A 56,243-nucleotide genomic window follows, 5' to 3' on the forward strand; every position below is an offset into this window, starting at 1 on the left:
CTATCCGCCGATCACCTTCCTGCCGCGCGTGGCGAATGAGGCGACGCGGATCGGCGACTATCGCGTGAAACGCGGCGCGCTGATCATGGTGGCGCCCTGGCTGCTGCACCGCCACCTGCGCTACTGGACCAACCCCAATACCTTCGACCCCGACCGCTTCCTGCCGGAACGGGAGGCGGAGATGACGGCCGGCGCCTATATTCCCTTTGGCATCGGCCCGCGCATCTGCGCCGGCGCCGCCTTCGCCACGGTGGAGGCGGTGCTGCTGATCGCCCGCCTGTTCCGCCGCTTCGATTTTTCGCTGGCCGAAGCGCAGCAGGTTCGCCCCGCGGCGCGGCTGACCACGCGGCCGGCGCGGCAGATCCAGATGCGGGTGACGGCGGCCTGATGCCGACCGTGCTGCTGACACTGGGCCGCCTGCCCAAGGCCCTCGACCTCGCCCGCGGATTTGCTCGAATTGGCTGGCGTGTGGTGGTGGCGGAGCCCTTTGCGCGGCATCTCTGCGGATCCTCGCGCGCGGTCGCCAAATCCATCCGCGTGCCGGCGCCCGTCGACGGCAGGCAGGCCTATCTCGCCGCGCTGGCGCAGGTGGTGCGCGACGAGAGCGTGGCGCTGGTGCTGCCGGTCTCGGAGGAGACGATGCATGTCGCCCACCTGCCACCGCTGCTGCCCGACGGCGTGCGCGTGCTGACCATGCCGCCGGAGGCGCTGCTGCCGCTGCACCACAAGGGCGGCTTTGTGGCCTTCGCCCGAGCAAACGGCCTGGATGTGCCGGACTCCGCGCCGCTCGGCGATCCCGCCGCGCAGGCCATCGCCGCCACCGGCCGCGTGGTGGTGAAGCCGGTGCACAGCTGCTCCGGCCGCGGGGTGGTGATGCTGCCCGAGGGCGCGGCGCTACCGGCGGCCGAGGTGCCCTGCATCGTCCAGCGCTTCGTCGCCGGCGCCGAATTCAGCACCTGCACGCTCGCGCACCAGGGCCGCGTCCTCGCCACCACCATCTATCGCGGCACGCAGATGTCCGGCTCCGTCGCCGTCGCCTTCGAGCGCGTCGCGCATCCTGCCATCGAGGACTGGGTGCGCCGCTTCGTCGCCGCCGCCAACTGGTCCGGCTTCATCGCCTTCGACCTGATCGTGGATGCGGACGGCCGCCCCTGGGGGCTGGAGTGCAACCCGCGCACCACCAGCGGCCTGCATTTTTTCGAAGCCGCCGATCTCGCCCGCGCCATCATCGACCCGGCCGCGCCCGCGCCCCGCCATCGGCCGGAGCCACGCCTGCAGCAGTTCTGGTCCTGCCTGACGGAGACACAGCTTTCGCTGTTCCGCGGCGGCCCCTTCGCAAAAAACCTGCGCGCCCTGCTGACCACGCGCGACGTCTGCTGGCAGGCGCGGGACCCCATGCCGCTGCTCGCCATGCCATGGACCACCTGGCCCATCATCCGCATGGCGGCGCAGAGGCGCGTGCCCTTCGGCGAGGTCGCGACGCTCGACGTCGGCTGGTACGACTAGAAGACCAGCGGCGGCGCGACAGTGTCGAAGGCCGGCAGGCGGATCACCTCCGCGCCGCGCCAGTCCAGCGTCGCGTCGCTGCCGTTCAGGAAGCGCAGGAAGGGCACGATGCGGCCGGGGCGGTCCAGCTGCACCACCCAGTCACGATAGCATTCCGCCATGAAGGCGGTGAAGGTGTGGTAGCGGAACACGGTCTCGCCATCCGCCTCGACGCCGGCATAGACCTCGTTGTCGCGACCCTGGGCGGAGAAATCGGCCCGCACCAGGTAGCGCCCGGCGGGAAGTTCCATCGGCTGCGCCAGCCGCGCGCCGCCGGCGGCATCGCGGGTGAAGGCGCCGGCCTCCAGCTTCGCCACCAGCTCCTGCCGCGGATCGAGATAGGGCGAGGCGGCGGCCTTCTCCTCCGGCACGAAGAGCACGTTGTTCACGCCGGTGGGATTGGCGAAATCCTCGCCGCGCGTGATGCGCTTGTAGCTGCCCAGGTCGACGGCAAGATATCCGGCGGCCACCAGCAGTTCATGGCAGCGCATGTCGTCGGGCGCCTGTTCCAGCGCCATGATGGGCCGGCCTTCCGCGATCAGCCGCGCGCTGCCGCGCAGCGCCTCCAGCTCCGCCCCCTCGATATCCATCTTGATGAAGCTGGGCGTGAGGCCCGTGGCGGCGATGAAATCGTCCAGCGCCAGGGTCGGCACGGGAATGCCTCCGGCACCTGTTTCCACACGATCGTTCAGGTGGCTGCCCTCGGCGATATGAACAAAATCGCCGCTGCGGTTCCAGATGGCGCGGTGGTACAGGGTCACGTTGTGGCAGGCCGCCTGCAGGAGGTTGTGCTGGGTGCGGCCGATGATGCGCGGGCTGGCCTCGAAGGCGCAGATGGTGCCGCGCGGCCCGGCCTGGCGCGACATCTGCAGCGCGAAGGCGCCGGCATTGGCGCCCACGTCGAAGGCGATATCGCCCGGCCGCACATGGTCGCGCACCGCCAGCTGCACCACCGGCTCCCACAGCGAGCGTTCCCACCAGGCCTGCAGCGGGAAATCCGCGTGGCGCGCCAGGCGTTCCAGCGCCGCATGCCGGCTGCCGGCGGTGCTGCCGCGCGGCGCCTGCAGCAGCCGCGCCACCTCCTCCTCCAGCAACGCCACCTGCTGGCGCAGCTGGGCGGTTCCGGTGGCACGGCGCAGGATGGCGAGGATGGTCTGGCGCATGGGCGATGATCCCTCGGGTCAGGGGCGACGGGCGACGAAGTGGAAGCCGATCTCGGGATTGCTGCGGTAGTTCTCGTCGATCGGGCCGTTGTTGGTGCCGCGGCAGAAATCCTCGAAGGCGAAGTCGTGGCTTTCCAGCATGGGCAGGCCGAGCGCGGCGAAGCGCGCCCGCCACCACGCCTGCGGCTGCACCGTGCGGTGGTAGCGCGCGCCGGTCACCGGATTGTCGTCCGGCCCCAGCGCGATGGAGCCGATGAATAGGCCATCCGGCGCCAGGTGGCGGTGCAGGTTGTCGAACAGGCCCGGCAGGTCGGCCTCGGCGATATGCTCCATCACCTCCCAGGCGGAGATCACGTCGCAGGCCACGGGCGGCGCGCCGGCGGCGGGGCGCAGCGTGAAGGGGCAGGTGATGTCGCCGGTGAACAGGTTGTGCCGCAGCAGCCGCCACTCGGCGCGCTGGGCCCGCTGCGGCGCGTCGCTGCCCTCCACGCCGAAGGCCTGGTGGCCACGCAGGATGAAATCCAGCACCAGTCCGCCACCAGAGCAGCCGAGGTCGAGGAAGGTCAGGCTGCGGCCCGGGAAATGCCGCTCGCAGGCCGCGACGAAGCGGGGGGAACGGGTATTGTCCTGGGCGGCGCCCCAGGGGAACAGGTGGTCGTCGGTATCGACCGCCACGGGCTTCGTCGCCTCGAAGACCATGGGCGTGGCGGGCAGGATCCGCGCCAGCCGGTCGATCGCCAGCAGCAGGTCGCGATTCGCCAATTCGCGCACCCGCATGGCTTCCTTCAGGTGCAGATACAAATTGTGATTGGTGTAGTTGACCTGATGCAGGATGGCGTCGCGATCCGCGGCTGTCAGCCCGGGCGGGGGGGCGGGCGGCGGGGCCTGGGCCGCAAGCTGGCCCCCCAACTGGGCGAGGGTTCCGGCCAGCGCTTCCAGCCGTGCCTCCACCGCATCGAAGCGGCGGGCCAGGGCCGCGGTGCCCGTGGCCCGACGAATCAGGTCGAGGATCCTGGTGCGCATTGCAACCTCGTATCGAATCCGCGCTGGTCTAGCCTTCGCGCCAGCCTGCGTCCAGGCTCGACCGTTTCGCGCCGCTGGTGTAAGCGGCGCAGCCAACTCGCCTTGTCGAAAGGGGCGCTCCTGAGGATGTTCACGCTCGATTCCTGGCTGGCGGAGGCCGAGGCCCTGCTGGCCACCACCCGCGCCCAGGGGCTGGATTCCGTGATGCAGGCGGCGGTCGATGCAACCGTCGCGGCGCTGTCCGCCAACAGGCCGCTGCTGGTCTGCGGCAATGGCGGCTCCGCCGCCGATGCGCAGCATATCGTGGGGGAGATGGTGGGCCGCTTCCTGCGCGAACGCCGCGCGCTGAAGGCGATCTGCCTCTCCTCCAACCCCGCGGTGCTGACGGCCTGGTCGAACGACTACAGCTACGCGACGGTCTTCTCGCGCCAGGTCGAGGCCTATGGCGAGGCGGGCGGCGTGATTCTCGGCCTCTCCACCTCCGGCAATTCGGAGAACGTCGTCCTGGCCTTCGAGACGGCGCGCCAGCTCGGCATGACCACCATCGGCCTGACCGGGCAGGGCGGCGGCAGGATGGCGGCGCTGTCGGACCATCTGCTGGCGGTGCCCTCGCGTTCCACCCCCGCCATCCAGCAGGTGCACCTGGCCTTCTACCACTGCTACTGCGCCGCCGTGGAAGCCCGCCTCGCCGATGCCTGAGGGGGGTGTCCCGCCTCAGGCGGCCATCCTGGTCGGCGGCCGCGGCACGCGGCTCGGCACGCTGACGGATGCCATCCCGAAGCCGATGGTGGAGGTCTCCGGCCGCCCCTTCCTGGACTGGCTGATCGAGGAAGTTGCCCGCTTCGGGATTCCGCGCATCACCCTGCTGGCCGGCTATCTCGGCCAGACCATCGCCGACCGCTACGAGGGCCGGCAGGTGCGCGGCAGCCGGATCGAGGTGGTGATCGAGCCGGAGCCGCTCGGCACCGGCGGCGGGCTGCGCCTGTTCGCGGACCGGCTGGAGCCGGAATTCCTGCTGCTGAACGGCGATACGCGCTTCGACGTGAACCTGCTGGACCTTCCCCTGCAGGCCGGCGATGCCCTGGCCACGCTGGCGCTGCGCCGCACCGCGCCCGGTGCCCGCTACGGCACGGTGGAGGTGGCGGCGGATGGCCGCATCACGGGCTTCGCCGCGCGCGATCCGGCGCGCAAGGGCCCGATCAATGGCGGCATCTATTGGCTGCGCCGTGCCATCCTGGAGCATATCGGCCCTGGCGCCGTCTCCCTGGAATCGGAGGTCTTTCCGAGGCTGGCGGAGGCCGGGCTGCTGCGCGGCGGGCTCTATGACGGCGACTTCATCGATATCGGCATCCCGGAAGACCTGGCCGCGGCGCAGACCGTGATCCCCGCCATGGCCCGCCGCCGCGCCGTCTTCCTCGACCGCGACGGCGTGCTGATCGAGGATACCGGCTGGCCGCATGAGCCCGCGGAAGTGCGCTGGATGCCCGGCGCCGCGGCGGCGGTGAAGCGGCTGAACGATGCCGGGCGCTTCGTCTTCGTCGTCACCAACCAGGCGGGCGTCGCGAAGGGCAAGTATCCCGAATCCCAGGTCGGCGTGATGCATGGCTGGATGGCCGGCGAGCTGGCCGGCGCGGGCGCGCATGTCGATGCCTTCGAATACTGCCCGAACCATCCGGAAGCGCCGCTGGCCGCCTATCGGCTGGATTGCCGCCGCCGCAAGCCCAATCCGGGCATGATCGAGGATCTGCTGGCCGCCTGGCCGATCCAGGCCGAAGGCTCCTTCCTGATCGGCGACAAGGACAGCGACATCGCCGCCGCCGCCGCCTGCGGCCTGCCGGGACATCTCTTCCCGGGCGGCGACCTGGACGCCTTCGTGGCGCGGCTGCTGGCGGCCTGATGCAGCCGGGGCGGCACTTCGTCATCGCCGATCCCGGGCTGAACGGGCCCGCCGGCCACCACCTTTCCTATACCGCGGCAGTGGCCGGCGCCGCACTGGATGCGGGGCTGGCGCCGATGGTGCTGGCGGGCCGCGGCTTCACCGGGGGGCTGGAGGGCGGGCGGGTGCCGGCCCGCGCGGTACTGGGCGCCACCTATCAAAGCGCGGGCGGCGGCGGGCTGGCGCGGCAGCTGGCCTTCGGCCTGGCGGCCCGCCTGCCGGCGCCGCTCGCCGGGCTGGTGGCGCCGCCGCTGCGCGCCCTGCGGCGGCGGCTGCGCCGGGCCGGGGCCTCGGACAGCCTGGGCCGGGAGCTGGCGGCGGAGCTGGCGGCGCTGGGGGCGGGGGAGGGCGATGCGCTGCTGCTGCACAGCGTCTCCGGCGCCAACCTGCATTCGGTGGCGACCACCCCCGGCTTCCCGCCGGTGACGCTGCTGGTGGTGCTGCGCCGCATGCCCGCGGAGATGGAGGCGGATGATCCGGCGCCGGAACGCCTGCCCGCCCTGCTGGCCCGGCTGCAGGCCCGCTTCGGCGGGGCGCTGCGTCTTTTCGCGGATACCGAGCAGCTGGCGGCGGAATTCGCGGCGCTTTCCGGGCTGGTGGTGCGGCCCGTGCCGCTGCCGGTGGTGGTCCCGCCGCTGGTGCCGCGCACGGCCGGCCAGCCGCCGCATGTCGTCTTCGCCGGCGGTGCCCGCGCCGAGAAGGGCTTTTCGCAATTGCCGGAGGCGATCGCGGCGGTGGCAGGGCGGGCGCGATTCACCGTGCAATCCGGGCGCGTGGGCGCGGATTCCGACCCCCTGGTGCAGCGGGCGCATCGCCTGCTGCGCGCGCGGGCGGATGTGACGCTGATCGAGCATGCGCTGAACCCGGCGGATTACGCGGCCCTGCTGGCGGGCGCGGACCTGCTGCTGCTGCCCTATGACGGCGCGGTCTATGGCGCTCGCAGCAGCGGCATCCTGGCGGAGGCGCTGGCGCTGGGCACGCCCGCCGTGGTGCCCGCCGGCTGCTGGATGGCCGATGCGGCGGGGCCCGATCGCGCCGTCCTCATCCCCCGCGGCGCGCCGCCCGGCGCTGCCCTCGCCGCGGCTCTCGCCCGGCTGCCGCAGCTGGCGGCGGCGGCGCGGGAGGCAGCGCAGCAATGGCGCGATCGGCACAATCCGGACTCGCTGCTGCGGGCCCTGGTGGCGCCACCTTTGTCTTCAACCCCAGATTGATCTGCCTGAATCCGCATCCTATACGTCACAACAACCCGATCGGGTCGAGGAAGAAACAAATGCATGTGCTCGTCACCGGCGGGGCCGGCTATATCGGTTCCATGCTGGTTCCTGCGCTGCTGGCGCGCGGCTGGCGGGTGACTGTCCTGGATACATTCGCAGCGGGGGAACCTTTCCTGGCCCATTCCTGCGCCGATCCGAATTTCAATCCGGTGCGCGGCGATTGCCGCGACATGCGCGTGGTGGAGCCGCTGCTGCGGGAGGCCGATATCGTGCTGCCGCTGGCGGCGCTGGTCGGCGCGCCGCTCTGCGCACGTGATGAGATCGGCGCCACCTCGCTGAACCGCGACGCGGTGGTGGATCTGGTGAAGCGCGCCGGCCGGCAGCAGCTGATCGCCTATCCCACCACCAATTCCGGCTACGGGGTCGGCGAGGGCAATGCCTTCTGCACCGAGGAATCGCCGCTGCGCCCCGTCTCGCTCTATGGCCGCACCAAGGTGGATGCGGAGGAGGCGGTGCTGTCGCATCCGAACTCGCTGTCCTTCCGCCTCGCCACCGTCTTCGGCATGGCGCCGCGCATGCGGCTCGACCTGCTGGTGAACGATTTCTGCTGGCGCGCCGTGAACGATCGCGCCGTGGTGCTGTTCGAGGCGCATTTCCGTCGCAACTACATCCATATCCGCGACGTGGTGAAGGCCTTCCTGCACGGCATCGACCATGTCGATGCGATGCGCCAGCAGGCCTATAATGTGGGCCTGTCGGAGGCCAATCTCTCCAAGGCGCAGCTCTGCGACCGCATCGCGAAGCACGTGCCCGGCTTCGTCTGGCTGGAGGCGCCGGTCGGCGAGGATCCGGACAAGCGCGACTACATCGTCTCCAACGACAAGCTGGAAGCCACCGGCTGGAGGCCCGACCATGGGCTGGATGCCGGCATCCAGGAACTCATCAAGGGCTATCGCATGCTGCGCAACGGGCGCTTCGCCAATGTCTGAGGTGAAATCCCGCATGGTGGTGCCGCCGGCCGGCGTGATGCTGGACATGTCCTGCCGCTGCTGCGGCGGCCACCGGGTGGAGCTGGTGATCGACCTGGGCGACCAGCCGCATTGCAACCGCCTGGTGCGGCCGGAGCTGGAGCCGGGCGTGGAGCCGCACTATCCGCTGCGCCTCGGCTTCTGCCGTGACTGCAGCATGGTGCAGATCGACCATACGATTCCGAAGGAATCGATGTTTTCCGACTATCCCTACGTCTCAGGCACCACAAAGACGCTGCCCGCGCATTTCCTGGCGACCAGCCAGCGGATCGCCGCGCGCTACGACGTGAAGCCGGGCGATCTCGTCGTCGATATCGGCAGCAATGACGGCACCTGGCTGAAGCAATGGGCCTTCAGCGGCGCCCGCGTGCTGGGGGTGGAGGCGGCGGGCAATGTGGCGAAGCTGGCGCAGGATGCCGGCGTGCCGACCTGGAACCGCTTCTTCAATGCCGCCTGCTGCGCCGATATCCGCAAGGAATTCGGCCCCGCGAGGATCATCACCGCCGCCGGCGTCTTCTTCCACCTGGAGGAGCTGCACAGCGTGGTGGATGGCATCGCGCAGCTGCTGGCCGAGGACGGCGTCTTCGTGGTGCAGGCGATCTATCTCGGCGGCATGGTGGAGAATACCGCCTTCGACCAGATCTATCACGAGCATCTCTGCTACTACACGCTGAAGTCGCTCTCCGCGCTGTTGGAGCGGCATGGGCTGGAGGTCTTCTCCGCCGAGCTGGTCGATATCCATGGCGGCAGCATCGAGGCGCATGTGGCCCGCAAGGGCGCCCGCCCGGTGCAGGACAGCGTGCGCGCGATGCAGGCGCAGGAGATCGCCAAGGGCTTTGGCGAGATCGAGACCTACCGCACCTTCGCCGACAATGTGCTGGACCTCCGCAAGCGTCTCGTCGCGCTTCTCGAAGGCTACAAGAATTCGAAAAAATCGGTCTGGGCCTATGGCGCGCCGGCCAAGGGCGCGACGCTGCTGAACAGTTTCGGCATCGGGCCGGATCTCGTGCAGAAGGCCGTCGAGAAGAACCCGATGAAGGTCGGCCTCGCCATCCCCGGCGTGCGCATTCCGATCGAGGCGGAAGAAGGCGCACGCCCCGATGCCTACCTCGTGCTGGCCTGGAATTTCATCAACGAGTTCCTGGTGAAGGAACGCGACTACCTCGCGGGTGGCGGTGAGCTCGTGGTGCCGATTCCGAAGGTGCATGCCTACGGGAAGGAATCCGCGTGAGCCTTCCGGAGGCCGTCCTCGTCTGGGGCGCCAGCGGCTTCATCGGGCGCAATGTGGTCGATGCGCTGGCGGGGAAGGTGCCGATGCTCATCGGCGTCACCGCCTCCGGCACGCCGGTGCCGGGCTGCACGCAGACCGTTGCCGCCACGGCGGTGGCAAATCTGCCGGCGCTGCCGGCGGGAACGGCGATCATCCATGTCGCCGCCTTCCGCTACTACGCCTCGCAATTCGGCAAGCAGCAGCAGCAGATTCTCGCCGCCAACCTGGCGATGACGGAGCAGGTCTACAGCTTCGCCATGGCCCGCGGCATTTCGGAAATCCGCGCGGCCTCCTCCTCCGCCGTCTATCCGGCGAGCTGGGCAGTGCAGGATGATGCCATCCCGCTCGACCTCAACGACTGGCCGCATGATGGCGAAGCCGCCTATGCCTGGTCGAAGCGCTGGGGCGAGATCACCGCCGAACTGTGGCGGCGTCGCGCGGGCATCCACACGATAAGCTTCCGCCTGACCAACCCCTATGGCCCGCATGACACGCTGGACGAGGCGGAGGCGCATGTCGCGACAGCCTTCGTCATCCGTGCCGCCGGCGAGGCGCCGGAATTCGAAGTGCGCGGCGACCCGGATGCCGAGCGCGATTTCGTCTATGCCGGCGATGTCGCCGCGGCCTTCGTGGAATCCCTGAAGCTGCGCGGCGTGACGGACGTCGCAAACCTCGCCTTCGGCGAAACCCGCACGGTGCGCGACCTGGCGAATTGCGCCATGCGCGCCGCCGGCCGCATCCGCCCCATCAAGCTGACCTCGCCGCCGGCCGCGGGAAATCGCGGCGTGAAGGTCCGCCGCGCCACGGCCACGAAGCTGCGCCAGCTTCTGCCGGACCTCGCCCCCTTCCGCACGCTGGATGACGGCATGGCCGCAACCCTCGCCTGGTATCGCGATGCCCTACGCCGATAGCCCGACCATCATCCTCGGCGCCGATGGCTTCCTGGGGCGCAACCTGGTGGAGCGCTGGCAGGCGGAAGGCTGGCCGGTGCATGCCATCGGCCGCGCCGCCGGCGACTTCTGCGACTATGCCACCGTCGATCGTGCCTTCCGCGAGGCGCCGAGGGCGGGGCGCATCTTTCACGCCATCACCAAGCAGAGAACCGGCCAGATCCAATACGCCATGCAGGGGGAGCTGCTGCGCGACAATGCCCGCATCCACCTGAACGTGCTGGATGCCTGGCGGGCGCATCAGCCCCAGGCCAAGCTGGTCTCGCTCGGCTCCTCCTGCACCTATGCCGAATCGGACCATCCGACGGCGGAGGCGGAATTCGGCATCGGCCGGCCGCATCCCTCCGTGCAGGGCTATGCGCTCGCCAAGGAACTGCTCGCCATCGGATGCGAAACCTTCGGCCGGCAATATGACATGCGCTGGCTGCACTGCGTGCTGGCCACCGTCTATGGCCCGCATGCGCATAGCGAGGACAGCCGCGCGCATTTCATGGCGGCGATGATCGAGCGTGCGATCCGCACCCAGGCCTCCGGTGCCATGGAATTCGAGGTCTGGGGAAACCCGCGCACGGTGCGCGATCTTCTGCATGTGCATGACCAGATCGATGCCATCCTCGCGGCCGATGCCGCCTTCACCGATTGCGTGCTGAACGTGACGCCGAACGCCCCCGTGGAGATCGGCGACTGCGCGCGGGCCATCCTGGCCGCGCTGCGCTGGGACGCCCGCATCGTCAGCCCGCCCGGCTCCTTCCAGGGCGCGGGCTACAAGAGCCTCGATTCGACCCTCTTCCTGTCGAAGACCGGTTGGCGCCCGAAGCTGAGCGTGGAACAGGGCGTCGCCCAGATCCTGGCGGCGCGGAAGTTGGAGAAGCCCCACGCATGATGACGGTCTCCCGCACGCCGCTGCGCGTCTCCTTTTTCGGTGGCGGCACCGACTATCCCGAATATTTCGCCCGCGCCCGTGGCGCGGTGCTGGGCATGGCGATCGACCAGTATGTCTATGTCGCGGCCCTGCGGCTGACCAATATCCTCGACTACCGCTACCGCATCTCCTACTCGAAGATGGAGCAGGTGACGGAGCTGGATGCGATCGAGCATCCCGTGGTGCGGGAGGCGATCCGCCACTACGGCTATGCCAGCCCGCTGGACATTTCCATCATGGCGGACCTGCCGGCGCGCAGCGGCCTCGGCTCCTCCTCCAGCTTCACTGTGGGCTTCGTGAACCTGCTCTTCGAGCTGCTGGGCCGCGGCGCCACCAAGATGGACCTGGCGCGGGAGGCTGTGCATGTGGAACGCGGCCTGCTGGGCGAGAATTGCGGCGTGCAGGACCAGCACCATGCCGCCTTCGGCGGGCTGAACCGCTTCGATTTCGAAGGCAACCGCACCCGCATCAGCCCGATCCAGATGACGGCGGATTGCCAGGCGGCGCTCACCGGCTCGCTCTTCCTGGTCTATACCGGCGTCACCCGCTTCGCCTCCGCCACGCTCGACGAGCAGATGACCAAGACCAGGTCCGGCGCCTCGGACAAGGACCTGACCCATCTGCTGGCGCTGGTCGACCAGGCGCAGACGGTGCTGGAAGGCAATGATCCCGCCGCCATGCTCGCCGAATTCGGCGCCATGCTGCATGAGGGGTGGGAGACCAAGAAGCGCCTCTCCTCGAAGGTCTCCAGCCCGCAGATCGATGCGCTCTACGACAAGGCGCGCGCGGCCGGCGCGCTGGGCGGCAAGCTCTGCGGCGCCGGGGCCGGCGGCTTCCTGCTGATGCTGGTGCCGCCCGACCGGCAGCCGGGCTTCCGGGCCGGCATGGCGGACCATGCCCTGATTCCCGTCGGGCTGGATACGCTCGGCGCAACCATCCTGAGGGGGTGACGATGGCGGCCGCAGCGCATCCCGGAAGGCCCGTGCCAGGACCCGGCGGCCGCCGCATCCTGATCCTCGATACGGACCTCTATGGGCAGGTGGGCGGCGGCCAATCCGTGTTCCGCCGCATCATCGCGCAGCGGCCGCAGGATGCCTTCTTCTATTTCCGCCGCCTGGAGGGCGCCGAGGCGCCGCGGCCCGCCAATGCCTTCGGCATTCCCCTGACGCAGCACTGGCGGCCGCTGCCGCAGGCCGTGCCCGCCAATCTGCGGCATTTCCTCTGGGTCTGGTTCATCGCCCGCAACATGGCGGATGCGGTGACAGAGAGCCTGGGCCGGGTCGATTTCGACGTGGTGGATGCGCCGGACTATGCGCAGCTCGGCCTCTTCATCCGCGCCGCGCTGGCGCTGGAGCAGTGCGGCGTCGGCGTGGTCGCGGTCTCGCTGCATGGCACGCTCTCCGACGCCTTCCGCGGCGGCTGGCCGAGCGGGGCCAGCCAGGCCACCCTGCTGGCGGAGCTGCGGCTGCGCGAAAGCCTGCAGTTCCGTGTGGCCGATGCGCGCTATGCGATCAGCACACGCTACGCTTCGGCCTGGCAGCGCCGCGCGCCGCTGGCGGTGAACCACCTGGACCCGCTGGTCATCACCGGCGCCCCCGCGCCGCGGCCCGCCAGCCGGCAGCAGGGCGCGCCCGACCTCGTCTTCGCCGGGCGGCGGGAGAAGTGGAAGGGGCCGGATCTCTTCATCGACACCGCCTGGTGCCTGCCGGCGGACAGCTACCGCCAGCTGCTGCTGATCGGGCCGGAAGGGCCGAACCACCTGGGCCAGGGGTCGGAGGCGACGCTGCGCGCCGCGGCGCGTCTGCGCCGGCTGGAGGATCGGCTGCAGCTGGCCGGCACCCTGCCGCCGGCGGCGCTGCAGGCGCAGTTGCAGGACCGCAGCCTGCTGCTGCTGCCCTCCCGCCACGACACCTTCAACCTGACGGCGCTGGAAGCGATCTGCGCCGGCTGCCCGATCCTGGTCTCGGACCGCGCCGGCGTGGCGACCTGGCTGCGGGACAATCTACCGGAGCTGGACTGGACGGTGGCCGGCATCGATTGCGCGCGCAGCTTCGCGCATCAGGCCGAGATCCTGCTGCGCGACTACGACCGCCACCGCGACGCCCTGGGCGATGCGCTGCGCCGCGCGGCGCTGCAGCCGGATCCCGAAAGCCTGGCGCGGATGCATGAGCCCGCCGGCGCCTGGGATGTGCGGGCGCGGGAGACGGCGATCGAGCTGGCCACCCGGCTGGCGCCCGGCCTCATCGACGGCCGCCGCAGCCCGCGGCTGCGGGCCCAGGTGGCGGTGCAGCAGGGCCTGCGCCGCCTGGGCGGGCGGATCCCGCAGCCCACCCGGCTGCGGCTGCGCGGCGTGCTGCTGGCGCCGGGCCTGTCCGGAAAGGGCGCGGCCCTGGGGCGCGAGCTGCGGGAGATGGTGGAGGCGCGCTTCCTGCGCGGCAGCCCGGCCTTCGACCGGATCCGCGGCACCATGGCGCTGTCCCGCCAGCTGCACGGCTTCGGGACCCTGCCGCAGGCCCTGGACCGCCTGCACCAGATGCCCGACCGCTCGGCGAAGGAGGCGGAGGCGAAGCTGCGCTACCTGACCTCCCTGGTGCCGGTCCATCGCGTCGGCCGCCTGCCGCTGTTCCGGGAGATGGCGCGGCTGGAACGCCGGCTGGGCAATCCGCTGACCGCCGCCACCTATCTGCTGCGCACCCTGCGCTGGAGCGGGCGGGACCTGCGCGGCGACCTGCCCTTCATCACGGAGACCCTGCGGGAGAACAACTTCGCGCGGGAGGCCGAGGTCGCCGCCGCCATGTTCGGCCCGGCGGCGGAGCAGCGCGCGCGCTGCCTGGCGCTGATGCAGGACGCCTATGCCCGCAACCGCGACAAGCCGGAGCAGCCGCTGGCGCGGCTCGAGGATCGGCGCGGCACGGCGCCGCGTGCGGTCGCGGTCATCGTCTCGCTCTACAATGCGGCGGACAAGCTGCCGACGCTGCTGACCATGCTGGCGCAGCAGACCCTCGCCCGGCAGGGCGGGGTGGAGGTGGTGCTGGTCGACAGCGGCTCCCCCGCCGATGAGCATGGCGCCTTCGCCGCCTTCGCCGCGGCCCATCCGGACCTGCCCATCCTCTATGCCCGCTCGGCGCAGCGGGAGACCATCCAGGCGGCCTGGAATCGCGGCATTCGCCTCTCGCGCGCCCCCTACCTCGCCTTCCTCGGCGCCGATGAGGGGCTGCACCCCGATGCGCTGCGCCAGCTCGCCGCGCGGCTGGATGCCAGCCCCGAGGTGGACTGGGCGATGGCGGACAGCATCGTCACCAATGTGGACCGCCACGGCGTCTATGATTCGGACGTCATGCCCTATGACCGCACCGGCTTCCGGCAGGACCTGGTCTATCTGGAGACCTGCTACCTGTCCTGGGTGGGCGGGCTATACCGCCGCTCCATCCACGACCGCTTCGGCTGGTATGACGAAAGCTACCGCGCCGCCGGCGACACCGAATTCAAGAACCGTGTCATGCCGCATATCCGCAGCGCGCATGTGCCCCTGCCGCTCGGCGTCTTCAACAACTACCCGGAGGAGCGCACCACCCAGCATCCGCGGGCGGAGATCGAGGATCTGCGCGCCTGGTATCTGTGGCGGACGCCGGCGGGCATGGACTATGCCTTCGCGCACCGCCCGGCGGCGGAGGCCTCGGCCCTGTTCCAGGACTGCTTCGGCTACCGCAAATCCTATTGCGGCCATCTCTCGACCGACTACGACCTGGCCGAATCCCTGGCCGACCACCTGATGCGGCGGGAGGATGCGCCGGGCTTCGCCTCCGCCGGCTGGCAGGAAAGCCGCCGCGCCCTGGCCCTGCTGCGCGATTTCGAATCGCCGCCCGGCGTCGGCGAGGGCACCGGCACGCGCCTGGCCAATACCATCTGGGGCGTCGGGCGGCTGCGCGATGCCAAGGCGCTGGCCCGCCAGCAGGAGGCCCGGATCGGGCTGCCGCAGACGCCGCGCTTCGATGTCTTCAACGACAATCGCTACGAGCAGCATTGGTGGTCCTGGAGCCTGGGCTGAGGCCCAGGCACCGCCACTCAGCCCGCCGCTTCGAGTCCGGCCAGCACCTGCTCGACCGGCCCATCGGCCAGGATCACCCCGCCCTCCAGCCGGATCGCCCGGTTGCACCAGCGGCGCACCACGGCGAAGTCATGCGTCGCCACCACCATGATATCGGCGCCGCCGACCAGCCGGGCCAGGCGTTCCTCCGCCTTGGCCATGAAGGCGGCGTCGCCGGCCAGGAACCACTCATCCATCAGCAGCACCTGCGGCTGCATGGCGGTGGCCATGGCGAAGGACAGGCGGACGCCCATGCCGGCGGAATAGGTGCGGATCGGCACGTCGAAGAAATCGCCGAGGCCGGCGAATTCCGCCACCTCCTCCGCCAGCCGGTCGCATTCCGCATCCGACAGGCCGCGATAGAGGCCACGCAGGCGCACATTCTCCCGCCCCGTCGATTCCATGTCCATGCCGGCGGCCACATCGATCAGCGCGCCGATCTGGCCGGTGACGGTCAGGCTTCCGGCCACCGGCTCATAGACGCCGGCCAGCGTCCGCAGCAGCGTGGTCTTGCCCGCGCCATTGGGGCCGACCAGCGCCACGCGGTCCCCGGTGCCGATGCGGAAGTTCAGGTTGCGCAGCGCGGTGACGACGATGCGGTTGGAGGGGTCCGTATGCAGCCGGGTCTTGCCCATCAGCCGCTTCTTCAGCGACCGCGCGCCGATATGGTAGTAGGGGAAGTCGAGGCAGAGCCCCCTGGCTTCGATCACCGCCATGGAATGCGCCCCCTCAGACCCAGAAGGCCACGCGGCCGCGGAAGCGCACGAAGAAGACCGCGGCGATGGTGACCGTCGCCAGGGTGTAGAGCACCGCCGCCAGCCAGGCGAGCGGCGGTCCGCCGCCCTCCACCAGCGGGCCGCGCACCGTCTCCAGGATCGCATAGAAGGGGTTCAGCGGCATCCAGGCCTCCCAGCCGCCGAGCAGCCTGGGCTTCCACAGGATGGGGGTCAGGAAGAAGGCCAGCTGCATGGTGCTGCCGACGATCGGCCCGATGTCGCGGAAGCGGGCGCAGACCATGCCGAGGAACAGCGCGACCGCCACCGAATTGATGGCGATCAGCAGGAAGCCCGGGATGGCCAGCAGCGCCTCCGGCCCCGGCAGGTGGCCGCAGACCAGGAAGATCACCAGGATCAGCGGGAAGTTGTGCGCCGCGATGATGCCGTTGCGCATCACGCAGCGCAGTGCATGCACCGTATAGGGCAGCGGCAATTGCCGGATGATGCCCTCGCTGGCCGTCAGGCTGGTGGTGGCGTCGTTCACCATCTGGCTGATGGCGTTCCAGATCACCAGGCTGACCGCCAGATGCGGCAGATACTCCCGCAGCGACATCTGGAACAGCGCGGAATAGAGCAGCCCGAGGCCGAGCAGCATGGCGCCGGTGGACAGCGTCAGCCAGAAGGGGCCGAGCACGGAGCCGCGGTAGCGGTTGCGAATATCCAGCCAGGCGAGGCTGGAGGCGAGCCGCCAGCGGCTGACGCCCAGGCGCAGGTCCTCAATCGCCTTGCGCAGGCGCTGCGGGTCCGCCGCATCGACATGGTAGGCCGGAATCGGCGCGGCGGTTCGCTCGAGCATGCGGCGGCTCATAGCCCGGCGGCTGGCGCCGGGCCAGTGGTGGCGCGCGGGGCTCAGGCCCCGGTTACTTGGGGTTCACCCCATGGCCCTGCGGGGTCGCATAGCCCTGGGGGGCATAGCCCTGGGGCGGCGGCCCGCCGGCGGCGCGGGACAGGCGCACGCGGTCGGAGCGGGAGATCACCACCCGGTCGCCGGCCTGCAGCCCCTCCTCATTGGTCTGCACCACGGCGATATCGCCGCCATTGTCCTCGCGCACGATGAACTCGATCGCGGTGCCACGGGTCATGCCGCCTTCCACCGCGTTGCCGGCCAGGCCGCCCAGCAGCGCGCCGCCCAGGCCGGCCAGCAGGTTGGACCGGGTATCGCCGCCGATGAAGCTGCCGGCGATGCCGCCCGCCACGGCGCCGCCCACCGTGCCGATGCCGCTGCCGCCGCCGGCCACCTGGACCGGTCGGCTGCCCACGATGGTGCCGTAGGAGACATGGGCGGCGGAGCCGAGCGAGCGGGCGGAGACGGTGCTGCCGGTCTGCGTCGGCGCGCAGCCGGGCAGGGCGGCGACCAGCGCCAGGGCGGCGACGGCGGGGATCAGCCTTTGGGACAGGCGCATCTGGAAATCCTCGAGCGGTATCGGCGGCCAAAGCCGAATCGGGCCGCGGCTTCGCGCCGCGACCCCAGAGATAGGCATGGCCGCCATCCTGTTCCACCACGATGGCGCGATGAGGGCAGAGAGCCCCCTGCACTGCCATGATCTCGTCCTTGCGCCGGCCGGTCGCAATGGGTTAGGCAACTGGCTCCGAGACTTGCGAGCAGACTTGAACGACGGGACGGAAGTCGGGGTTGGCCTGGGCCGGGGCATCGCTAGGGGGCGGTGCCGCGGCCGGGGGGGCAGGCCTCGGGGATCGGCACCCGCATACCGACGGAGAGCCTGGCATGAACCGGTTCAGCGCTGCAGGACGGCCCCTGGCTGCCTGCCTGCTTCTGGGGATGCTTGCCGCCTGCGGCCAGACCACCCAGCGGCCGGTCACCCAGGCCGCCGTGTCCAATTCGCAATGGGCGCGGCCTTCCAGCTACGACCCGCCGGGCCCCTCGCATGACCCCTGGGGGCCCTATATCAGCCAGGCCTCGCAGCGATTCGACATTCCGGAACGCTGGATCCGCGAGGTGATGCGCCAGGAATCCGGCGGCCGCGTCTCCGCCACCTCGCCGGTCGGCGCCATGGGGCTGATGCAGGTGATGCCCGGCACCTATCGCGAATTGCAGGCGAAATACGGCCTCGGCTCGGATCCCTACCACCCCTGGGACAGCCTGATGGCCGGCACGGCCTATCTGCGGGAAATGTACGAGCTCTACGGCGCGCCGGGCTTCCTGGCAGCCTATAATGCCGGCCCGCGGCGGCTGGAGGACTATCTCTGGGGCGGCCGCGGCCTGCCGGCGGAGACGCGCAACTACGTGGCCCGCATCGGCCCGCGCATCCAGGGCGCGCATCCGAACCGCCGCGCGGCGCCGGAAGTCTATGCCGCCGCCGAGATCCCGCTGAACATCCCCGCCGGTCCGCGCCGGGGCGATACCGCCACCATGCTGGCGCTGCGCGACCAGCGCCGCGCGGTGGATCCGGGCATCCAGGTGGCGCGCCTGCCCGCCGGGCCGGTGGTGCGGATGGACCCGATCCCGGATGGCTCGACCCAGGCCTATTCCCCGGCGCCGACGCAGCTGGCCTCGGCCGGTGGCGTGATCGTCAGCCAGGCCTCGGCGGCCGCGCCGCAGGGCGCGGTGGTGGCCATGGCGCCGGTCGCCAGCCTCGGCGATTTCCAGAACCGGATGGAGCCGATTTCGAGCCCCGGCGACAGCCAGCCGCCCGCCGCGCCCGCCACATCGAGCCTGGGCGGCAGCTTCGCCAGCTACCAGCAGACCGGTGCCCCGGCTGGCGTGCAGCCCGCGGTGCAGATGGCGCGGATGGAGCCGGTGGTGAGCCCGGGCGACCCGGGCAGCATCCAGGCCGAGCCGCTGCCGATGGCGGCCCCGCCGCCGCCCGCGCCCAGCAGCCGCCTGGCCCAGGCGGGGATCGTCACGCGGGACCCGGCGCCGCGCCAGCTGGCGCCCGCCCTGGCCGCGCTGCAGCCCGCCGCCCCGGGCAGCCTGCCCTTCGTGCGGGTGGACCCGCCGGGCCTGGCCGCGGCGCCCGCGCGCAGCGGCTTCGCCCTGATCCCCCAGGCCCAGGCCAGTACCCTTCCGGCCCGGCCGGCGCCCAGCGCCGCGGCGGCGCCCGCCGGTGGCGGCGGCTGGGCGATCCAGGTCGGGGCCTTCGCCTCGGAGAACCTGGCCCGCGCCGCGGCTGGCCAGGCGCGGGACCGAGTCGGCGCCTCCGGCACCCGCACCCTGGTGCAGGCCGCACCGCAGGGCCGCACCACCCTCTACCGGGCGCGGGTGCTCGGCCTGGCCGATCGCTCCGCCGCCGAGCAGGCCTGCGAGCGCATTCGCAGCGCCTGCATCGTGGTGGCGCCCGGCGTCTGACGATGCGTCCCTTGCCGGCGCCGGTGCTGGTCATCGGCGCGGGCGGGCATGCGCTGGTGGTGATCGAGGCGCTGCGCGCCATGGGTCGGCCGGTGGCCGGCCTGCTGGATGATGGCGCGCCGCGCCCCCCGCTGCTGGGCTGCGCCATCCTCGGCACCACTGCCCTGCTGCCCGATCTGCGCCGCCAGGGGCTGGCGGAGGCCGCGGTGGCGGTGGGCGACAATGCCACCCGCCTGCGGCTCGGCGCGCTTTGCGAGACGGCGGGCTTCGGCCTGCCGCTGGTGCAGCATCCCGCCGCCCTGGTCTCCCCCAGCGCCCTGCTCGGCGCCGGCTGCCAGGTGATGGCGCGGGCGGTGGTGGGGCCGCAGGCGCGGCTGGGCCGGCTGGTGCTGGTGAATACCGGCGCCATCGTCGAGCATGAATGCCGGCTGGAGGAGGCCGTGCACCTGGGCCCCGGTGCCGTGCTCTGCGGCGGCGTCGCCGTGGGGCCGCGCAGCCTGGTCGCGGCGGCCGCGGTGGTGCGGCCGGGGGTGGCGCTGGGGGCGGATGTGCAGGTGGCGCCCGGCGCCGCGGTGGGCGGGCCGCTGGGCGACGGCGCCCGGGTGGGCGGCGTGCCGGCCCGGCCGCTGCCGGGCTGAGCAGGGCCGGTTGCATCAGGCGCCGCGGCTTTGCCCGGAATGGGCGAGGCCCGGCCCCAGCCGCGCAAGATCGTCCAGTCTCGCGGCGGATGACGCGGCAAAGTTGTCCGGACCTGTCACCCTCCCGTGTCCGCGTGTCGAAAAAAACGACCTCTGCGACCCAAGGATGCTGGCGCGGTCCTTTCGGATTGGGAATACTTCGCCGCATGGTGACCCAGGCCGAAAACCCGAACGATCCGCGTGGCCTGCTGGGCCTGCGTCCGCCGGCCGAACTGGCCGAGGGCGTGATGCAGCCGCGTGTGGAGCCGGCCCCGGCCGCGGAAGACGGGACGCCGCAGCGACCGCACTATCCGGTGGTCTCCTCGGGCTGGGATGAGGAGGATAGCCGCCCCGCCGGCAAGACCAGCGACCTGATGACGGCGGTGCTGGCCGGCGGTGTCCTGCTGGCCGCGATGGTCGTGCTCGGCCTGCTGATCGGCTGACCCGGCGCGGGACTTGCCGCGCCCCCCAGCCTCCCGCAATTTGCCCCCGGCTGCATGGGGGAGGCGTCGCTGGCATTCCGGGAACTCGATCGGCTGTTGCGGCCGCGCTCCGTCGCCGTCATCGGCGCCTCCGACGACGCCACGCGAATCGGCGGGCGGCCGCTGGCCTATATGCTCTCCCAGGGTTTTGCCCAGGGTCGGGAGGGCGCGCTGATGCCGGTGAACCCGAACCGGGCGACGGTGCAGGGCGTGCCGGCCTTCGCCAGCGTCGCGGCCCTGCCGCAGGCGCCGGATGCGGCGATCGTGGCCATCCCCGGGGAGGCGGCGATCCAGGCGGTGGCCGATCTCGGCGCCAAGGGCTGCGGCGCGGCCATCGTCTTCACCGCGGGCTTTGCGGAGACCGGGGAGGCGGGGGCGGCGATGCAGGCGCGACTGCTGGAGGCGGCGCGACCTTCCGGCATGCGGCTGCTGGGGCCGAACTGCCTCGGCATGTTCAACGCGACGCTGGGCTACTACCCGATCTTCTCGGCCAGCTTCGAGAATGGCTGGCCGCGATCCGCCAGGCCGGGCACCGGCGGGGTGGGCATCGCCAGCCAGTCCGGCGCCTATGGCAGCCATCTGTTCGCCGCCGCCCGCGACCGCGGCATCGCCACGCCGGTGCTGGTGACCACGGGCAATGAGGCCGACCTCGGCCTGTCCGACATCATCGGCTGGATGGCGGAAAGCGAGGAGGTGCAGGTCATCGCCGCCTATGCCGAGGGCATCCAGAACGGCCCGCGCTTCATCGCCGCGCTGCAGGCCGCGCGCGCGGCGAAGAAGCCGGTGGTGATGATGAAGGTCGGGCGCAGCGCGCTCGGCCAGGCGGCGGCACAGTCCCACACCGCCTCCATCGCCGGCGACGACCGGGTGATGGATGCCGTGCTGGCCGAATTCGGCGTGCACCGGGCGCGCACCACGGAGGAACTGCTGGACGTCTGCTACGTCGCCCAGCGCGGCATTTTTCCGAAGCGCAACTCGCTCGGCGTGGTCACCATCTCCGGCGGCGCGGGCGTGCTGATGTCGGACGCAGCCGAGGCCGTGGGCCTGCCGATGCCGCCGATGCCGGAAGCGGCGCAGGCGAGACTGAAGGAACTGGTGCCCTTCTCCTCGCCGCTCAATCCGGTGGACTGCACGGCGCAGGCCTTCAACGACATGAGCGTGATCGGCGCCTTCGCCGAGTCGATGGTGACCGATGGCGGCTATGCCAGCGTCATCGCCTTCTTCACCCAATGGGGCGCCAGCCCCTCCACCGCGCCGCGGCTGCGGGCCGAGTTGAAGAAGGTGCTGGACGCCCATCCCGACCGCATTTTTCTCCTCTCCATCCTCGCCCCCATCGAGCGGGTGCGGGACTGGGAGGCCGACGGCTTCCTGTGCATGGAAGACCCCTCGCGGGCCGTGGTGGCGCTGGCCGCCATGGGCCGCTTCGGCGCGGCCTTCGCCGAGCCGCCGGCCGTCGCCGAGGACCTGCCCGAAATCCCGCTGCCCGAGGTCTCGCCCAACGAGGCCGAGGCCAAGCGCATCCTGGAAGCCGCCGGCATCCCCCTGGTGCCGGAGGCCGCCTGCCAGAGCGCCGAGGATGCGGTGAATGCCGCGGAGGCCATCGGCTATCCGGTGGTCGCGAAAATCCTGTCGCCGGATATCCTGCACAAGTCGGAGATCGGCGGCGTGCTGCTGAATCTCGGCCATGCGGCCGCGGTGCGCGAGGGTTTTGCGCTGCTGAAGCAGCGCGCCCGCGCCCATGCCCCGAATGCCCGCATCGATGGCGTGCTGATTGCCAAGCAGGTGGTGGGCGGGACGGAAATCGCCCTCGGCGTGGTGCGCGACCCGGTCTTCGGGCCGATGGCGATGGTGGGCCTCGGCGGCGTCTTCATCGAGATTTTTGCGGACGTCGCCTTCCGCCGCTGCCCGGTGGACGCGGCGCAGGCGGAGGCGATGATCCGGTCGCTGCGTGGCTTTCCGCTGCTGGATGGCGCGCGCGGCAAGCCGAAGGCGGATGTGGCGGCCCTCGCCCAGGCCCTAGTGGCGCTGTCCCGCTTCGGCGCGGCGGCGGGGCCGCGCCTGGCCTCGGCCGAAATCAACCCGCTGCTGGTGCTGCCCGAAGGGCAGGGCGCCTTCGCCGCCGACGCCGTCCTCGAACTCACGGACTGACCATGCCGATCGACTACCAGACGCTGCTCAACTTCCCGATCCCGGAAATCCGCCAAAACCTTCGCTGGCAGGATTCGTCGCTCTATGCCCTGTCGCTCGGCCTCGGCCAGGATCCGATGGACGAGGCGGCGCTGCGCTATGTCACCGAGGGGCCCGCCATGCGCGCCCTGCCGACCATGGCGGTGGTGCTGGGCTATCCCGGCTTCTGGCTGGCGGATCCGGCGACCGGCGTGGATGCCGTGAAGCTGGTGGCCGGCGAACAGGCCGTGGAGCTCTTCGCGCCCCTGCCGACCAGCGGCACGGTGGTGGGCAAGTCCCGCGTCACCGGCCTTGTGGACCGCGGTGCCGGCAAGGGCGCGCTGCTCTACACCGCGCGCGACATCATCGACGGGTCCACGGGCGCCAGGCTGGCCACGGTGGAGAACACCACCTTCCTGCGCGGCGATGGCGGCTTCGGCGGTCCCGATGGCCCCGTGAAGCGCCTGGCGGCCGAGCCCGATACCGCGCCCGAGATCACGCTGGACCTGCCGACGCGGCCCGAAATGGCGCTGCTCTACCGCCTGAACGGCGACCACAACCCGCTGCACAGCGACCCGGCCCTGGCGGCCAAGGCCGGCTTCCCGCGCCCGATCCTGCACGGCCTCGGCACCTTCGGCGTGGTCGGCCGCGCGCTGCTCGCCACCATCTGCGAGAACAACCCGGACCGCTTCGGCCGCATGGAATGCCGCTTCTCCGCCCCCGTCTTCCCCGGCGAGACCATCCGCACCGAAATCTGGCGCACCCCGACCGGCGCCGCCTTCCGCGCCAAGGTCGTGGAGCGCGAGATCACCGTCATCAGCCACGGCGCTTTCCGCACCCGCTGAATCTGGACGCCCCACCCCCAAGGGGCTACCAAAACCGCGCAAATTGAGGGCGGATATGATCAACAAGATCGTCCAGTCGATCGCCGACTCGCTGGAAGGCGTGAAGGACGGCGCCACCATCCTGATGGGCGGCTTCGGCGCCGTCGGCCAGCCCGACGAACTCATCGAAGGCCTGCTGGAACAGGGCGCGCGCGACCTGACCGTGGTCGCCAACAACGCCGGCGCCGGGAAGGTGGGCCTGGCGCGGCTGATGATGGAAGGCCGCGTCCGAAAGATCATCTGCTCCTTCCCCCGCTCCGCCGGCTCCACGGTCTTCGAGGAACTCTATCGCGCCGGCAAGCTGGAGCTGGAAATCGTCCCGCAAGGCACGCTCGCCGAACGTATGCGCGCCGCCGGCGCCGGCATCCCCGCCTTCTTCACCCCCACCGGGGCCGGCACCAAACTCGCCCAAGGCAAGGAAAGCCGCGTCTTCAACGGCCGCGAACACATCCTCGAAACCGCCCTGCCCGGCGACGTCGCCCTGATCGAAGCCTGGCAAGCCGACCGCTGGGGCAACCTGACCTACCGAGAATCCGGCCGGAACTTCAACCCGGTCATGGCCATGGCCGCCACCCTGACGGTGGCCCAAACCCACCACATCCTGGACCTCGGCGAGATCCCCCCCGACAACGTCCACACCCCCGGCATCTTCGTCCAACGGGTCGTCCAGGTGGAACGCGGGGCGCCTTGGGTGTAGCGGTTGGGTGGTTCGCAGGAGGGGCTCTGCCCCTCCCGCACCCTCCCCGCCAGGAGGCAGTGGCCTCCTGGACCACGGGACCTTGAGGGGAGATGGAGAGGGGCCGGAGCGCCCGCCGATCCAGCGGCCCCGCTGGCCCCTCTCCATCTCCCCTCATGAATCGAAGGGTTCCAAGGGGCCACTGCCCCTTGGCAGGGGGTGCAGGGGGACAGCGTCCCCCTGCGAACCACGCAGCGCAACCCAAGGGCACCCGCGTGTCCTCGGGACGATCCGATGGAGGCGAGCTGATGGCGGGTGTGACGCGGCAGGGGATGGCGGCGCGGGTGGCGCGGGACATTCCGGAGGGGTGGTTTGTGAATCTCGGGATCGGGATTCCGACGATGGTGGCGGATCATGTGCCGGTGGAGCGGGAGGTGATCCTGCATTCCGAGAATGGCATTCTGGGGATGGGTCCGGCACCCGAAGCCGGCAAGGGCAATGCCTGGCTGGTGAATGCCGGCAAGCAGCAGGTGACGCTGCGACCCGGCGGGAGCTTTTTCCATCACGCGGACAGCTTTGGGATGATTCGCGGCGGGCACATTGATTTGTGCGTGCTGGGGGCGTTTGAGGTCGCGTCGAATGGCGACATCGCGAATTGGGCGACGAGCGAGAATGACTCGGCGCCGGCGGTGGGTGGCGCGATGGATCTCGCCGCGGGGGCCAAGCGGCTTTGGGTGGTGATGGACCACACGACGAAGGACGGGCGGCCGAAGCTGGTGGAAAGCTGTGGCTATCCGCTGACGGCGCCGGGGGCGGTGCAGCGGGTCTATACCAACCTGGCCGTGGTGGATGTGGTGCAGGGGCGCGGCTTCGTGCTGCGGGAGATTCTGGCGGAGGGCATGTCCTTGGCGGAGTTGCAGGCGCAGACGGGCGCCGTGCTGCATACCGACGCATGAGCGAGCCTCCGGTGATGCGCGTGGTGCAGGCGCGCGAGGGTGGCGTGCTGACGCTGACGCTCGACAATCCGGCGCGGCGCAATGCCTTGTCCGTGCCGCTGCGGGAGCAGCTGTTCGAGGCGCTGGAGGCGGCGCAGGGCGATGTGGCGGTGCGCGCGGTGGTGGTCACGGGGTCGGGCGGCACCTTCTGCTCGGGCGGCGACATCTCGGGCATGGATGTGCGGGATGCCGAGCAGGGGCGGGAGAGGATGCGGCGCACGCATCGCATCATCCGGCTGATGGTCGGCGGGCGGCTGCCGATCGTCGCGGCGGTCGAGGGCTGGTGCGTCGGCGCCGGGCTGTCGGTGGCCTGTGCGAGCGACACGATCGTGGCCTCGGCCGAGGCGCGCTTCATGGCGGGCTTCAACAAGGTGGGGCTGATGGCCGATCTCGGCCTGCCCTTCACCCTGCCGGCGCGCATCGGCGTGGCGCGCGCGCGCCAGGTGCTGTTCTACGCGGAGCCGATGGACGCGGCGGCGGCGGAGCGCATCGGGCTGGTGGATCGCGTGGTGCCGAAGGGCACGGCGCTGGGCGAGGCGCAGCGCATCGCCGCGGGCCTCGCGGCCCAGGCCGCCCTGCCGATCGCGCTGACAAAACGCATGCTGGCCGAGGGGCTGGATGCGGCGCTGGAGCGGGAGCGCGACTGGCAGACCATGTGCTTCCTCTCGGCCGATCACGCGGAAGGCCGCGACGCCTTCATGGGCAAGCGCGAGCCGGTCTTCGGCGGCGGTTGACCAACCTCCCCTCGCGACGCAGCCTGATGGCGACGCAAGGGGATGCTTCGCGATGACCGAATACTGGCGCCTGCCGGCCACCGAAATCGCGGCGCTGGTGCGCTCACGCCAGGTGAGTGCGACGGAGGTGGCGCGGGATGCGCTGGCCCGCCTCGAGGCCGCGAACCCCGCGATCAACGCCGTGGTGGATCATCGGCCGGAGGATGTGCTGGGCCAGGCCGCGGTGATCGATGCGGCGCTTTCGCGCGGCGAGGATCCCGGCCCGATGGTGGGCGTGCCCGTGACGATCAAGGTCAATGTCGACCAGACCGGCTATGCCACGACGAACGGCCTGCGCCTCCAGAAGGACCTGGTGGCGACGCAGGACAATCCGGTGGTGGCGAACTTTCGCCGCGCGGGCGCGGTGCTGCTCGGGCGCACCAATACGCCCGCCTTCTCGCTGCGCTGGTTCTGCCGCAACAGCCTGCATGGGCATACCAGGAACCCGCGCGATCCGGGCATCACGCCGGGCGGGTCCTCCGGTGGCGCGGCGGCGGGCGTCGCGGCGGGCATCGGCGCGGTGGGGCATGGCACGGATATCGGCGGCTCCATCCGCTACCCCGCCTATGCCTGCGGCGTGCATGGGCTGCGGCCGACGCTCGGCCGGATTCCCGCCTGGAACGCCTCGGGGGCGGAGCGGCATATCGGCGGGCAGTTGATGGCCGTCTCCGGCCCCATCGCCCGCACCATCGCCGACCTGCGCCTGGCCTTCGCCGCGATGAGCCAGCGGGACGTGCGCGACCCCTGGTGGGTGGACGCCGCCCATGCCGGCCCGCCCGTCGAAAAGCGCGCCGCGCTCTGCATCCGCCCCGAGGGCATGGCCACGGTGCCGGAGGTGGAGGCGGCGCTGCGCGACGCCGCCCGGCGGCTGGAAGCCGATGGCTGGGTGGTGGAGGAGGTGGACTGCCCGCCGCTGCGCGAGCCCGCCGCGATCCAGGCCATGCTCTGGCTGGCCGAAAGCCGCCGCGGCCTGAATGCGGCGCTGCGGGACGAGGCCGACCCCGACGCCAGCTTCGTCTTCGCGCAGATGGAGGCGCTGTGCCCGGAGCCGGACCTGAATGCCTTCATGGACGGCCAGCAGAAGCGCGCCGGCTTCGTGCGCGCCTGGATGACCTTCTTCGAGCGCTATCCGCTGGCCATTACCCCCGTTTCCGCCGAGCTGCCCTTCCCGGACCAGGACGATGTCTCCAGCCCGGAGCGGTTCCGCTCCGTGATGGAGGCCCAGCTCACCCAGGTCGGCCTGCCGCTGATGGGCCTGCCCGGCCTGGTGGTCACCACCGGCCTGGTCGGCCGCGTGCCGGTGGGCGCGCAGTTGCTGGCCGGCCGCTACCGCGAGGACCTGTTGCTCGCCGCCGCCGAGGTGATCGAGGCGGCGGGCGTCCCCGCCAGCCCCGTGGACCCCTTCGGAGGATAGCACGCTCCCTCCCCCCTTCTCAGGGGGAGGGTCGGGGTGGGGGGCCAGGCGCTACCCCACCCGCTCGTACCAAAGCCCCCGCGCCAGCCAACACCCCACCGTCACCCCGGCAACGCGGCCATCCGCCCCGCGCCGGAAGGCCAGCGTCCAATCCCCCGGCGGCGTATGGTCCAGCGCGCGCCAGCAGGGCAGGGCCCAGAGGTTTGGCCCGATCGGCTCCAGCAGCTCCATCCGCCCCTGGCCGAGGAAGCCGGAAAAGCCGCCATAGGCGACGCCGCCTGCCTCCGTCACCCAGAGCTCCGCATCCAGCTCCGCGCAGCGATAGCGGCCGGCGAGGCCCGGGGCCGCTTCGCCTTTGCAGGGGATCAGCAGGCTGGATTGCCCCTCCTGCGGCCGGTCCATCCACAGCCCTTCCGGCGTCGGGCGCAGCCGGGTGCGGCCCGTGCCGGCGCTGCCATCGGGGCAGAGTTCCAGACGTTCCGCCCCATGGCCGAAGCGCAGCCGCACCACGCCAGGCGCCGCGCTGTCCAGCCGCACGGAAAGTCCCGTCTCCGGCTCCAGATAGGCGCCCAGCCAGTCCGGCGGCGGCAGGCTGGCATCGGGCTGCGGCGCCTCCGCCCCCAGCACCGCGGCCAGCGCCTCCAGCGCCGCGGCATTGGCGTCCGAGAGGTGGTTGAACATCACCACGACTGAGACGCGATGCGCCGGCGCATAGAGCCGATGGCTGCGCCAGCCGCGCAGCGCGCCGCCATGGCCCAGGATGGGCGTGCCCCAAACCTCGGCGCGGCCGAGGCCGAAGCCATAGGGCGCCGGGCTGCCATCGGCGAAGGGAACGGGCGCGGCGAGGCGGGCATGCAGGCTGTCCGCATCCTCGCGCGTCGCGTCGATGTGGCGTTCCCAGGCGATCATGTCGTCCAGGCTGGCGCCCAGGCCGGCATCGCCGGTCCAGATCACCTTGTTCACCGCGGGTCGGAAACCACCGGCCTGGCTGCCCTCATAGCCTTCGGTGCCGTCCGGCATGGCGCGGGTCTCGGCGGCCAGGATGGCGCTGTCCATGCCGACGGGCCCGAAGATGTGGCGGCGCAGAAGCTCGGCAAAGCTGCGGCCGGTGACGTCCTGCAAGGCGTCGGAGATCAGCCGGAAATTCTGGTTCACATAGGAATAGCGGGTGCCGGGCGCGAAATGCAGGCTGGTGGTGCCGGCGATGACCTGCGCGGCCTCCACATCGCCGAAGGCGGATTCGGCCGGCGCACCGTGCAGCATGGCGACGGCCCAGTAGTCGCGCAGGCCGGACTGGTTATGCGCCATCAACCGCGCGGGCGGTGCGGCCTCGCCCAGCCGCGGCAGGCGCGCGCGTATCGCGGCATCCAGCGCCTCCGGCTGGCCCAGCGCGGCGAGCATGGTGCCGCAGGTGAATTGCTTGGTGATGGAGCACATGCGGAACAGCGTGCGCGGCGTGAAGGGAATGCGGCGCTCCGCATTCGCGAAACCCCAGGCATGGCGGGCCAGGACCTGACCCTGCCGCAGCACGGCGATGGCGCCGCCCGGGCCGGGGTAGCGGCGCGGCAGGTCGCGCAGGACGCGGTCGAGACGATCGGACATCAACGGCTTCCCCAAAGCACCAGCACAACCCCCGCCACCACCACCAGCGATCCCACCACATCCGCGCGCGTCGCCTTCTCCCGCAGGTAGAAGCGGCTGAAGGCGAGGGTGAAGAGAATCTCCACCTGGCCCAGCGCGCGCACCAGCGCGACCGGGGCGAGCGCGAAGGCGGAGAACCAGCAGGCCGAGCCGAGCGCCGACAGCGCGCCCACCTGGCCGCTATCCCGCCAGGTGGCGAAGACCGCGCGGAACTGGGAAGGCTCCTTCACCGCGAGATAGGCGCCCTGCATCAGCGTCTGCATGGTATTGATGATGACCAGCAGCAGCAGCGCCTTGAACACCACGTCGCTGCCCGGCATGGCCTGGTTCGCCGCCTTGATCAGCACGCCGGTGAGGCCGAAGCAGAAACCCGCGCCGATGCCGCAGAGCGCCGCCGGCTGCATCAGCCCGCGCAGCAGCTCGCCCGGGCTGGTGCCACGCCCGGCGAGCGAGAGATAGAGCACGCCGCCGACGCCGATGGCGATGCCGAGCCAGGAGAGCAGCGACAGATGCTCGCCCAGCAGCAGCGTGGCGACGAAGGCCGCCTGCATCGCCTCGGTCTTCGCATAGGCGGTGCCGACGGCGAAGTTGCGATGGCCGAAGGCCATGATGAGCAGGTTGGTACCCAAAATCTGCCCGAAGCCGCCGGCGGCACAGAGCGCCAGCACGGTGAGGGACAGCGCCGGCAGCGTGCCGCCGAAGACGGCGGCATAGAGGCCGAAGATCGCGAGCCCCACGGGCACGCCATAGAGGTAGCGCACCACCCCCGCGGCATTCACCGAAAGCTGCCCGCGCAGCCGCTGCTGCATGGCGGTCCGCCAGCACTGGAACAGCGCGGCGGAGAGGGTGAAGCCGATCCATCCGGATATCATCCGGTGGTTATCAGCCCAGCCGCGGGTCCAGCCAAGGCCGGTCCATGCGTTTCCATGCGGGAAATGCGCCGGGGTTCAGCGTGATGCCGAGGCCGGGTGCCTTTGGCAGCAGCGCGGCACCGTCGACGAAGCGCAGGCTCTCGCCCTGCACGATGTCGAAGAAGGCCTCCGTCTCGCCGTACTGCACTTCCAGCACCAGGAAGTTGGGGATGGTGGCGCAGAGATGCACGGAATGGGCGTGGCAGACCGGGCCGGTGGGGTTGTGCGGCGCGATCTCCACCCCCGCGGTCTGCGCCAGGGCGGCGATGCGCTGGATCTCGCCGAGCCCGCCGGCATGCTTCGCATCGGGCATCAGCACGTCGTAGCAGCCGGCCTCCACCAGCGGGCGATAGGCGGCGAGGCCGGAGAGGCTCTCGGCGCCGGCCAGCCGCATGCCGCGCGCATTCGCCAGGCCGCGCAGCCGGACGATCTCGGCGTGGTTCGCCTCCGCCACCGGACATTCCAGCCAGAACAGATTGTCGGCGGAGAGATCGCGGATGAGCTGCGCGGCGCCGCCGGGGGAGAAGCGCCAATGCGCGTCCACCATCAGGTCCACATCCGGCCCGATCGCCGCGCGTACGGCGGCGATGCGGGAAAGGCCTTCGGCATAGGCGGCGCGATTGGCGGCGGTGCGGCCATCCTCCCAGACCATCGGCTCGAAGGGTGCCAGTTTCACACCCGCGAAGCCTTCCGCCACGGCGCGCGTCGCGGCCGCCGCGAATCCTTCCGGCGTGCGCGGATTGGCGCCGCGGTTGATATTCGCATAGAGCCGCACGCTGTCCGAAAAGGCGCCGCCGAGCAGGCGGTGCAGCGGCTCCCCGTTCCGCTGCGCCGCCAGGTCGCACAGCGCCTGGTCCAGCGCCGAGATCGCGGTGGCCGTCACCAGCCCGCCCGGCGCATGCGGCAGGTAGCGGGCGATGCGGTTGCGGTCGCGCGCATCCTCGCCCTGCAGGTTCGCCGCAATCCGGGAAACCTCGGCCGCCATCAGCGGCTCGTGATTCGCCAGCGTGCATTCGCCGAGGCCCGTGCGGCCATCCTCGGTGGTGACCTCCAGAAAACTCCAATTGGTCTTGGGCGTGACGTTGAAGCCGCGGAAGGCGATGCCGGTGATCTTCATGTGATGCTGATATTCGCGCGGGTGGCCAGGTCCTTCCACTTGGCGATGTCGCTGGCGACGCGGGCCATCAGCACATCCGGTGTGCTCGCCACCACCTGGCCGCCGATCAGCTTCACCCGCTCCATCACCTCCGGCAGGCGGCCGATGCGCTGCAATTCGGGCACCAGGCGGTCGACCACCATCTGCGGCAGGCCGGGCGGGCCGAAGAGCGCGTTCCAGGCGATGGTCTCGAAGCCGGCGAGGCCTGATTCATGCAGCGTCGGCACCTCCGGCAGGTCCGGCCAGCGTTCCAGGCTGGTCACCGCCAGCAGCTTCACCTCGCCGCGGCCGACGAAGGGCATGATGTTCACGAGGTTCGCGATCAGGAAGGGCGCGTCGCCGGTGATCACCGCCTGGCCCATCTGCGGCGCGCCGCGATAGGGGATGTGTTCCATCCGCACGCCGGCCATCATGCAGAAGAGCTCGGCCGAGAGATGGGCGGAGGAGCCGACGCCGCCGCTGCCGTAGTTGTAGTGGTTTCCCGGCTTCGCCTTGATCGCCGCGATCAGCCCGGCGACGTCCGCCACCGGGAAGACGCGCGGATTGACCACCAGCGCATTGGGCCCGGTGACCAGCAGCGAGATCGGCGTGAAGTCGCGGGCGAGGTCATAGGGCAGGTCGGGGTAGATCGCCGCATTGATGCCGTTGGACCCGGCATTGCCCATCAGCAGCGTGGTGCCGTCCGGGGCCGCGCGGAACACGTTCTCGACGCCGAGGCGCCCGCCGGCGCCCGGGCGGTTGTCCACCACGAAGGACTGGCCGAGCGCGCGTTCCAGATGCGGGGCAAAGAGGCGGATGGTGGTGTCGTTGCCGCCGCCCGGCGCGCCGGGTTCCACGATGCGGACGGGCCGGCTCGGCCAGGATTGCGCGCGGGCGAGGCGGGGTGCGGCGAGGCCCGCGAGGGCCGTGGCCAGCAGGGTGCGACGTTGCGGCATCTTGGGCCGTGCTCCGGGACGTTTCTCCGGAGGGCATCATGGCGCGGGGGGAGGGGCGGGGCCAGCCTTTGGGGAGCTTTGCCCCCACCCCGACCCTCCCCCGCAAGTGCGGGGGAGGGAGCAGGTTATATCCCTCCCCCGTTCACGGGGGAGGGTCGGGGTGGGGGTCTTGCCCGCCCCCCTTCAGCGCCGCACCGTCCCCCAGCCCGGATTCTCCACCACCATGTGGCGCAGCTTCGCGCGGTCCAGCATCGCATCCGTCTCCCGCCACGCCGCCGTCGCGATCTCGGTCGCATCCAGATGCGGGCAGAGGCGATCGCGCATCAGCACCTGGCCATCCACCACCACATCCAGCACGTCCTGCCCATTGGCGAAATAGACCACGCGCGCCACCGGCATATTGGCCGGCACCATATGCGGCGCCGAAAGATCGACGGTGATGACATCCGCCTTCTTGCCGACCTCCAGGCTGCCGATCTCATGCCCCATGCCGAGGCCATGCGCGGCGTCGATCGTCACCATCTCCAGCGCCTTGCCGGGCGGCATCATCGTCTCGTCGCGGAAATGGCGCTGGTGGTAGCGGATGCACTGGAACATGTGGCGGAACATGTCGCCCGAACGGTCCGGTGCGGTGGCGTCGGACCCGATCATCACGGTCACGCCCGCCTCGATCATCTTCGGCGCCGGGCAATAGCCGCGCACGGCCGCGATGGCGGAGGGGTTGTGCACCACGCTCGTGCCCGTCCGCACCAGCGTGTCGATATCCGCATCCGTCAGCTCGGTGCAGTGGCTGAGCCAGGCATCGGGGCCGAGCAGGCCGAACATGCGGTCCGCCAGCTCGATGCTGCCCTGCCGGTGGCCGTCCTGGTGGAAGGGCGCGCCACGGGAACGGCCGGCTTCGCGCACCAGATGCCCCTGGCGCTCGATCTCCTTCACTTTTGCGGCGTCGTGCTTGGCTTCACGATACACCGGCATCAGCGTCGCCACCTTCACGCGGCCCTTGTTGTGCCACTTCTCGACGCCGGCGGTGATGACATCGAGCTGCTGCTCGAAGCTCACCGGCCGTTCCACGCCGTCCACGCCGACATAGGGTCGCGGGAAGGGCGGGCGGGTCGGGCCGAGCACCAGCAGGCTGCGGATGCCGACCTCCTCCGTCGCCTCGGCATGCGCATCGGTGAAGGCCGTGTCGTCCACGCGCCCGATGCTGTCGCCGCCGCCGAGCAGCGAGACGCCGGTGGTGACGCCGAAGCGCAGCCGCTCATAGGCCGCGAGCTTCGCCTCCGCGCGCCAGAAGCTGGGCGGCGAGGCGAGGGTGTAGATGACGCGGCAGGCTTCCATCCAGCCGGCGCTGTCATTGTTGCCCATGGTCTTCACCAGCCCATGGCCGGCATGGGCGTGGCCGTCGATGAGGCCGGGCAGGATGGCGCGGCCGCGCGCCTCGATCACCTGCTTCGCCTGGCCGTGCGCGGCCTCCACCTCATCGGTCGGGCCGACGGCGAGAATGCGGCCATCCTTGATGGCCACGGCGCCATCCGGCAGCACGCGGCGCTCCGCGTCCATGGTGATGACGACGCCGCCGCGGATGAGAAGATCGGTCATGCTAGTCCTCGATGAGGTCAAGAAAAGTCAGCGCTGCCCCGTTGGAAAAGGGGGCAGCGCGGATCGGCAGAACGCAGGCGGTCTGTCTCAATCCACCTTCACCAGCCACAGCCGCAGCCGGTTGTCCGGCGCCTGGCGCAGGTCGATCCCCCGCCGGGACGCCCAGGCGATGGGCTGCTGGAACAGCGGGATATGCGCGATCTCGCGGCGCTCGATCTGCAGCGCCTCGCGGATCAGCGCGCGGCGGCTGGTCTCGTCGGGGGCTTCCGCGGCGCGGGAGACCAGCGCATCGAATTCCGCATTCGACCAGCGGCCGTAGTTCAGCCCGCCCGTGGTCGGGCTGTTGGTGCGGAGCACCTCGTTCAGCGTGGAATAGGCATCCGCCAGCGGCAGCCCCGCATGGCCCAGCATGTACATGGAGAAGTCGCGCGTCGCGGTGCGGCGGGACCAGATATTGGTGGGCTCGCTCTGCAGCTGCAGCCGGATGCCGACGCGGGACAGCATCGCCGCCACCGCCTGGCAGGTGCGCTCGTCATTCACATAGCGGTCGTTCGGGCAGACGATGCCCACCGAGAAGCCGTTCGGAAAACCGGCCTCGGCCAGCAGGCGCCTGGACGCCTCCGGGTCATAGGGCAGGCGGTCGTTCAGGTCGGCGGGCGCGCCAGTCAGGAAGGGGCTCACCATCATGCCCGCGATCCAGGCCTTCTCCCGCATCACCGTCCGCCGCAGCGCATTCACGTCGATGGCGCGGTAGATCGCCTCCCGCACCCGGCGATCGCGGAAGGGGTTCTGGCCGCGCACGTCGGAGTACAGCAGCTCGTCCCGCTCATAGTCGAAGCCGAGATAGATGGTGCGCAGCTCCGGCCCCTCGACCATCTGAACGCGGGAATCCTGCAGCAGGCGCGGAATGTCCTGCAGCGGCACCTCCACATTCGCGTCGATCGCGCCGGAGAGCAGGCTCGCCGTGCGCGTCGCCGCGCTGCGGATCGGCTGGAAGTTTACGCGAGTCAGGTTGTGCACGGGCGTGTCCCACCAGCCGGCATGGGGCTCGAGCACCGTGCGCTCATCCGGCCGGCGCTCGACGATGCGGAAGGGGCCGGTGCCGTTGGCCACGCGCGTCGCGCCCGATTCGGTCTGGGCCGAGAGATTGGCCGCCTGCGCCGCATTGTTCGCGCGCGACCAGCCCTCATCCATCATGAAGAACTGCGTGATGGAGGCGAGCAGGATGGGGAAGGGGCGGTGCGTCTCGATCTCGATCGTGTGGCTGTCGATCTTGCGGACGTCCTTGATCGCACCCAGCAGCCCGCGCGCCAGCGACCCCGGCCCGTTCACCCGCGCCCAGGTGAAGACCACATCATCCGCATCAAAACTCTCGCCATTGTGGAAGACCACGTTGCGACGGAGGTTGAAGCGCCACACCGTCGGGCTGGTGCGTTCCCAGCTCTCGGCCAAGGCGGGCTCGATCTCGATGCGGTCATTGTGCCGCACCAGCGCCTCATAGACATTGCCCATGAAGGTATTGGTGAAGGTGTTGTTGGAGGAGTGCGGATCCAGCGTCAGCACATCCGCATTATAGGCCCAGGTGAAATTTTTCGCGGCCAGCGGCGTTGTCATGGCGAAGGCGCCTGCGAGCAGGGTGGCGAGGGCAAGGCGCATGGCGGGATCTCCGGCTGGGATACCGCCAGGGTCTGTCCGCATGGCGAAGCCGTCAATCGCCTTCCGAACGCCTGCAGCCCTTCCGGCACAGGAATCTGCCGCGCCGCCACCAGACTGGGGAAGAATCCGTATGCTGCATCCGATCCGCGCCCTCGCAATCTCCACCCTGCTGCTCACGCCCCCCGCTTTGGCGCAGCCCGCGGGCCTGACCGAGACGCTGCTCCATCTCGGCGAGACGGCGGAGGTCACCCGCGCGCCGGATGAGGTGGTGGCCAGCCTCCGCGCTGAATCCCGCGCCGGCACCGCCGCCGCGGCGCAGCAGGCGGTGAACCGCAGCATCGCCGCCGCCGTCGCCCGCGCCCAGGCCACCCCCGGCATCCAGGTCTCGACCAGCGGCTACTGGACCGGGCGGGTGGAGGAACAGCGAAACTGGCAGGCCAGCCAGGCCGTGACGCTCCGCAGCGGCGATGGCCCCGCCCTGCTGGAACTCGCCGGCACGCTGCAGGGCCAGGGCCTGGCCCTGCAATCGCTCGACTGGACCCTGCGGCGGGAGACGGAGCGCGCGGCGCGGGAGGAAGCCGCCCGCCTGGCCCTGGACTCCCTGCAGCGCCGCGCCACCGCCGTCGCCGAGCAACTCGGCCTGCAACTGGCAGGGCTGCGGGAGGTGCGGATCGACGCGCCGGAACGCAGCCCTCGGCCCATGGCCATGGCCGCCCGATCCTCCGTCTCCTCCGCCGCGCCGGTGGCGGTTGCGGAGGATGCGGTGGTGCGCGCGACGGTGGAGGCTGTGGCGGTGCTGCGGCCCAGGTCTTGAGCAATCCTTCACCTGTCAGGCCGGTGGCAGGTTCAGAACTGACCGAAAAGCCCATTCCGCCGCAACTAGTATACCTTTCGGCAAGTTCTGCCGTCCAAAAAACGCAGGGCGGCCCTGCCGATTGAATGGCTGCGCAGGGGCGGCTTATGCGCTAGACCCACTGAATGGTGGCAACTCCATGACGGAAACTATTCGAATGGGTGTCGTAATCGGGGAGGTAGCGCGCAAGCTGGGCTATCGCCCGGGCATGGCCTGCGCTGTTCTGGGCAACCCCCCGGGGATGACCTTCGGCCTGCCGAACGGGGCTACCGCGGCGGCCGACCTGATCCTCGCCTTCGCCGCGGACAAGGTGGCGCTCCGCGCCATCGCGCCGCGCGCGCTGAACCTCTACGGCATCGGCGCCCGCCTCTGGTTCGCCTATCCGAAGAAGACCGGCCCCGTCCGCTCCGACCTCGACCGCGACCACGGCTGGGACCCGCTGACCACCGAAGGCCTGCTGCCGGTGACACAGGTGGCCCTCGACGATACCTGGTCCGCCCTTCGCTTCCGCTTCCGCGAGGAAATCCCGAAGGTCATGCGCGCCGGGGCCTGATCCGGCCACACGGATCGGACAATTCCATCGCCCCGCATCCTCCTGTAGCTTCCGGCGGTGAACCCAACCGGGTCCACCCCACCGGAAACCGCATGACCCATAGCCGCAGCCCGGCCGGCGAAACCCTGACCACGCCGCCTGGTCCATCCCCTGGCCCGCAGCCCCGCAAGCCCGCAGGGCCGGCGCCGGACCTCAACCGCAGCGCCGTCGCCCGCTACCTGCAACTCGCCACCCTGTTCCGCCACCGCGTCGAACAGGGCGTCTGGCTGCCCGGCACCCAAATCCCCACCGTGGACGACCTCGCCGCCGAATGCGGCGTGGCGCGCGCGACCATCCGCCAGGCCCTCGACCAACTCGCCGAGGAAGGCCTGATCGAGCGCTTCCGCGCCAAAGGCACCTTCGTCAGCACCACCCCACCGCAACGCCTGTGGTGCGACGTGGAAACCGACTGGACCGGCCTGCTCCGCTCCCGCGAAGGCGCCCGCATCGAAATCCTCTCCGATACCCCCGGCCAGGACGGCAGCGCCCTGCCTCCCGCCATCGGCCACGCCGCCCCCCTCTACCGCCACCTCCGCCGCCGCCACTGGCGCGACAACCAACCCTTCCTGCTCGCCGACGTCTGGCTGGACGAAAGCCTCTCCAGCAAAGTCACACCGGAAGACCTGGTCACCAAAACGGCCCTGCGCCTGGTCGCCGGCATCCCCGGCATCCGCATCGCCAACGCCCGCCAAACCCTGACCATCGGCAGCGCCGACGTGGAAACCGCCAGCGCCCTCCACCTGCCCCTCAACGCCCCCATCGCCCACGTCCACCGCGTCGCCCTCGACCCCCGCGGCACCCTCCTCCTCGTGGCCAACGGCCTCTACCGGGGCGACACCGTGCGGATCGACGTGAAACTTCGGTAGGCTGAGGGGCGCGCTGGTGATTGCCAGGGGGCTTTGCCCCCCGGCACCCCCCACCAGGAGGCAGTGGCCTCCTGGACCTCAGGACCTTTGAGCAGAAATGGAGAGGGGGCCGGGGCTACCGCATGATCTGCGGTACCGCTGGCCCCGTCTCCATTTCTGCTCATGATTCAAAGGGTTCCAAGGGGCCACTGCCCCTTGGTGGGTGGGGTGCGGGGAGGGCAAAGCCCTCCCTGCAAATCGCCCAGCACTCCCTCAGCCCACGGAGAATCCGTCGATCTGCGCCGGGGCCGGTGCCCAGTTGGGGCTGTTGTCCTTGTCGACCAGGACGGCGCGGACGCCTTCGGCGAAGTCGGGGTGTTGGGTGACGGGGCCGGTCAGGGCGAGTTCGGTGGCGAGGCAGGTGGCCAGGTCCTGGGTGCTGCCGCGGTGGAGGAGTTCCAGGGTCACGGCCAGGCTGGTGGGCGACATCTTGGCGAGTATGGCGGCCTGGTTGCGGGCCCAGTCGGTGTTCTCGGCGGCCAGCGCCGCCTGGATGGCGGGCAGGGTGGTGGCGCCGAAGCAGCGGTCTATGGCGGGGCGCTGGGCGGCGAGGGGGCCGGGCGGGGCGGGCTCGGCGAAGTCTTCCACCACGCTGGGGTCGCCGGCAAGCAGGGCGCTGCGCAGGGCGGGCAGTCGCTCGCGGGGGACGAAGTGGGTGGCGAGGCCGGCTTCCACGGCTTCGGCGCCGCGCAGCCGGGCGCCGGTCAGGGCCAGGAAGCGGCCCATGGCACCTGGGGTTGCGGAGGGCAGGCGCGGCAGGGTGAAGGAGGTGCCGACGTCGGGGAACAGCGCGATGGCGGTCTCCGGCATGGCCAGCAGCGCGTGTTCGGTGACGATGCGGTGGCTGCCATGGACTGAAACGCCGATGCCGCCGCCCATGCAGACCCCGTCGATCAGGCTGATCCACGGTTTCGGAAAGGCGGCGATGGCGGCGTTCACGGCGTATTCGCCGGCGAAGAAGGCGTGGATGCCGGCGGCGTCGCCGGCCAGGGCCAGTTCGCGGATGCGGCGGACGTCGCCGCCGGCGCAGAAGGCGCGGCCGCCGGCGCCTTCCAGGATGACCAGCCGCACGGCGGGGTCGTCCCGCAGCTGGGCGATCGCGGCGTCCAGCCGGGCGATCATGTCGCCGTCCAGCGCGTTCAGCGCGCGGGGGCGGTTCAGCAGCAGGGTGCCGGCCGCGCCCTCCTGCCGGAGGAGCACGGTCGGTTCCACTGCGTCACCCATGGAAAGCGTCAGGCCCCTTCGCGGGCCGCGAGCTGGCCGATCTGCTGGCGCATGGCGCCGAGCAGGGCCTGCACGTTGTTGCCGTTGCGCGTGATGACGCTGCTGTATTCGCTGCGCGTGGTCAGGCGCAGGCTGGTGCCTTCGGCGATCACGTCGACGATCTTCGGCTGGCCGTCGATCTCGGCCACCCGCCAGTCCAGGCCGAAGGCCGGGGTTCCGGCGCGCTCGACGATGGTGGAGACGAGCACATCCTCCTCCGTCCGGGCCTGGCTGCGGCCGAGGGAGAAGGTCAGGCCCTGGTATTCGCCGAAGCGGGAGGAGAGGTTGCGGATCAGCACCTCCTCGAACAGGCGCAGGTATTCCTGCTGCTGCTGCGCATTGGCGGTGCGCCACCAGCGGCCGAGGATGAAGCGGCCGACGCCTTCCACATCCACGGCGCGGCGCAGGATGGCGCCGACGCGGTCACGCCGCGCCGGCACCGGGCCTGCCATATTGATGGCGGCGACCAGTTCCTGGCCGGTGGACTGGATGAAGGCGGAGGCGCGGCCGATGTCCATCTGCTGCGCGCCGGCGGCGCGCGTCAGTCCGAGCAGGCCGATCGCGCCGAGGAGGAGCGGGCGGCGCGACAGGGAATGGGCGATGGCTGTCATGGGTGGTGGTGTCCTTCTCGGGCCGCGCTCAGCGCCGCAGGCCCTGGATGCCGGAGCCGAGGCCGGAATCGGAGGTCGCCGCGGCCCCGGTCGGTGCATTGCGGATCTCCACCACCCGGCGCTGCCGATAGGCACTGCGGATGGTGGCATAGGGGTCGAGGGAGGTAGCGCGCACCTGGTCGATCGGTTCAATCAGGCCTTCCCGCGTATCGAGCGCGGTGGTGGCGGTGCGGGTGATATTGATCGCCTCCCAGGTCTCGCCGCTGCCGGTATAGGTCAGCGGGTTCATCGCCACGTCGCCGGCGAAGCCCACCACGTCGCGCGGGCTGGAGGGGCCGAGGACCGGGATGAACAGGTAGGGGCCTTCCGGCGCGCCCCAGACGGCCAGCGTCTGGCCGAAATCCTCGGTATGGCCGATCAGGCCGAAGCCCGTGGCGCGGTCGAAGATGCCGCCGATGCCCACGGTGGTATTCACCAGGAAGCGGCCCGTGGTGGTGGCGGCGCGCTGGGTTTCGCCCTGCAGCAGGTCGTTGGCCAGGATCACCGGGGTGCGGAGATTGGCGAGGACGTTGCGGATGGCGGTGCGCACCTCGGGCGGCAGGAAGATGCGGTACATCTCCGCCGCCGGGCGCAGCACCAGCGTGTCGATGCCGTCATGCACGAAATAGGCGCCGCGGTTCAGCGGCTCCAGCGGGTCGTTGGTGGCGCGGAATTCGGCCACGGCCTCGGCATCCGTGGGATCCGGCCGGGTGGCGCAGGCGCCGAGGCCGAGGGCGAGCGCCAGGGCCAGGAAGGGAAGGACGCGGTGGGTCCGGTCGCGGCCCCGAAGGGTGCCCGGAGCGATGGCGAGGCGGGTGCGGATCAACGGGTGACCTCCGGAAGCAGGCAACCGGCCATGGGCCGGCCATCGCCACCCAGGACTTCCTGGGCCGCGTTGTCACCCTTATATGCATGCCGAGGCGCCAGCGAAACGGCGGTGCCGGTGAAGTTACGCTCCGAGACATCCCACCATGGCATGGCGGTCTTCCGTCGCCGCTCCTCGTCCTGCCCTTCCGCAAGAGAACCCGCCCGATGGACATGGCCCTTCCCGGTACCCTGCAGCGCTGGTTGACCGGACCGCGCGTGGCGAGCCTGCCCGTGCCGACCGAAATGCCGCCGCCGAAACTGTCCTTCGAATTCTTCCCGCCGAAGAACGATGCGCTGGAGGCCGCACTCTGGACCGCGATCCGGCGGCTGGAGCCGCTGGGGCCGCGCTTCGTCTCCGTCACCTATGGCGCAGGCGGCACCACCCGCAGCCGGACGCATGAGACGGTGGCGCGGCTGGCCAAGGAAACCTCCCTGACCCCGGCCGCGCACCTGACCTGCGTCGGCGCGACGCGGGAGGAGGTGGACGAGGTGGCGCGGGACTACATGGCCGCCGGCGTCCGCCATATCGTGGCGCTGCGCGGCGACCCGCCGGCGGGCGCGAGCGAATACACCCCTCATCCGGGCGGCTATGCCCAGGCGGAGGACCTGGTGCGCGGGCTGCGCCGGATCGGCGATTTCGACATCTCGGTGGGCGCCTATCCGGAGACTCATCCGGCCGCCGCCTCCGCCGCCGCCGACCTCGATTTCCTCAAGCGCAAGATCGATGCGGGCGCGACCCGGGCGATCACCCAGTATTTCTTCGACACCGATGTCTATCTCCGTTTCATCGATCGCTGCGCGGCCGCCGGCATCACCGTGCCGATCGTCCCGGGCATTCTGCCGGTGTCGAATTTCGCGCAGGTGAAGAAGTTCAGCGCCATGTGCGGCGCCTCCGTCCCGGCCTGGATGGGCAAGCTGTTCGAGGGGCTGGAGGAGGATGCCGAAAGCCGGCGGATGGTCGCCGCCGTGGTGGCGGCGGAGCAGGTGCGCCTGCTGCAGGCCAATGGCGTGGACGAATTCCACTTCTACACGCTGAACCGCGCTGACCTGACCTATGCCATCGCCCATCTGCTGGGCGCGCGGCCGCGGAAGGTCGCGTAGCAGGCCGCTGGTGGAAGCCCTCTCCACCCGCAGGGGGGGGAGAGGGTTGGGTGGGGGGCGTGACGCCCCGAGCGTGTTCGGAAGCGCGCCCCCGCGCACAGCCTTCGGCCCGGTTGCCGACACCGATCAGACGCCGAGACCCCACCCCGCGGGGCCGAAACGAGCTTCCCCTCCACGTTTGCCGGGTCCAGCATGCCGGCACCGGCGTCAGACCGGATGGAGGACAGCCATGACGACCACCCGCCGCGCGGCCCTGCTGGCCGCGCCCGCCCTTCTGCTCGGCAGCCGCCTGGCGCGCGCCCAGGCCTGGCCCACCCGCCCCGTGCGGATCGTGGTGCCCTATACGCCGGGCGGCGTCTCCGACATCACCGCGCGGCTGATCGCGGAGCCGATGGCCGCCGCCATGGGGGTTGCCGTGCCGGTGGAAAACCGCGCCGGCGCGGATGGCGTGATCGGGACCGAGGTGGTGGCGCGCTCCCCCGCCGATGGCCATACCCTGGCCCTGGTCTCGGTCGGCCATCCCGTGAACGCCGCCTTCTACCGGCTGCCCTATGACACGATGCGGGACTTCACCTTCATCAGCCTGACCACGAAGACGCCGCTGGTGCTCTGCGCCGCGCGCGGCTTCGGCCCCTCCACGCCGGCGGAGCTGGTGGCACATGCCAAGGGCCGCCCGGCCGGGCAGGTGACCTTCGCCGGCACCGGCGGCGTGGTGCGGCTGGCGCCGGTGCTCTTCGGCCAGCGCACCGGCATCGAGATGACCTATGTGCCCTATCGCGGCTCCACCCAGGCGCATCCGGACCTGATCGCGGGCCGCGTCGACATCATGTTCGACACCGTCCCGGCCGCGCTGCCGCATATCCAGGCCGGCACGCTGAAGGCGCTGGCCACCACCGGCGCCACCCGCGCGCCGCAACTGCCGGATGTGCCGACGCTGGGGGAGACGGTGGCGGGGTTCGAGGCCTCCACCTGGGGCATGGTGATGGGCCCGGCGAACCTGCCGGGCGCGGTGCTGGACCGGCTGCACCGCGAAATCACCGCGGCGGTGACGCGTCCCGAGGTGGTGGCGCGGCACCGTGCGCTGGGGGCGGAGGTCGTGACCTCAAACCCCGACGAGACCCGCAGCTTCGTGCAGGCGGAGATGGAGAAATGGGGCGCCGCCGCCCGCGCCGCGGGGGTGCAGCCGCAGAACGCCGGTTAGCCTCCTGGCAGGCGTCGGAAAGCCCTCTCCCCCCGACGGGGGGGTGGACGCATGCGTCCAACGGTTGGGTGAGGGGGGCGTGCAGGAATGACGGAGAGGGCTGTCGCATGTTGCGCCACCCCGCTACCGCGCCCCCAGAATCCACTCCGCCAGGAACAGCGTGCCGAACAGCGTGCCGGCAAAAATCAGCAGGTGGTTCCGCACCGCGTCGCGGCGAAACACCATGGCGGGCGGTGGCGGCGGGGTGGCGGAGGCGGCGAGGGCCGCCAGCCCGCGCGGTTCCTCCGGCATGCTGGCCGCCACAGCCTGCGCCGTCTCGGCCGGGGTCAGGCAGGGGCCGAGATAGGTGAAGCGGCGCGCCGCCTCCTCCGCCGTCACGGCGCTGCCGTCCCAGACCATCCATTGCCGCAGCGCGCCGTTCCAGCCGATCGGCAGCGGCGCCTGGCCGCGATCCTCCACCCTGGCCACCCAGTGCCAGGGGCGGGAGGGATCGGCGGGCTCGCCGGGGCGGGCGGGGTCGGGCCAGGCCATGCAGCCATATCCTTCTTGGGACGTGCCGCCATAGCAGGGCGCGAATCGACGCGTGGCAAGAGCCTCAGCGGATCAGCAGCCCGCGCAGCCGGTCATAGACCGGGCGCAGCAGCACCGGGGACAGGAACAGCGGGAACTGGCACAGCGCGAAGAACATCAGGATGCGCGGATCGGTCGCCGCCGGCAGCACCGCGAGATAGAGCGCCATGTTCCGGTTGCCCGAAAGCAGCCCGGCCGAAAGCGCCACGCGCGCCCCGGCAACCTTCAGGAAGGCGAGCGCGGTCAGCAGGTTCAGCCCGAAATTGCCAAGGAAGGCCAGCGCCACCCCCCCCAGCACCCACATCGGCTCCGCCAGGATTTTCGCCTGAAGCCCGTCCATCACGCCGAAGCCGTAGAGAACGACCAGCAGCACCACCGCGCCATCGACGCTGCGTCCATAGGTGGCCAGCCGCTGCGGCCCGGCCACCCGCCGGATCACCAGGGAAATCACCAGCGGCAGCCCCACCACCAGCGCCAGCCGCCCCATCAGCCCGGTCAGTGAAATGGCCAGGTCGATGCCCAGCAGGCCGAGCGCCAGCGGCGGCGCGGTGAAGGGGATCAGCAGCGTCGACAGCACCGCCACCACCAGCGAGATCTCGCCATCCAGCCCCACCATCCGCGCGAAGGCCGGGGAGGAGGTGGCGGCGCAGCCGGTGGCCATGATGACCACCGCCGCGCCGAGCGGACCCTCCAGCCCGAGGACCCGCACCAGGGCGAAGACGATCAGCGGGCAGGCCAGCAGCACCCAGCCCAGCAGGGCCGCCACCAGCAGCGGCCGGCGCAGGTAGCCGAGCACCTGGCCGAAATCGACGCGCAGCAACACCAATGTCATCAGGCAGGCGACGACCGGCGTCACCACATCCCGCGTGGCGGCCGCCAGCGGTGGCACCAGCACGCCGATGAAGACGCCGTAGCCCAGCAGGGCCCCGCCATGGCGGGCCGACCATTCGAAAAAACGGACCAAGGGGAACCCAGTGGCTCAGGGACAAGAAGGCAGCGAGGTTGGCGTTGTTCGACCTGTGTTCTATATCTTCCGCGTGCCCGGACATCATCACACCCAGTCATTCCTGGCCAGTCTGCTGGTCCTGGCCCTGCTGTCGCTTGCCGCGCCGGCCCTGGCCGCCTGCACGGACCCGCCCGGGCCGGGGGTGGATTGGCGGCGCTGCAGCCTGGATGGACGCGACCTGGCCGGGGCCGACCTCTCCGGCATGCAGCTGCGCGATGCCTCCCTGCAGCGCACCAACCTGGAGCAGGCGCGGCTCGTGGGGGTGGAAGGCACCTATGTGCGGTTCGTCTCCTCCAACCTGAACGGCGCCGACCTGACGGGGGCCACGCTGCGGGAAGCCGATTTCACCCGCGCCACCCTGCGCGGCGCCAAGCTGGCGCGCACCGATCTGCGCCGCGCCCGGCTGTACCGCGCCGACCTGACGGAGGCCGACCTGACCGGCGCCATGCTCGGCGGCACCGATTTCACCGGCGTGACCCTGGCAGGCGCCATCTGGACGGACGGCACCCGCATCTGCGCCCCCGGCTCCGTGGGATCCTGCCAGTGAGCGTGACGGCACCCCAGCCGGACTACCTGGCCCGGCTGAACCCGGAACAGCGCCTGGCGGTGGAAACGCTGGACGGCCCGCTGCTGGTGCTGGCCGGCGCCGGCACCGGCAAGACCAGCGTGCTGACCACCCGCTTCGCCCATCTGCTGATGACCGGCCGCGCCCGTCCCTGGCAGGTGCTGGCCGTCACCTTCACCAACAAGGCGGCGCGGGAGATGCGGGAACGCGTCGCCACCATCCTCGGCCAGCCGGCGGAGGGCCTCTGGCTCGGCACCTTCCACGCGCTCTGTGCCCGCATGCTGCGGCGCCACGCCGAGGTGGTCGGGCTGAAGTCCAACTTCACCATCCTCGATACCGACGACCAGATGCGGCTGCTGAAGCAGATCATGGAGGCCGCCGGCGGCATCGACTCCAAGCGCTGGCCGGCCCAGGGGCTGATGGCGGTGATCCAGCGCTGGAAGGATCGCGGCCTGACGCCGGCGCGCATCACGCCCGCCGAGGATTCCGACTACGCGAACAACCGCGCCCGCGCGCTGTATGACGCCTATCAGCGCCGGCTGATCGAACTCAACGCCGCGGACTTCGGCGACCTGCTGCTGCACGTCACCGAAATCCTGCGCACCCGCGCCGATATCCTGGCCGACTACCACCGGACCTTCCGCTACATCCTGGTGGACGAATACCAGGACACCAACCTGGTCCAGTACCTCTGGCTCCGCCTTCTGGCGCAGAACGAGGACCCGACTCGCAGAAACATCTGCTGCGTCGGCGACGACGACCAGTCGATCTATTCCTGGCGTGGCGCTGAGATCGAAAACATTCTGCGGTTCGAGAAGGATTTTCCGGGCGCGCGCATCGTGCGGCTGGAGTCCAACTATCGATCGACCAAGCCGATCCTCGCCGCGGCCGCCGGCCTGATCGCCCGCAACGCCGGCCGGCTCGGCAAGACGCTGCGCGCCGGCCGCCAGGACGCGGAAGGCGACAAGGTGCGCGTCGTCTCGCTCTGGGACTCCGAGGAAGAGGCCCGCATGGTCGGCGAGCGGATCGAGCAGGCGCAACGCAAGGGCCACCCCCTCTCCGAATTCGCCATCCTCGTCCGCGCCGGCTTCCAGACCCGCAGCTTCGAGGAACGCCTCATCACCCTCGGCCTGCCCTACCGCGTGGTCGGCGGGCTGAAGTTCTACGAGCGCGCGGAAATCCGCGACGCCATGGCCTATCTCCGCATCCTGCACCAACCCGCGGACGACCTGGCCTTCGAACGCATCGTCAACACCCCGAAGCGCGGCCTCGGCGACAGCGGGATGCGCGCCCTGCACCAGGCCGCCCGCGCCGAGAACATCCCGCTCGCCCTCGCCGCCGAACGCATCGCGGAGACCGACACCCTCAAGCCGAAACCCCGCACGGCGCTGCGCGAGCTCATGCGCGGCTTCGTCCGCTGGCGCGGCATCAACGAGAAGGAAGGCCACGTCGTCGCCGCCGCGACCCTGCTCGACGAATCCGGCTATACCGAGATGTGGAAGCAGGACCGCAGCCCCGAAGCGCCCGGCCGCCTGGAAAACCTCAAGGAGCTGCTGCGCGCCCTCGGCGACTACCAGACCCTCGCCGGCTTCCTCGACCACGTCGCCCTGGTGATGGAAACCGACGAGAACGCCGAAGCCGAACGCGTCCAGCTCATGACGCTGCACGCCGCCAAGGGCCTGGAATTCGACACCGTCTTCCTGCCCGGCTGGGAAGAAGGCCTCTTCCCCTCGCAACGCTCCCTCGACGAAGGCGGCGACAAATCGCTCGAGGAGGAACGCCGCCTCGCCTATGTCGGCATCACCCGCGCCCGCCGCACCGCCATCATCAGCCACGCCGCCAACCGCCGCATCTACGGCAACTGGACCTCCTCCCTGCCGTCCCGCTTCCTCGACGAACTGCCCGAAGACGCCATCATCCGCGAAGGCCAGTCCACCATCCGCGCCAACCGCATGGCGGATACCCCCAGCGTCTTCCTCGGCCAGTCCGGCCTCCTCGCCCGCCGCCCCCGCGTCACCGAAGTGAACCCCTGGGACACCCGCGAACGTCCCCCGCGCGAATCCTCCCTCACCAAGGGCGAACGCGTCTTCCACCAGAAATTCGGCTACGGCACGATCACCGACATCGACGAAGACCGCCTCGACATCACCTTCGACCACACCGGCCCGAAACGCGTACTGGACCGCTTCGTCCAGAAGGCGAGCGAGGTGTAGGGAGGCTCGGAGGTGGTCGCGGGTGGTTCGCAGGAGGGGCTTTGCCCCTCCCGCACCCTCCCCACCAGGAGGCAGTGGCCTCCTGGACCACAGGACTTTGTGCAGGAAGGGAGAGGGGCCCAGAGGTACCGCCGAACATGCGGTCGCTCCGGCCCCTCTCCCTTCCTGCACATGATTCAAGGGTTCCAAGGGGCCACTGCCCCTTGGCGGGAGGGTGCAGGGAGGGCGGAGCCCTCCTTGCAATCACCCCGCGCCACCCTCCGAAGCCCCTACAACCCTCGCCCACCCTTCCGGATGAAAAGGTTCAGCCTGCATGTCGCGTGATGTTTATGCCCAGCGTCAGGCGCGGCGGGCGGAGCCGTTGGAGACGGTGTGGTTCGATGATTTGCCGGAGGCGGCGGTGCCGATGTTCGAGGCGGCGTTGTTGCGGGTCTGTCCCTCGGTGGCGATTTTCCGGGATGAGGCGACGGACACCTGGCGGGTGGAGGGGGTGCGGGCGCGCGGGTCGGGGGATGAGGAGTTGGCGGGGGCTTTGGCCTTGGCGGCGCTCGTCACAGGTGTGACGGCGGAGTTGCGGGCCGAGCCGGTGGAGGCGGAGGGGTGGCTGGCGCGGACGGTGGCCAGTTTCGGGGAACAGGAGATCGGCGCGGGTGTGCTGGTGCGGCCGACGCATGTGCCGGACCGGCGGATTTATGGGCGCATGGTGCTGAAGCTGGATGCGGGGATCGCCTTCGGCTCGGGTGAGCATGGGTCCACGCGCGGGTGCCTGGTGGCCTTCGAGCGGGTGGCGCGGGATGGCCGGGCGCGGCGGTTGCGGCGGTTGCTGGATCTGGGGACGGGGTCCGGGATCCTGGCGATGGCGGCGGCCAAGCGGTTGCAGCGGAAGGTCCTGGCCACGGATATCGAGCCGTGGAGTGTCCGGGTGGCGGAGGAGAATGCCCGGATGAATGGGGTGGGGCGGCTGGTGCGGGCGCGGCTGGCGGATGGCTGGCGCGACCGGCATGTGCGGGCCGGGCGGCCTTATGACCTGGTCTTCGCCAATATCCTGGCGCGGCCGCTGTGTTCGATGGCGAAGGATCTGAGCGTGGGCCTGGCGCCGGGCGGCACGGCGATCCTGGCGGGTTTGCTCGGGACGCAGGTGCGGATGGTGCTGGCGGCGCATCGGCGGCGCGGCATGGTGCTGGAGCGGCGTCTGCCGCAGGGCGCCTGGGCGACCTTGGTCTTGCGCAGGAAGTAGGGGCCCGGACATGCGCCGGGGCCGATGCTGTTGGCATCGGCCCCGCGCTTCCGTCGCGGCTTGTTGCCCTGCCGGGTGCAGGGGTGGCTGCGGCGGGTAACTCGGGCGCGCCCTGGTAGTGGGGGGCATCGGGCGCGCCGTGGTCGCTCCGTCACCAGGGGGGGAATTGGTGACGGTGCGGCCGGGATAACGTCAGGCCGCGGCGGCGGTTCCCGTCGTCGGCTGATTGGCGTTCGCCGGCGCCAGGGTCTTGATCTGGACCGTGGCGGTGGCGAGCTTCGGCGCCTCGGCCCGGGCCGGGATGCGGAAGTCCGGCTCGAAGACGCGGGAGATTTCGCCGCGGGTCAGGCCGATATCGGCCAGTTCGCGGTCGGTCAGGCTGCGCAGGTTCTCGTAGGTCTGGCGCCGCTCGGGCCAGCTGGCGATGGTGCGGCCGAGGAAGGCCAGGCCGCGGCCGAGGCTGGAGAAGAAGCGCACGACGCCGTCGGCGATCGCCTGGTCGCGGGCGCGGATGGCTGCGTGGCGCAGCACTTCGATCTCGCGGGCCGTGCGGTCCGGGTTGGCGATGGCGAACAGGGTGGCCTGTTCCAGGCTGTGGCGGGGGTTCATGATGACCTCTGATGGGGTTGCGTGGCGGCCTGGTCGTCCTCGGCCTGGGCCGCCGCGCTTCGCAGGTGCAACATAGGCGTTTGCGGGTCACAGGTGATGCGCCGAAGCCACAGCCAAGCTATGCGCCTAATGCATGAAACGCTGTGGACATATGTTTCATTATTAGGGCTCCGGTAACCTCTGCCATGACAACAGCCGCCAAACGCCTCTCCGCCCTGCGGGCCGACATGGCCGCGCTCGGCCTCGACGGCCTGCTGGTGCCGCGCGCCGATGCCTTCCTCGGCGAATATGTGCCGCCCTCGGCCGAGCGCCTGGCCTGGCTCACCGGCTTCACCGGCAGCGCCGGCCTCGCCCTGGTGCTGCGCGACCGCGCCATCCTCTTCGTCGATGGCCGCTACACCACCCAGGCGGCGGCGGAGGTGGAGGGCGGCCTCTGGGAATTGCGGCACCTGCTGGAGCAGCCGCCGGCGGAATTCCTGGGCGCCGAATGCGCCGGCGCCCGCATCGGCTACGATCCCTGGCTGCATCCGGCGGCGGCGGTGGAGCGGTTCGTGGCCTCCGGCGCCCGGCTGGTGCCGCTGCCAGCCAATCCGGTCGATGCCGTCTGGAGCGACCGCCCCGCCCCGCCCTCTGCCCCCGCCCTGCCCCATCCGCCGGCATTCGCCGGCCTCGATGGCGCGGCGAAGCGGGAGGCGGCGGCGGCCCAGCTGCGCGCGGCGGGGCAGGATGCGGCGGTGCTGGCGGATCCGCATTCGGTGGCCTGGCTGCTGAATATCCGCGGCAGCGACCTCGGCCATACGCCGCTGACGCTGGCCATGGCACTGCTGCATGCGGATGGCCGGGTGGACTTGTTCCTCGATCCCGCCCGCGCCGATGCGGCGCTGCGGGCGCATCTCGGCAATGCGGTCGCGCTGCACCCGCCTGCGGCGCTGCCGGCCGTGCTGCAGGGGCTGGCCGGCCAGCGGGTGCGGCTGGATGCGGATGTCACCCCCGCCTGGTTCGGCCAGGCGCTGCGCGCGGCGGGGGCGGAGGCGGTGGCGGGGGAGGATCCCTGCCGCCTGCCGCGCGCCTGCAAGAATGCGGTGGAACAGCAGGGCGCGCGGGCCGCGCATCTGCGCGATGCCGTGGCGCTCTGCCGCTTCCTCGCCTGGTTCGCGCAGGCTGCGCCCATGGGTCGGGAGACGGAGCTTTCCGCCGCCGCGAAGCTGCTGGCGCTGCGGGCCGAGGGGGCGGATTTCGTGGCCGAGAGCTTCCCCGCCATCAGCGGCGCCGGGGAGCACGGCGCCATCATCCACTACCGCGCGACGCCGGCCAGTGACCGGCCGATCCGCCCCGATGAGTGCTACCTCATCGACAGCGGCGCGCAGTACCGGGACGGCACCACGGATGTCACCCGCACGCTCTGGACCGGCCCGGGCGATCCGCCGGCCGAGCTGGCCGAGCGCTATACCATGGTGCTGCAGGGCCATCTGGCGCTGTCGGCGCTGCGCTTTCCGGAGGGGGTGGCGGGGCCGCACCTCGATTCGCTGGCGCGCCGGCCGCTCTGGGCGGCGGGGCTCGACTATGACCACGGCACCGGCCATGGCGTCGGCAGCTTCCTCTCGGTGCATGAGGGGCCGGCCGGAATCAGCCGGGCGGCACGGCCGGTGCCGCTGAAGCCAGGCATGATCCTCTCCAACGAGCCCGGCTTCTACCTGCCCGGCGCCTATGGCATCCGCATCGAGAACCTGCTGCTGGTGCGTCCCGCCGCCGGCCTGCCGGGGCAGACCAAGCCCTTCCTGGACTTCGAGACCCTGACCTTCGCGCCCTATGAGCGGCGGCTGATCGCGCCGCCGCGGCTGACCGCGGCGGAGCGGGCGCAGATCGATGCCTATCACGCCGCCTGCCTTGACCGGATCGGGCCGTTGCTGCCGGCCGATGCCGCGGCCTGGCTGCGGGAGGCCTGCGCGCCGCTCTGAGGCTTCGGCGCCGCCGGGCCCTTCCTTCGCAGTTGCGAACACAAATTCGTGTGGCTGCCGAAACGGCGTTTCGCGCCCGACGTTGCGGAATGATCCAGGGTGCAACCTATGCGAGCAATATCCTGGACTTGTTCAGAATAAGGTTGTTGAGTGTAAACGTAAACGCCCGCTTCACCTGCAGCTGCGACCCTAGGCCCGCATGTCCTCTTTCCTTCGTCGTCGCACGCTCCTCGCGCTGGTCGCCGCCCCGTCCCTGGCGGCGCCTGCCCTGGCACGGGGGGCAGGGGGCCCGCCACCGGCGGCGGGCGCGGATCGGCCCCGGCCCGGCGGTCCGGCGCTGGACCAGGCCGAGTGGCTGGCCTTCACCAGCCGCTTCCTCCGCCCCGATGGCAGGGTCGTCGATACCGCCAACCAGGGTGTCTCGCACAGCGAGGGCCAGGGCTGGGCGCTGCTCTGCGCCGAGCAGGCGCTGGACCGGGAGGCCTTCGACAGCATCCTGGGCTGGACCCGCCGGGTGCTCGGCCGCCCGCATGATGCGCTGCTGTCCTGGCGCTTCCGGCCCGATGCCTCCGGCCATGGCGGGCAGGTTGACGATCCGAACAATGCGACGGATGGCGACCTGATGTTCGCCTGGGCGCTGCTGCGCGCCGGCCGGCGCTGGCGGTCCCCCGAATATACGGCGCAGGGCGTGGCCGTGGCGCGCGACGTGCTGCGCCTGCTGGTCCGCCAGGTGGGGGACGAGATGGTGCTGCTGCCGGGCGCGGCGGGCTTCGAGCAGCGCGACCATGTGGTGATCAACCCGTCCTACTATGCCTTCCCGGCCATCCGGGCGCTGGCCCAGGCGGTGCCCGATCCGATCTGGCTGCGCCTGGCCTCGGATGGGCTTTCCCTGCTGCGCCGGGCGCGCTTCGGCCGCTGGGGCCTGCCGGCGGATTGGGTGGCGTTGCCGCGTTCGGGCGGGCGCCCTTCGCCGGCTCCGGGATGGCCCGCCCGATTCTCCTATGACGCGATCCGCGTGCCGCTCTACCTGGCCTGGGCCGGGCTGGGGCGGGAGCCGGCGGCGGTGGGTGCCGCCCGTTTCTGGTCCGATCCGAATCACACCCGGATGCCCGCCTGGACAGATTTCGGTTCCGATGCAATCTCACCCTATGCGGCATCGATCGGAATTCGAGCGGTGGCTCAATTGGCGATTGCGAAGCACGCAGAAGAATCGCCGGTGCCGGCCTGGCCGTCCTTGGGTGAAGCCAAGGATTACTATTCAGCCGTGCTCACGCTGCTCGCTCGTCTCGCCTGGAGAGATTCGCTGCAAGCTTCGATATAAGTGTGCCTTCGCGGCAGAGATTAGGTATTCCCTAACGGTCGCGGTCACGGCATGTTGCGCCGCGAACGGGGGTTAACTCGCATGCGCCAAGATACGGATGTGGCCCGGGTCGCCGCCGCTCTGCGGACCCCGGCTATCCGTTACCGCAGTTTCGGAAACGAGCCGGTCCGGACGCCTGTTCCGGCGCCGGACGCGGACCCTTACGCGCTGCTCGGCGCCGCCATGACGGCCGCCGCCGAGATCGGCCAGCAGCAGGGCATGCCGCCGGCCGAGCCCTGGCAGGCACCCGCCCCACCGCAACCCGCCCCGCAGGCCTATGCGCCCGCGCCGGAGACCTTTGCCCCGCCGCCGGCGCCCGTGGCCGCACCGGTGGCGCCCGTGGCCGCCCCCATTGCCCCTGCGCCCGCGCCGGAAGTCGCGACTCCCGTGCCGGAGGAGCCGGCGCTGCAGTCCTGGCCGGCCGCCCCCGCGCCGGCCGCCGCCTGGATGGAGACGCCGGCCCCGCGGCCGGAGCCCGCCTTCGCCGCGCCGCCGGCCGCCGAGCCGCCGGCACCGCCCGCCGAGGCCGCGGCCGCCCCGGCCTGGGTCGATCCGCCGGCGCCCCCCGCCTGGTCGGAGCCCGTCGCCCGCGCCCCGCTGCCGGAGCCCGCGCCACCCCCGGCGCCGATCCCGCCGCCCCCCGTGCAGGTCTGGCAGGAGCCCGAGCGGACCGAGCCGGTGGCCGTGCCCAGCCCCGCCCCGACCGCCACCGGCTGGACCCCCGCGCCGGCCGCCGCCCCGCCCAGCCCGCCGGCGCCGGCGCCCGCACCCGTGCCGGCTCCGGTCCAGGCCGCCGCCCCCACTCCGGCGCCCGCCGCGCCGCCGACGCGCTTCGGCGTGGCGGAGATGACGCTGCTGCACGCGGCCGATGCCGCGCCGCCGCCCCCGCCGCGCCCCGCCCTTTCCACCCTGGCCGAGCTTTCCTCCGCCCCGCCGGCAGCGCGGCCGGAGCCGCCGCGCGCGCTGTTCCCGCTGATCGAGGCGCTGGACATGCCGGGCGGTCTCGCCGCCCGCCGCGCCCCGGCGCGGGAGGTGGCGGCGCCCGCGCCGGCCGCGGCGGCGGAGCCCGTGGTGGAAGCCGCCGCACCACCGCCCCCGCCGCGCCTGCTCGCGGCGGCCGAGATCGACCTGCCGCTTGCCGAATTGCTGCGGCTGCTCGCTGCCGACCCGGCCGATTCGGCCGAAGGCTTCCTCGCCCTGCGCCGCCCCCCCTCGGGTCACACCCCGGCGCAGACCGTCCCGACACCTGATGTTCCTTAAGCCGGGAGGCTACCCCCGACCATGCCGCTGATCTGTTTCGCCTCCCCCAAGGGCGGTGTCGGCAAGACGACGCTCGCCGCCAACCTGGCCGACGCGCTGCAGCGCGAGGGGCGCCGCGTGCTGGTGATCGATTTCGATCCGCAGAATACGTTGCGACTCCATTTCGGTGTGCCCCTGACGGATATGGGCGGCTTCACCGCGGACCTGCCGCGTCGCCCGGACTGGCGCGCCTGCGTGCGGGAGACGGCCTCGGGCGTCATGGTCCTGCCGCATGGGGCGATGGAGCTGCGCGGCGCGCTCGGCCTGGCCGCGGCGCTGGAGCGGGACCCGGAGCTGCTGGCGGCGCCGATGCGCTCCATCCTCTCCGACCCCGGCCTGACGGTGATCGCCGATACCTCTCCCGGCCCGTCGCATGCGCTGGCGGTGCTGGTGCCGATGGCCTCCATGGTGATCGCGGTGCTGCAGGCCGAAGCCATCAGCGCCGCGCTGATCCCGGATATCGACAGCGGCCGCTTCCTCGGCTCGGGCACCATGGCGGCGCTGTTTGCCGGGCGCCTGCGCGTGGTGCTGAACGAGGTAGACCTGAATTCCCGCCTTTCGCGCGCGGCCGCCGATGCCGTGGCGCGGCATCTCGGCCCGCGCCTGCTGGGCGCCGTCAGCCGTGACGAGACCATGGCCGAGGCGCTGGCGATGCAGAAGCTGGTGCAGGAGATCGCGCCGGATTCGCGCGCGGCGGAGGATATCCGCGGCATCGCGCGCGCCGTCGAGGCCGCGCTGCCGGCGGCGCCCGAGGGCTTCACCATGGGATGGGGCGCCCGATGAGTTTTGCCCAGTCGCTGCGCCAGGGCCGTGCGTTCCGGGGCGGGCCCTGGGCACGGCGCTGGGTGTCCTGGCCGCTGATGGCGCTGAGCCTGGTCATCGGCCTGATCTTCACGGTCGCGCCGCTGCAGGCGGAACAGCAGGCCTGGCTGGCCGTGGCCGGCTTCCTGCTGTTCCTGGTGGCGAACCGCATCCCGGGCCGGGCGATGACGATCTTCATCGTCTTCATGTCCTGCCTGGTCTCGCTGCGCTACATCTACTGGCGACTGGTCGATACGCTGGAATTCACCAGCTTCCTGCAGACCTTCCTCGGCACCGGCCTGCTGCTGGCCGAGGTCTATGCCGTCACCACCATGCTGCTGGCCTATTTCCAGGCGATCTGGCCGCTGGACCGCAAGCCGGTGCCGCTGCCCGAGGATCCGGACCAGTGGCCGACCATCGATGTCTTCATCCCGAGCTACAACGAGCCGCTGGAGATCGTGAAGCCCGCCATCTACGGCGCGCTGGCGATCGACTGGCCGCGCGACAAGATGAACGTCTACCTGCTGGATGACGGACGGCGCGACGAATTCCGGCGCTTCTGCGAACAGGTGGGCTGCAACTACCTGATCCGCGCCGACAACAAGGGCGCCAAGGCGGGCAATATCAACGCCGCGCTCAAGGTGACCAACGGCGAGTACATCTGCATCTTCGATTGCGACCACGTCGCAACCCGCGCCTTCCTGCAGCTCACCGTCGGCTGGCTGCTGCGCGACCGCGACCTCGCCATGGTGCAGACGCCGCACCACTTCTACTCGCCCGATCCCTTCGAGCGGAACCTCGCCTCCGGCCAGCGCGTGCCGAACGAAGGCCTGCTGTTCTACGGCATGGTGCAGCAGGGCAACGACCTGTGGAACGCGGCCTTCTTCTGCGGCAGCTGCGCGGTGATCCGGCGCGAGGCGCTGCTGGAAGTGGGCGGCGTGCCGACCGAGACGGTGACCGAGGACTGCCACTGCTCGCTGAAGATGCAGCGGCGCGGCTGGCGCACCGCCTATCTGCGCGTGCCGCTGGCCGCTGGCCTCGCGACGGAACGCCTCATGCTGCATATCGGCCAGCGCATGCGCTGGGGCCGCGGCATGATCCAGATCCTGCGCATCGAGAATCCGATGCTCGGCGCCGGGCTGAAGTTCTATCAGCGCTGCTGCTACTTCATGTCGCAGTTCCACTTCCTGTTCCCGCTGCCGCGCTTCGTCTTCCTGACCGCGCCGCTCGCCTTCCTGCTGTTCGGCGAGAGCATCATCGCGGCCTCGCCGCTGGCCATCATCGCCTATGCGGGCCCGCATATCCTGCACTCGGTGGGCGCCACCAGCCGCCTGTCCGGCCATGTGCGGCACAGCTTCTGGTCCGAGATCTATGAGACGGTGCTGGCGCTGTATCTGATCCCCGTCATGCTCGCGACGCTGCTCGACCCGAAGAAGGGCAAATTCAACGTCACGGACAAGGGCGGCACGCTGCAGGAAGGCTTCTTCGACCTGCGCGCCGTGGGGCCGAACATGGTCCTCGCGCTGGCGCTGATCGCCGGGCTGCTGTCCGGCATCTACGGCCTGACGACCAACAGCTACGACAGCCTGGACTTCCAGGCCTATGCCTTGAACTTCCTGTGGGCCGCCCTGTCTTTCGTGGTGGTGCTCGCGGGCCTGGCCGTGGGCCGCGAACGACGTCAGGTGCGCGAACGCGCCCGCGTCGGCGCGGTGATCGCGGCGAATGTGGTGCTGGCCGATGGCCGCGTGATCGAAGGCGAGACCATGGACCTGTCGCTGGGCGGCGCTGCCGTCGCCATCGAACGCCCGGGCGATGTCCCGGATGATGCCGCCATTACGCTGGAGCTGGATGTCGGCCCCGAATGGGTGGCGATCCCGGCCGAGGTGCTGCGCTGGCAGGAGGGCCGCCTGCAGGTGCGCTTCGCCGCGCAGACCCTGCATGACGAGGGCAATATCGTGCGCGCCGTGCTCGGCCGCGCCGATGCCTGGGTGGACTGGGACGATGTGC

Annotated in this window: 50 protein-coding genes (2 of these 50 running past the window's edge); 33 read left to right on the forward strand and 17 right to left on the reverse strand. The window is 71.0% G+C overall.

What is annotated here, in order from left to right; genetic code table 11:
- Window positions 1-388: the 3' portion of a cytochrome P450 gene (locus ACTIF1_RS06430; RefSeq protein ID WP_439595556.1), read on the forward strand. 977 nt of this gene lie to the left of the window's left edge; only the last 388 of its 1,365 coding nucleotides appear in the window; its start codon lies off the left edge, out of view; the stop codon is at window positions 386-388.
- Window positions 388-1,506 (forward strand): ATP-grasp domain-containing protein, encoded by a 1,119-nt coding sequence (locus ACTIF1_RS06435; protein WP_439595557.1) that lies wholly within the window; start codon window positions 388-390, stop codon window positions 1,504-1,506. Before ACTIF1_RS06430 ends, ACTIF1_RS06435 begins: the two co-directional genes overlap by 1 nt.
- Here the strand turns inward: ACTIF1_RS06435 and ACTIF1_RS06440 are convergent.
- Both ACTIF1_RS06440 and ACTIF1_RS06445 read right to left on the reverse strand, forming a co-directional pair.
- Window positions 1,503-2,708 carry an FkbM family methyltransferase gene (locus ACTIF1_RS06440; protein WP_439595558.1) on the reverse strand — a complete coding sequence of 402 codons (1,206 nt, stop codon included), beginning with the start codon at window positions 2,706-2,708 and terminating at the stop codon, window positions 1,503-1,505. The genes ACTIF1_RS06435 and ACTIF1_RS06440 overlap by 4 nt on opposite strands.
- Window positions 2,709-2,726: 18 nt before the next feature.
- Window positions 2,727-3,731 carry a class I SAM-dependent DNA methyltransferase gene (locus ACTIF1_RS06445; RefSeq protein WP_439595559.1) on the reverse strand — a complete coding sequence of 335 codons (1,005 nt, stop codon included), beginning with the start codon at window positions 3,729-3,731 and terminating at the stop codon, window positions 2,727-2,729.
- Between the two features lie 126 nt (window positions 3,732-3,857).
- Between ACTIF1_RS06445 and ACTIF1_RS06450 the strand changes: the two genes are divergently transcribed.
- From ACTIF1_RS06450 to ACTIF1_RS06490, 9 genes are read left to right on the forward strand one after another with little or no spacing between them, the layout of a single operon-like run.
- Window positions 3,858-4,430: a D-sedoheptulose-7-phosphate isomerase gene (locus ACTIF1_RS06450; protein WP_439595560.1), complete on the forward strand. Its 573-nt coding sequence runs from the start codon at window positions 3,858-3,860 to the stop codon at window positions 4,428-4,430.
- On the forward strand, window positions 4,423-5,628 hold the full coding sequence (locus ACTIF1_RS06455; protein ID WP_439595561.1) for an HAD-IIIA family hydrolase: 1,206 nt from the start codon (window positions 4,423-4,425) through the stop codon (window positions 5,626-5,628). The genes ACTIF1_RS06450 and ACTIF1_RS06455 overlap by 8 nt, the downstream gene beginning before the upstream one ends.
- Window positions 5,628-6,878: a glycosyltransferase gene (locus tag ACTIF1_RS06460; RefSeq protein WP_439595562.1), complete on the forward strand. Its 1,251-nt coding sequence runs from the start codon at window positions 5,628-5,630 to the stop codon at window positions 6,876-6,878. Before ACTIF1_RS06455 ends, ACTIF1_RS06460 begins: the two co-directional genes overlap by 1 nt.
- 59 nt (window positions 6,879-6,937) lie before the next feature.
- Window positions 6,938-7,870 carry an NAD-dependent epimerase/dehydratase family protein gene (locus tag ACTIF1_RS06465; protein WP_439595563.1) on the forward strand — a complete coding sequence of 311 codons (933 nt, stop codon included), beginning with the start codon at window positions 6,938-6,940 and terminating at the stop codon, window positions 7,868-7,870.
- A complete protein-coding gene (locus ACTIF1_RS06470) occupies window positions 7,863-9,140 on the forward strand; it encodes a methyltransferase domain-containing protein (RefSeq protein WP_439595564.1) in 1,278 nt (425 codons plus the stop codon). The genes ACTIF1_RS06465 and ACTIF1_RS06470 overlap by 8 nt, the downstream gene beginning before the upstream one ends.
- Window positions 9,137-10,090: an NAD-dependent epimerase/dehydratase family protein gene (locus ACTIF1_RS06475; protein WP_439595565.1), complete on the forward strand. Its 954-nt coding sequence runs from the start codon at window positions 9,137-9,139 to the stop codon at window positions 10,088-10,090. The genes ACTIF1_RS06470 and ACTIF1_RS06475 overlap by 4 nt, the downstream gene beginning before the upstream one ends.
- Window positions 10,074-11,012: an NAD-dependent epimerase/dehydratase family protein gene (locus ACTIF1_RS06480; protein WP_439595566.1), complete on the forward strand. Its 939-nt coding sequence runs from the start codon at window positions 10,074-10,076 to the stop codon at window positions 11,010-11,012. The genes ACTIF1_RS06475 and ACTIF1_RS06480 overlap by 17 nt, the downstream gene beginning before the upstream one ends.
- Window positions 11,009-12,001, forward strand: a complete 993-nt coding sequence (locus tag ACTIF1_RS06485) for a GHMP family kinase ATP-binding protein (RefSeq protein ID WP_439595567.1) — start codon at window positions 11,009-11,011, stop codon at window positions 11,999-12,001. Before ACTIF1_RS06480 ends, ACTIF1_RS06485 begins: the two co-directional genes overlap by 4 nt.
- A 32-nt stretch (window positions 12,002-12,033) precedes the next feature.
- Window positions 12,034-15,099 carry a glycosyltransferase gene (locus ACTIF1_RS06490; RefSeq protein WP_439595568.1) on the forward strand — a complete coding sequence of 1,022 codons (3,066 nt, stop codon included), beginning with the start codon at window positions 12,034-12,036 and terminating at the stop codon, window positions 15,097-15,099.
- Between the two features lie 17 nt (window positions 15,100-15,116).
- Here the strand turns inward: ACTIF1_RS06490 and ACTIF1_RS06495 are convergent, their stop codons facing one another.
- From ACTIF1_RS06495 to ACTIF1_RS06505, 3 genes are all read right to left on the reverse strand, one after another.
- Window positions 15,117-15,854, reverse strand: a complete 738-nt coding sequence (locus tag ACTIF1_RS06495) for an ABC transporter ATP-binding protein (RefSeq protein WP_439595569.1) — start codon at window positions 15,852-15,854, stop codon at window positions 15,117-15,119.
- A 13-nt stretch (window positions 15,855-15,867) separates the two neighbouring features.
- The gene (locus ACTIF1_RS06500) at window positions 15,868-16,710 is read right to left on the reverse strand and encodes an ABC transporter permease (protein WP_439595570.1); all 843 of its coding nucleotides are present in this window, start codon (window positions 16,708-16,710) and stop codon (window positions 15,868-15,870) included.
- A gap of 64 nt (window positions 16,711-16,774) precedes the next feature.
- Entirely contained in the window at window positions 16,775-17,317 is a 543-nt protein-coding gene (locus tag ACTIF1_RS06505; protein ID WP_439595571.1) for a glycine zipper 2TM domain-containing protein, read from the reverse strand.
- Window positions 17,318-17,640: 323 nt separating this feature from the next.
- Between ACTIF1_RS06505 and ACTIF1_RS06510 the strand changes: the two genes are divergently transcribed.
- The 9 genes from ACTIF1_RS06510 (at window position 17,641) to ACTIF1_RS06550 (ending at window position 27,288) form a co-directional block, all read left to right on the forward strand.
- Window positions 17,641-19,221 (forward strand): transglycosylase SLT domain-containing protein, encoded by a 1,581-nt coding sequence (locus ACTIF1_RS06510; protein ID WP_439595572.1) that lies wholly within the window; start codon window positions 17,641-17,643, stop codon window positions 19,219-19,221.
- A 2-nt stretch (window positions 19,222-19,223) separates the two neighbouring features.
- On the forward strand, window positions 19,224-19,859 hold the full coding sequence (locus ACTIF1_RS06515; protein ID WP_439595573.1) for a NeuD/PglB/VioB family sugar acetyltransferase: 636 nt from the start codon (window positions 19,224-19,226) through the stop codon (window positions 19,857-19,859).
- A gap of 206 nt (window positions 19,860-20,065) precedes the next feature.
- Window positions 20,066-20,341, forward strand: coding sequence for a hypothetical protein (locus ACTIF1_RS06520; protein WP_439595574.1), 276 nt, complete (start codon window positions 20,066-20,068; stop codon window positions 20,339-20,341).
- Between the two features lie 54 nt (window positions 20,342-20,395).
- Entirely contained in the window at window positions 20,396-22,528 is a 2,133-nt protein-coding gene (locus ACTIF1_RS06525; protein ID WP_439595575.1) for an acetate--CoA ligase family protein, read from the forward strand.
- A 2-nt stretch (window positions 22,529-22,530) separates the two neighbouring features.
- On the forward strand, window positions 22,531-23,391 hold the full coding sequence (locus ACTIF1_RS06530) for a MaoC/PaaZ C-terminal domain-containing protein (protein ID WP_439595576.1): 861 nt from the start codon (window positions 22,531-22,533) through the stop codon (window positions 23,389-23,391).
- Window positions 23,392-23,446: 55 nt separating this feature from the next.
- Complete coding sequence (locus ACTIF1_RS06535) at window positions 23,447-24,127, forward strand: 3-oxoacid CoA-transferase subunit A (protein WP_439595577.1); 681 nt, start codon at window positions 23,447-23,449, stop codon at window positions 24,125-24,127.
- A gap of 287 nt (window positions 24,128-24,414) precedes the next feature.
- Window positions 24,415-25,062, forward strand: a complete 648-nt coding sequence (locus ACTIF1_RS06540; protein WP_439595578.1) for a 3-oxoacid CoA-transferase subunit B — start codon at window positions 24,415-24,417, stop codon at window positions 25,060-25,062.
- Window positions 25,059-25,835 carry an enoyl-CoA hydratase/isomerase family protein gene (locus ACTIF1_RS06545; protein ID WP_439595579.1) on the forward strand — a complete coding sequence of 259 codons (777 nt, stop codon included), beginning with the start codon at window positions 25,059-25,061 and terminating at the stop codon, window positions 25,833-25,835. The genes ACTIF1_RS06540 and ACTIF1_RS06545 overlap by 4 nt, the downstream gene beginning before the upstream one ends.
- A gap of 52 nt (window positions 25,836-25,887) precedes the next feature.
- Complete coding sequence (locus ACTIF1_RS06550) at window positions 25,888-27,288, forward strand: amidase family protein (protein WP_439595580.1); 1,401 nt, start codon at window positions 25,888-25,890, stop codon at window positions 27,286-27,288.
- 51 nt (window positions 27,289-27,339) lie between these two features.
- Here ACTIF1_RS06550 and ACTIF1_RS06555 read toward each other — a convergent pair whose 3' ends face one another.
- The 6 genes from ACTIF1_RS06555 to ACTIF1_RS06580 form a co-directional block, all read right to left on the reverse strand.
- Window positions 27,340-28,890 (reverse strand): D-aminopeptidase, encoded by a 1,551-nt coding sequence (locus ACTIF1_RS06555; protein WP_439595581.1) that lies wholly within the window; start codon window positions 28,888-28,890, stop codon window positions 27,340-27,342.
- On the reverse strand, window positions 28,890-29,801 hold the full coding sequence (locus tag ACTIF1_RS06560; protein WP_439595582.1) for an EamA family transporter: 912 nt from the start codon (window positions 29,799-29,801) through the stop codon (window positions 28,890-28,892). Before ACTIF1_RS06560 ends, ACTIF1_RS06555 begins: the two co-directional genes overlap by 1 nt.
- Before the next feature lie 10 nt (window positions 29,802-29,811).
- Window positions 29,812-30,957, reverse strand: a complete 1,146-nt coding sequence (locus ACTIF1_RS06565) for a mandelate racemase/muconate lactonizing enzyme family protein (protein WP_439595583.1) — start codon at window positions 30,955-30,957, stop codon at window positions 29,812-29,814.
- Window positions 30,954-31,931 (reverse strand): Bug family tripartite tricarboxylate transporter substrate binding protein, encoded by a 978-nt coding sequence (locus ACTIF1_RS06570; RefSeq protein WP_439595584.1) that lies wholly within the window; start codon window positions 31,929-31,931, stop codon window positions 30,954-30,956. The genes ACTIF1_RS06565 and ACTIF1_RS06570 overlap by 4 nt, the downstream gene beginning before the upstream one ends.
- 183 nt (window positions 31,932-32,114) lie before the next feature.
- Window positions 32,115-33,530, reverse strand: coding sequence for an amidohydrolase family protein (locus ACTIF1_RS06575; RefSeq protein WP_439595585.1), 1,416 nt, complete (start codon window positions 33,528-33,530; stop codon window positions 32,115-32,117).
- Window positions 33,531-33,617: 87 nt separating this feature from the next.
- Window positions 33,618-35,186, reverse strand: a complete 1,569-nt coding sequence (locus ACTIF1_RS06580; RefSeq protein ID WP_439595586.1) for an ABC transporter substrate-binding protein — start codon at window positions 35,184-35,186, stop codon at window positions 33,618-33,620.
- A gap of 130 nt (window positions 35,187-35,316) precedes the next feature.
- Between ACTIF1_RS06580 and ACTIF1_RS06585 the strand changes: the two genes are divergently transcribed.
- From ACTIF1_RS06585 to ACTIF1_RS06595, 3 genes are all read left to right on the forward strand, one after another.
- The gene (locus ACTIF1_RS06585; protein ID WP_439595587.1) at window positions 35,317-36,000 is read left to right on the forward strand and encodes an SIMPL domain-containing protein; all 684 of its coding nucleotides are present in this window, start codon (window positions 35,317-35,319) and stop codon (window positions 35,998-36,000) included.
- A 196-nt stretch (window positions 36,001-36,196) separates the two neighbouring features.
- Window positions 36,197-36,592, forward strand: a complete 396-nt coding sequence (locus ACTIF1_RS06590; RefSeq protein ID WP_216833876.1) for a hypothetical protein — start codon at window positions 36,197-36,199, stop codon at window positions 36,590-36,592.
- Window positions 36,593-36,684: 92 nt separating this feature from the next.
- Window positions 36,685-37,497, forward strand: coding sequence for a GntR family transcriptional regulator (locus tag ACTIF1_RS06595; protein ID WP_439595588.1), 813 nt, complete (start codon window positions 36,685-36,687; stop codon window positions 37,495-37,497).
- A 252-nt stretch (window positions 37,498-37,749) separates the two neighbouring features.
- On the opposite strand, the gene ACTIF1_RS06600 is transcribed toward ACTIF1_RS06595, so the two are convergent.
- Genes ACTIF1_RS06600 through ACTIF1_RS06610 form a run of 3 tightly spaced genes read right to left on the reverse strand, consistent with a single transcriptional unit; the run spans window position 37,750 to window position 40,275 of the window.
- Window positions 37,750-38,736, reverse strand: a complete 987-nt coding sequence (locus ACTIF1_RS06600) for an enoyl-CoA hydratase/isomerase family protein (protein WP_439595589.1) — start codon at window positions 38,734-38,736, stop codon at window positions 37,750-37,752.
- Window positions 38,737-38,768: 32 nt separating this feature from the next.
- Window positions 38,769-39,410 (reverse strand): MlaC/ttg2D family ABC transporter substrate-binding protein, encoded by a 642-nt coding sequence (locus ACTIF1_RS06605; RefSeq protein ID WP_439595590.1) that lies wholly within the window; start codon window positions 39,408-39,410, stop codon window positions 38,769-38,771.
- 28 nt (window positions 39,411-39,438) lie between these two features.
- The gene (locus ACTIF1_RS06610) at window positions 39,439-40,275 is read right to left on the reverse strand and encodes an MlaA family lipoprotein (protein ID WP_439595591.1); all 837 of its coding nucleotides are present in this window, start codon (window positions 40,273-40,275) and stop codon (window positions 39,439-39,441) included.
- Between the two features lie 206 nt (window positions 40,276-40,481).
- Between ACTIF1_RS06610 and metF the strand changes: the two genes are divergently transcribed.
- On the forward strand, window positions 40,482-41,417 hold the full coding sequence (gene metF, locus ACTIF1_RS06615; RefSeq protein WP_439595592.1) for a methylenetetrahydrofolate reductase [NAD(P)H]: 936 nt from the start codon (window positions 40,482-40,484) through the stop codon (window positions 41,415-41,417).
- A 229-nt stretch (window positions 41,418-41,646) separates the two neighbouring features.
- On the forward strand, window positions 41,647-42,618 hold the full coding sequence (locus ACTIF1_RS06620; RefSeq protein WP_439595593.1) for a tripartite tricarboxylate transporter substrate-binding protein: 972 nt from the start codon (window positions 41,647-41,649) through the stop codon (window positions 42,616-42,618).
- A gap of 123 nt (window positions 42,619-42,741) precedes the next feature.
- On the opposite strand, the gene ACTIF1_RS06625 is transcribed toward ACTIF1_RS06620, so the two are convergent.
- Complete coding sequence (locus tag ACTIF1_RS06625; protein ID WP_439595594.1) at window positions 42,742-43,149, reverse strand: hypothetical protein; 408 nt, start codon at window positions 43,147-43,149, stop codon at window positions 42,742-42,744.
- A 64-nt stretch (window positions 43,150-43,213) separates the two neighbouring features.
- The gene (locus ACTIF1_RS06630) at window positions 43,214-44,152 is read right to left on the reverse strand and encodes a hypothetical protein (RefSeq protein WP_439595595.1); all 939 of its coding nucleotides are present in this window, start codon (window positions 44,150-44,152) and stop codon (window positions 43,214-43,216) included.
- Window positions 44,153-44,225: 73 nt separating this feature from the next.
- On the opposite strand from ACTIF1_RS06630, the gene ACTIF1_RS06635 reads away from it, so the two are divergent.
- From ACTIF1_RS06635 to ACTIF1_RS06645, 3 genes are all read left to right on the forward strand, one after another.
- A complete protein-coding gene (locus ACTIF1_RS06635) occupies window positions 44,226-44,741 on the forward strand; it encodes a pentapeptide repeat-containing protein (RefSeq protein WP_439595596.1) in 516 nt (171 codons plus the stop codon).
- A complete protein-coding gene (locus ACTIF1_RS06640) occupies window positions 44,738-46,972 on the forward strand; it encodes an ATP-dependent helicase (protein WP_439595597.1) in 2,235 nt (744 codons plus the stop codon). Before ACTIF1_RS06635 ends, ACTIF1_RS06640 begins: the two co-directional genes overlap by 4 nt.
- 313 nt (window positions 46,973-47,285) lie before the next feature.
- On the forward strand, window positions 47,286-48,209 hold the full coding sequence (locus ACTIF1_RS06645) for a 50S ribosomal protein L11 methyltransferase (RefSeq protein ID WP_439595598.1): 924 nt from the start codon (window positions 47,286-47,288) through the stop codon (window positions 48,207-48,209).
- Window positions 48,210-48,401: 192 nt separating this feature from the next.
- Here the strand turns inward: ACTIF1_RS06645 and ACTIF1_RS06650 are convergent, their stop codons facing one another.
- Complete coding sequence (locus tag ACTIF1_RS06650; RefSeq protein ID WP_439595599.1) at window positions 48,402-48,818, reverse strand: DUF1127 domain-containing protein; 417 nt, start codon at window positions 48,816-48,818, stop codon at window positions 48,402-48,404.
- A gap of 185 nt (window positions 48,819-49,003) precedes the next feature.
- On the opposite strand from ACTIF1_RS06650, the gene ACTIF1_RS06655 reads away from it, so the two are divergent.
- From ACTIF1_RS06655 to bcsA, 5 genes are all read left to right on the forward strand, one after another.
- Window positions 49,004-50,776: an aminopeptidase P family protein gene (locus ACTIF1_RS06655; RefSeq protein ID WP_439595600.1), complete on the forward strand. Its 1,773-nt coding sequence runs from the start codon at window positions 49,004-49,006 to the stop codon at window positions 50,774-50,776.
- Between the two features lie 199 nt (window positions 50,777-50,975).
- Window positions 50,976-52,097, forward strand: coding sequence for a glycosyl hydrolase family 8 (locus ACTIF1_RS06660; protein WP_439595601.1), 1,122 nt, complete (start codon window positions 50,976-50,978; stop codon window positions 52,095-52,097).
- Between the two features lie 222 nt (window positions 52,098-52,319).
- Window positions 52,320-53,396 (forward strand): hypothetical protein, encoded by a 1,077-nt coding sequence (locus ACTIF1_RS06665; RefSeq protein ID WP_439595602.1) that lies wholly within the window; start codon window positions 52,320-52,322, stop codon window positions 53,394-53,396.
- A gap of 21 nt (window positions 53,397-53,417) precedes the next feature.
- On the forward strand, window positions 53,418-54,218 hold the full coding sequence (gene bcsQ / locus ACTIF1_RS06670) for a cellulose biosynthesis protein BcsQ (protein ID WP_439595603.1): 801 nt from the start codon (window positions 53,418-53,420) through the stop codon (window positions 54,216-54,218).
- On the forward strand, window positions 54,215-56,243 hold the beginning of the coding sequence (gene bcsA / locus ACTIF1_RS06675; RefSeq protein ID WP_439595604.1) for a UDP-forming cellulose synthase catalytic subunit. 2,939 nt of this gene lie beyond the right edge of the window; only the first 2,029 of its 4,968 coding nucleotides appear in the window; its start codon is at window positions 54,215-54,217; its stop codon lies off the right edge, out of view. Before bcsQ ends, bcsA begins: the two co-directional genes overlap by 4 nt.

Source organism: Falsiroseomonas sp., assembly GCF_051860665.1.
Classification (GTDB): domain Bacteria; phylum Pseudomonadota; class Alphaproteobacteria; order Acetobacterales; family Acetobacteraceae; genus Falsiroseomonas.

Coding starts and splice junctions, on each gene's coding strand:
- ACTIF1_RS06665 (WP_439595602.1), top strand. CDS start 52,320: ATGACGGCCGCCGCCGAGATCGGCCAGCAGCAGGGCATGCCGCCGGCC.
- ACTIF1_RS06510 (WP_439595572.1), top strand. CDS start 17,641: ATGAACCGGTTCAGCGCTGCAGGACGGCCCCTGGCTGCCTGCCTGCTT.
- ACTIF1_RS06650 (WP_439595599.1), bottom strand. CDS start 48,818: ATGAACCCCCGCCACAGCCTGGAACAGGCCACCCTGTTCGCCATCGCC.
- ACTIF1_RS06485 (WP_439595567.1), top strand. CDS start 11,009: ATGATGACGGTCTCCCGCACGCCGCTGCGCGTCTCCTTTTTCGGTGGC.
- ACTIF1_RS06465 (WP_439595563.1), top strand. CDS start 6,938: ATGCATGTGCTCGTCACCGGCGGGGCCGGCTATATCGGTTCCATGCTG.
- ACTIF1_RS06455 (WP_439595561.1), top strand. CDS start 4,423: ATGCCTGAGGGGGGTGTCCCGCCTCAGGCGGCCATCCTGGTCGGCGGC.
- ACTIF1_RS06590 (WP_216833876.1), top strand. CDS start 36,197: ATGGGTGTCGTAATCGGGGAGGTAGCGCGCAAGCTGGGCTATCGCCCG.
- ACTIF1_RS06540 (WP_439595578.1), top strand. CDS start 24,415: ATGGCGGGTGTGACGCGGCAGGGGATGGCGGCGCGGGTGGCGCGGGAC.
- ACTIF1_RS06525 (WP_439595575.1), top strand. CDS start 20,396: ATGGGGGAGGCGTCGCTGGCATTCCGGGAACTCGATCGGCTGTTGCGG.
- ACTIF1_RS06560 (WP_439595582.1), bottom strand. CDS start 29,801: ATGATATCCGGATGGATCGGCTTCACCCTCTCCGCCGCGCTGTTCCAG.
- ACTIF1_RS06620 (WP_439595593.1), top strand. CDS start 41,647: ATGACGACCACCCGCCGCGCGGCCCTGCTGGCCGCGCCCGCCCTTCTG.
- ACTIF1_RS06570 (WP_439595584.1), bottom strand. CDS start 31,931: ATGCCGCAACGTCGCACCCTGCTGGCCACGGCCCTCGCGGGCCTCGCC.
- ACTIF1_RS06580 (WP_439595586.1), bottom strand. CDS start 35,186: ATGCGCCTTGCCCTCGCCACCCTGCTCGCAGGCGCCTTCGCCATGACA.
- ACTIF1_RS06660 (WP_439595601.1), top strand. CDS start 50,976: ATGTCCTCTTTCCTTCGTCGTCGCACGCTCCTCGCGCTGGTCGCCGCC.
- ACTIF1_RS06505 (WP_439595571.1), bottom strand. CDS start 17,317: ATGCGCCTGTCCCAAAGGCTGATCCCCGCCGTCGCCGCCCTGGCGCTG.
- ACTIF1_RS06530 (WP_439595576.1), top strand. CDS start 22,531: ATGCCGATCGACTACCAGACGCTGCTCAACTTCCCGATCCCGGAAATC.
- ACTIF1_RS06555 (WP_439595581.1), bottom strand. CDS start 28,890: ATGTCCGATCGTCTCGACCGCGTCCTGCGCGACCTGCCGCGCCGCTAC.
- ACTIF1_RS06445 (WP_439595559.1), bottom strand. CDS start 3,731: ATGCGCACCAGGATCCTCGACCTGATTCGTCGGGCCACGGGCACCGCG.
- ACTIF1_RS06515 (WP_439595573.1), top strand. CDS start 19,224: ATGCGTCCCTTGCCGGCGCCGGTGCTGGTCATCGGCGCGGGCGGGCAT.
- ACTIF1_RS06595 (WP_439595588.1), top strand. CDS start 36,685: ATGACCCATAGCCGCAGCCCGGCCGGCGAAACCCTGACCACGCCGCCT.
- ACTIF1_RS06575 (WP_439595585.1), bottom strand. CDS start 33,530: ATGACCGATCTTCTCATCCGCGGCGGCGTCGTCATCACCATGGACGCG.
- ACTIF1_RS06655 (WP_439595600.1), top strand. CDS start 49,004: ATGACAACAGCCGCCAAACGCCTCTCCGCCCTGCGGGCCGACATGGCC.
- ACTIF1_RS06565 (WP_439595583.1), bottom strand. CDS start 30,957: ATGAAGATCACCGGCATCGCCTTCCGCGGCTTCAACGTCACGCCCAAG.
- ACTIF1_RS06605 (WP_439595590.1), bottom strand. CDS start 39,410: ATGACAGCCATCGCCCATTCCCTGTCGCGCCGCCCGCTCCTCCTCGGC.
- ACTIF1_RS06545 (WP_439595579.1), top strand. CDS start 25,059: ATGAGCGAGCCTCCGGTGATGCGCGTGGTGCAGGCGCGCGAGGGTGGC.
- ACTIF1_RS06440 (WP_439595558.1), bottom strand. CDS start 2,708: ATGCGCCAGACCATCCTCGCCATCCTGCGCCGTGCCACCGGAACCGCC.
- ACTIF1_RS06460 (WP_439595562.1), top strand. CDS start 5,628: ATGCAGCCGGGGCGGCACTTCGTCATCGCCGATCCCGGGCTGAACGGG.
- bcsQ (WP_439595603.1), top strand. CDS start 53,418: ATGCCGCTGATCTGTTTCGCCTCCCCCAAGGGCGGTGTCGGCAAGACG.
- ACTIF1_RS06480 (WP_439595566.1), top strand. CDS start 10,074: ATGCCCTACGCCGATAGCCCGACCATCATCCTCGGCGCCGATGGCTTC.
- ACTIF1_RS06520 (WP_439595574.1), top strand. CDS start 20,066: ATGGTGACCCAGGCCGAAAACCCGAACGATCCGCGTGGCCTGCTGGGC.
- ACTIF1_RS06500 (WP_439595570.1), bottom strand. CDS start 16,710: ATGCTCGAGCGAACCGCCGCGCCGATTCCGGCCTACCATGTCGATGCG.
- ACTIF1_RS06470 (WP_439595564.1), top strand. CDS start 7,863: ATGTCTGAGGTGAAATCCCGCATGGTGGTGCCGCCGGCCGGCGTGATG.
- ACTIF1_RS06495 (WP_439595569.1), bottom strand. CDS start 15,854: ATGGCGGTGATCGAAGCCAGGGGGCTCTGCCTCGACTTCCCCTACTAC.
- ACTIF1_RS06450 (WP_439595560.1), top strand. CDS start 3,858: ATGTTCACGCTCGATTCCTGGCTGGCGGAGGCCGAGGCCCTGCTGGCC.
- ACTIF1_RS06535 (WP_439595577.1), top strand. CDS start 23,447: ATGATCAACAAGATCGTCCAGTCGATCGCCGACTCGCTGGAAGGCGTG.
- metF (WP_439595592.1), top strand. CDS start 40,482: ATGGACATGGCCCTTCCCGGTACCCTGCAGCGCTGGTTGACCGGACCG.
- ACTIF1_RS06550 (WP_439595580.1), top strand. CDS start 25,888: ATGACCGAATACTGGCGCCTGCCGGCCACCGAAATCGCGGCGCTGGTG.
- ACTIF1_RS06625 (WP_439595594.1), bottom strand. CDS start 43,149: ATGGCCTGGCCCGACCCCGCCCGCCCCGGCGAGCCCGCCGATCCCTCC.
- ACTIF1_RS06585 (WP_439595587.1), top strand. CDS start 35,317: ATGCTGCATCCGATCCGCGCCCTCGCAATCTCCACCCTGCTGCTCACG.
- ACTIF1_RS06435 (WP_439595557.1), top strand. CDS start 388: ATGCCGACCGTGCTGCTGACACTGGGCCGCCTGCCCAAGGCCCTCGAC.
- ACTIF1_RS06645 (WP_439595598.1), top strand. CDS start 47,286: ATGTCGCGTGATGTTTATGCCCAGCGTCAGGCGCGGCGGGCGGAGCCG.